Annotated in this window: 43 protein-coding genes and 2 rRNA genes (2 of these 45 cut by a window edge); 17 read left to right on the forward strand and 28 right to left on the reverse strand. The window is 70.3% G+C overall.

Going from position 1 to position 57,671, the window contains the following annotated elements:
- The 3 genes from OG272_RS19625 to OG272_RS19635 form a co-directional block, all read right to left on the reverse strand.
- Window positions 1-2,647, reverse strand: a 23S ribosomal RNA gene (locus tag OG272_RS19625) (it extends 477 nt beyond the left edge of the window).
- A 312-nt stretch (window positions 2,648-2,959) separates the two neighbouring features.
- Window positions 2,960-4,486, reverse strand: a 16S ribosomal RNA gene (locus OG272_RS19630).
- The 16S and 23S rRNA genes sit together here, the layout of an rRNA operon.
- 611 nt (window positions 4,487-5,097) lie before the next feature.
- Entirely contained in the window at window positions 5,098-6,105 is a 1,008-nt protein-coding gene (locus OG272_RS19635) for a stage II sporulation protein M (RefSeq protein WP_327729420.1), read from the reverse strand.
- A 139-nt stretch (window positions 6,106-6,244) separates the two neighbouring features.
- On the opposite strand from OG272_RS19635, the gene OG272_RS19640 reads away from it, so the two are divergent.
- Entirely contained in the window at window positions 6,245-7,315 is a 1,071-nt protein-coding gene (locus OG272_RS19640) for an RDD family protein (protein ID WP_327729419.1), read from the forward strand.
- 67 nt (window positions 7,316-7,382) lie between these two features.
- On the opposite strand, the gene OG272_RS19645 is transcribed toward OG272_RS19640, so the two are convergent.
- The 9 genes from OG272_RS19645 to OG272_RS19685 all read right to left on the reverse strand — a co-directional run bounded on the left by OG272_RS19645 (window position 7,383) and on the right by OG272_RS19685 (window position 17,599).
- Window positions 7,383-7,997, reverse strand: coding sequence for a hypothetical protein (locus OG272_RS19645; protein WP_327729418.1), 615 nt, complete (start codon window positions 7,995-7,997; stop codon window positions 7,383-7,385).
- A gap of 150 nt (window positions 7,998-8,147) precedes the next feature.
- On the reverse strand, window positions 8,148-9,605 hold the full coding sequence (gene ahcY, locus OG272_RS19650; RefSeq protein ID WP_405894244.1) for an adenosylhomocysteinase: 1,458 nt from the start codon (window positions 9,603-9,605) through the stop codon (window positions 8,148-8,150).
- Between the two features lie 394 nt (window positions 9,606-9,999).
- Complete coding sequence (locus OG272_RS19655; protein WP_326582350.1) at window positions 10,000-10,977, reverse strand: cation diffusion facilitator family transporter; 978 nt, start codon at window positions 10,975-10,977, stop codon at window positions 10,000-10,002.
- A gap of 186 nt (window positions 10,978-11,163) precedes the next feature.
- The gene (manA, locus tag OG272_RS19660; protein ID WP_327729416.1) at window positions 11,164-12,315 is read right to left on the reverse strand and encodes a mannose-6-phosphate isomerase, class I; all 1,152 of its coding nucleotides are present in this window, start codon (window positions 12,313-12,315) and stop codon (window positions 11,164-11,166) included.
- A gap of 66 nt (window positions 12,316-12,381) precedes the next feature.
- Window positions 12,382-13,509 (reverse strand): SIS domain-containing protein, encoded by a 1,128-nt coding sequence (locus tag OG272_RS19665; protein WP_327729415.1) that lies wholly within the window; start codon window positions 13,507-13,509, stop codon window positions 12,382-12,384.
- A gap of 108 nt (window positions 13,510-13,617) precedes the next feature.
- Entirely contained in the window at window positions 13,618-13,788 is a 171-nt protein-coding gene (locus OG272_RS19670; protein WP_200307918.1) for a Trm112 family protein, read from the reverse strand.
- 96 nt (window positions 13,789-13,884) lie between these two features.
- Window positions 13,885-15,249: a phosphomannomutase/phosphoglucomutase gene (locus tag OG272_RS19675; protein ID WP_326582347.1), complete on the reverse strand. Its 1,365-nt coding sequence runs from the start codon at window positions 15,247-15,249 to the stop codon at window positions 13,885-13,887.
- A 120-nt stretch (window positions 15,250-15,369) separates the two neighbouring features.
- Window positions 15,370-16,986: an L-lactate permease gene (locus OG272_RS19680; RefSeq protein WP_327729413.1), complete on the reverse strand. Its 1,617-nt coding sequence runs from the start codon at window positions 16,984-16,986 to the stop codon at window positions 15,370-15,372.
- 190 nt (window positions 16,987-17,176) lie between these two features.
- Window positions 17,177-17,599, reverse strand: a complete 423-nt coding sequence (locus OG272_RS19685) for a DUF3499 domain-containing protein (RefSeq protein WP_327729412.1) — start codon at window positions 17,597-17,599, stop codon at window positions 17,177-17,179.
- Between the two features lie 347 nt (window positions 17,600-17,946).
- Between OG272_RS19685 and OG272_RS19690 the strand changes: the two genes are divergently transcribed.
- Complete coding sequence (locus OG272_RS19690) at window positions 17,947-18,402, forward strand: metallopeptidase family protein (protein WP_326585800.1); 456 nt, start codon at window positions 17,947-17,949, stop codon at window positions 18,400-18,402.
- Window positions 18,403-18,578: 176 nt separating this feature from the next.
- On the opposite strand, the gene OG272_RS19695 is transcribed toward OG272_RS19690, so the two are convergent.
- The 3 genes from OG272_RS19695 to OG272_RS19705 form a co-directional block, all read right to left on the reverse strand.
- Window positions 18,579-20,132, reverse strand: a complete 1,554-nt coding sequence (locus OG272_RS19695; protein ID WP_327729411.1) for a DUF5719 family protein — start codon at window positions 20,130-20,132, stop codon at window positions 18,579-18,581.
- Window positions 20,129-23,800 carry a glycosyltransferase gene (locus OG272_RS19700; RefSeq protein WP_405894247.1) on the reverse strand — a complete coding sequence of 1,224 codons (3,672 nt, stop codon included), beginning with the start codon at window positions 23,798-23,800 and terminating at the stop codon, window positions 20,129-20,131. Before OG272_RS19700 ends, OG272_RS19695 begins: the two co-directional genes overlap by 4 nt.
- A gap of 202 nt (window positions 23,801-24,002) precedes the next feature.
- Window positions 24,003-24,266, reverse strand: a complete 264-nt coding sequence (locus OG272_RS19705; RefSeq protein ID WP_003975777.1) for a WhiB family transcriptional regulator — start codon at window positions 24,264-24,266, stop codon at window positions 24,003-24,005.
- Window positions 24,267-24,994: 728 nt separating this feature from the next.
- On the opposite strand from OG272_RS19705, the gene OG272_RS19710 reads away from it, so the two are divergent.
- The 4 genes from OG272_RS19710 (at window position 24,995) to OG272_RS19725 (ending at window position 28,983) form a co-directional block, all read left to right on the forward strand.
- On the forward strand, window positions 24,995-25,492 hold the full coding sequence (locus tag OG272_RS19710) for a cysteine dioxygenase family protein (protein ID WP_327729409.1): 498 nt from the start codon (window positions 24,995-24,997) through the stop codon (window positions 25,490-25,492).
- A 74-nt stretch (window positions 25,493-25,566) separates the two neighbouring features.
- Complete coding sequence (gene cofD, locus OG272_RS19715; protein WP_405894249.1) at window positions 25,567-26,526, forward strand: 2-phospho-L-lactate transferase; 960 nt, start codon at window positions 25,567-25,569, stop codon at window positions 26,524-26,526.
- Window positions 26,523-27,851, forward strand: coding sequence for a coenzyme F420-0:L-glutamate ligase (locus tag OG272_RS19720; RefSeq protein WP_326582339.1), 1,329 nt, complete (start codon window positions 26,523-26,525; stop codon window positions 27,849-27,851). Before cofD ends, OG272_RS19720 begins: the two co-directional genes overlap by 4 nt.
- A 130-nt stretch (window positions 27,852-27,981) precedes the next feature.
- Window positions 27,982-28,983, forward strand: a complete 1,002-nt coding sequence (locus OG272_RS19725; RefSeq protein ID WP_327729407.1) for a DNA-3-methyladenine glycosylase 2 family protein — start codon at window positions 27,982-27,984, stop codon at window positions 28,981-28,983.
- A gap of 188 nt (window positions 28,984-29,171) precedes the next feature.
- Here OG272_RS19725 and OG272_RS19730 read toward each other — a convergent pair whose 3' ends face one another.
- A complete protein-coding gene (locus tag OG272_RS19730; RefSeq protein WP_326582337.1) occupies window positions 29,172-30,254 on the reverse strand; it encodes an NDP-sugar synthase in 1,083 nt (360 codons plus the stop codon).
- A gap of 261 nt (window positions 30,255-30,515) precedes the next feature.
- Complete coding sequence (locus OG272_RS19735) at window positions 30,516-31,976, reverse strand: peptidoglycan recognition protein (protein ID WP_326585799.1); 1,461 nt, start codon at window positions 31,974-31,976, stop codon at window positions 30,516-30,518.
- Between the two features lie 120 nt (window positions 31,977-32,096).
- On the opposite strand from OG272_RS19735, the gene OG272_RS19740 reads away from it, so the two are divergent.
- The 4 genes from OG272_RS19740 to OG272_RS19755 all read left to right on the forward strand — a co-directional run bounded on the left by OG272_RS19740 (window position 32,097) and on the right by OG272_RS19755 (window position 38,286).
- Window positions 32,097-32,852 (forward strand): TIGR03089 family protein, encoded by a 756-nt coding sequence (locus OG272_RS19740; protein WP_326582336.1) that lies wholly within the window; start codon window positions 32,097-32,099, stop codon window positions 32,850-32,852.
- A 291-nt stretch (window positions 32,853-33,143) separates the two neighbouring features.
- On the forward strand, window positions 33,144-34,340 hold the full coding sequence (locus OG272_RS19745) for an LCP family protein (RefSeq protein ID WP_327729406.1): 1,197 nt from the start codon (window positions 33,144-33,146) through the stop codon (window positions 34,338-34,340).
- A gap of 245 nt (window positions 34,341-34,585) precedes the next feature.
- Complete coding sequence (locus tag OG272_RS19750) at window positions 34,586-36,334, forward strand: LCP family protein (protein ID WP_326582334.1); 1,749 nt, start codon at window positions 34,586-34,588, stop codon at window positions 36,332-36,334.
- Window positions 36,335-36,600: 266 nt separating this feature from the next.
- A complete protein-coding gene (locus OG272_RS19755) occupies window positions 36,601-38,286 on the forward strand; it encodes an LCP family protein (RefSeq protein ID WP_327729405.1) in 1,686 nt (561 codons plus the stop codon).
- A gap of 68 nt (window positions 38,287-38,354) precedes the next feature.
- On the opposite strand, the gene OG272_RS19760 is transcribed toward OG272_RS19755, so the two are convergent.
- Window positions 38,355-39,398, reverse strand: a complete 1,044-nt coding sequence (locus OG272_RS19760; RefSeq protein ID WP_326582332.1) for a glycosyltransferase family 2 protein — start codon at window positions 39,396-39,398, stop codon at window positions 38,355-38,357.
- A 214-nt stretch (window positions 39,399-39,612) separates the two neighbouring features.
- Between OG272_RS19760 and OG272_RS19765 the strand changes: the two genes are divergently transcribed.
- Both OG272_RS19765 and OG272_RS19770 read left to right on the forward strand, forming a co-directional pair.
- Window positions 39,613-40,974 (forward strand): LCP family protein, encoded by a 1,362-nt coding sequence (locus tag OG272_RS19765; protein ID WP_405894254.1) that lies wholly within the window; start codon window positions 39,613-39,615, stop codon window positions 40,972-40,974.
- A 214-nt stretch (window positions 40,975-41,188) separates the two neighbouring features.
- Window positions 41,189-42,493 (forward strand): LCP family protein, encoded by a 1,305-nt coding sequence (locus OG272_RS19770; protein WP_327729403.1) that lies wholly within the window; start codon window positions 41,189-41,191, stop codon window positions 42,491-42,493.
- 109 nt (window positions 42,494-42,602) lie between these two features.
- Here OG272_RS19770 and OG272_RS19775 read toward each other — a convergent pair whose 3' ends face one another.
- Entirely contained in the window at window positions 42,603-42,971 is a 369-nt protein-coding gene (locus OG272_RS19775; protein WP_326582329.1) for a four-helix bundle copper-binding protein, read from the reverse strand.
- Between the two features lie 177 nt (window positions 42,972-43,148).
- Window positions 43,149-44,306 carry an acyl-CoA dehydrogenase gene (locus OG272_RS19780; protein ID WP_326582328.1) on the reverse strand — a complete coding sequence of 386 codons (1,158 nt, stop codon included), beginning with the start codon at window positions 44,304-44,306 and terminating at the stop codon, window positions 43,149-43,151.
- A 210-nt stretch (window positions 44,307-44,516) separates the two neighbouring features.
- On the opposite strand from OG272_RS19780, the gene OG272_RS19785 reads away from it, so the two are divergent.
- Complete coding sequence (locus OG272_RS19785; RefSeq protein WP_326582327.1) at window positions 44,517-45,860, forward strand: UDP-glucose/GDP-mannose dehydrogenase family protein; 1,344 nt, start codon at window positions 44,517-44,519, stop codon at window positions 45,858-45,860.
- Window positions 45,861-45,959: 99 nt separating this feature from the next.
- The gene (locus OG272_RS19790) at window positions 45,960-46,121 is read left to right on the forward strand and encodes a hypothetical protein (protein WP_405894257.1); all 162 of its coding nucleotides are present in this window, start codon (window positions 45,960-45,962) and stop codon (window positions 46,119-46,121) included.
- A 215-nt stretch (window positions 46,122-46,336) separates the two neighbouring features.
- Here OG272_RS19790 and OG272_RS19795 read toward each other — a convergent pair whose 3' ends face one another.
- Entirely contained in the window at window positions 46,337-46,570 is a 234-nt protein-coding gene (locus tag OG272_RS19795; protein ID WP_405894259.1) for a hypothetical protein, read from the reverse strand.
- Window positions 46,571-46,808: 238 nt separating this feature from the next.
- Entirely contained in the window at window positions 46,809-47,312 is a 504-nt protein-coding gene (locus tag OG272_RS19800; RefSeq protein ID WP_327729400.1) for a CGNR zinc finger domain-containing protein, read from the reverse strand.
- Window positions 47,313-47,453: 141 nt separating this feature from the next.
- On the opposite strand from OG272_RS19800, the gene OG272_RS19805 reads away from it, so the two are divergent.
- Window positions 47,454-47,813 carry a VOC family protein gene (locus tag OG272_RS19805; RefSeq protein WP_326582323.1) on the forward strand — a complete coding sequence of 120 codons (360 nt, stop codon included), beginning with the start codon at window positions 47,454-47,456 and terminating at the stop codon, window positions 47,811-47,813.
- A gap of 54 nt (window positions 47,814-47,867) precedes the next feature.
- On the opposite strand, the gene OG272_RS19810 is transcribed toward OG272_RS19805, so the two are convergent.
- The 4 genes from OG272_RS19810 to OG272_RS19825 form a co-directional block, all read right to left on the reverse strand.
- Window positions 47,868-48,998, reverse strand: coding sequence for a dipeptidase (locus OG272_RS19810; protein WP_405896041.1), 1,131 nt, complete (start codon window positions 48,996-48,998; stop codon window positions 47,868-47,870).
- Window positions 48,999-49,514: 516 nt separating this feature from the next.
- Entirely contained in the window at window positions 49,515-50,702 is a 1,188-nt protein-coding gene (locus OG272_RS19815; RefSeq protein WP_327732234.1) for a dipeptidase, read from the reverse strand.
- A gap of 58 nt (window positions 50,703-50,760) precedes the next feature.
- Complete coding sequence (gene purE, locus OG272_RS19820) at window positions 50,761-51,285, reverse strand: 5-(carboxyamino)imidazole ribonucleotide mutase (RefSeq protein ID WP_326582322.1); 525 nt, start codon at window positions 51,283-51,285, stop codon at window positions 50,761-50,763.
- On the reverse strand, window positions 51,282-52,421 hold the full coding sequence (locus OG272_RS19825; RefSeq protein WP_326582321.1) for a 5-(carboxyamino)imidazole ribonucleotide synthase: 1,140 nt from the start codon (window positions 52,419-52,421) through the stop codon (window positions 51,282-51,284). The genes purE and OG272_RS19825 overlap by 4 nt, the downstream gene beginning before the upstream one ends.
- Window positions 52,422-52,673: 252 nt before the next feature.
- Here OG272_RS19825 and OG272_RS19830 point away from each other — a divergent pair, with 252 nt between their 5' ends.
- Window positions 52,674-53,216: a GtrA family protein gene (locus OG272_RS19830; protein ID WP_326582320.1), complete on the forward strand. Its 543-nt coding sequence runs from the start codon at window positions 52,674-52,676 to the stop codon at window positions 53,214-53,216.
- 131 nt (window positions 53,217-53,347) lie between these two features.
- On the opposite strand, the gene OG272_RS19835 is transcribed toward OG272_RS19830, so the two are convergent.
- Together OG272_RS19835 and OG272_RS19840 are read right to left on the reverse strand one after the other, a co-directional pair.
- A complete protein-coding gene (locus OG272_RS19835; protein ID WP_326582319.1) occupies window positions 53,348-54,616 on the reverse strand; it encodes an ATP-binding protein in 1,269 nt (422 codons plus the stop codon).
- Between the two features lie 242 nt (window positions 54,617-54,858).
- A complete protein-coding gene (locus tag OG272_RS19840) occupies window positions 54,859-55,536 on the reverse strand; it encodes a response regulator transcription factor (protein WP_326582318.1) in 678 nt (225 codons plus the stop codon).
- A gap of 640 nt (window positions 55,537-56,176) precedes the next feature.
- On the opposite strand from OG272_RS19840, the gene OG272_RS19845 reads away from it, so the two are divergent.
- Window positions 56,177-57,671 carry the 5' portion of an oligopeptide:H+ symporter gene (locus tag OG272_RS19845; protein ID WP_326582317.1) on the forward strand. It continues 50 nt past the right edge of the window, so the window shows 1,495 of its 1,545 coding nt (coding positions 1-1,495); its start codon is at window positions 56,177-56,179; the stop codon falls past the right edge of the window.

Below are 57,671 nucleotides of genomic sequence, written 5' to 3' on the forward strand. Positions count from 1 at the left end.
AGCGACGGCGCTTCCACAAGCCACCGCCGGATCACTAGTCCCGACTTTCGTCCCTGCTCGACCCGTCGGTCTCACAGTCAAGCTCCCTTGTGCACTTACACTCAACACCTGATTGCCAACCAGGCTGAGGGAACCTTTGGGCGCCTCCGTTACCCTTTGGGAGGCAACCGCCCCAGTTAAACTACCCATCAGACACTGTCCCTGATCCGGATCACGGACCCAGGTTAGACATCCAGCACGACCAGACTGGTATTTCAACGACGACTCCCCCTGAACTGGCGTCCAGAGTTCACAGTCTCCCAGCTATCCTACACAAGCCGAACCGAACACCAATATCAAACTGTAGTAAAGGTCCCGGGGTCTTTCCGTCCTGCTGCGCGAAACGAGCATCTTTACTCGTAGTGCAATTTCACCGGGCCTATGGTTGAGACAGTCGAGAAGTCGTTACGCCATTCGTGCAGGTCGGAACTTACCCGACAAGGAATTTCGCTACCTTAGGATGGTTATAGTTACCACCGCCGTTTACTGGCGCTTAAGTTCTCAGCTTCGCCACCCCGAAGAGTGACTAACCGGTCCCCTTAACGTTCCAGCACCGGGCAGGCGTCAGTCCGTATACATCGCCTTACGGCTTCGCACGGACCTGTGTTTTTAGTAAACAGTCGCTTCTCGCTGGTCTCTGCGGCCACCCCCAGCTCGAGGAGCACGTCCTCTCACCAGTGATGGCCCCCCTTCTCCCGAAGTTACGGGGGCATTTTGCCGAGTTCCTTAACCATAGTTCACCCGAACGCCTCGGTATTCTCTACCAGACCACCTGAGTCGGTTTAGGGTACGGGCCGCCATGAAACTCGCTAGAGGCTTTTCTCGACAGCATAGGATCATCCACTTCACCACAATCGGCTCGGCATCAGGTCTCAGACTATTGCCAGGCGGATTTACCTACCTGACGTCCTACACCCTTACCCCGGGACAACCACCGCCCGGGATGGACTACCTTCCTGCGTCACCCCATCACTCACCTACTGCAAGTCTGGTCCGTCGGCTCCACCACTTCCCTTTCCCCGAAGGGTCCGGGACGGCTTCACGGACTTAGCATCGCCTGGTTCAATGTTTGACGCTTCACAGCGGGTACCGGAATATCAACCGGTTATCCATCGACTACGCCTGTCGGCCTCGCCTTAGGTCCCGACTTACCCTGGGCAGATCAGCTTGACCCAGGAACCCTTGGTCAATCGGCGCACACGTTTCTCACGTGTGTATCGCTACTCATGCCTGCATTCTCACTCGTGAACCGTCCACAACTCGCTTCCGCGGCTGCTTCACCCGGCACACGACGCTCCCCTACCCATCCATACAGGCGTTGGCCCTATTGTATGAATGACACGACTTCGGCGGTACGCTTGAGCCCCGCTACATTGTCGGCGCGGAATCACTAGACCAGTGAGCTATTACGCACTCTTTCAAGGGTGGCTGCTTCTAAGCCAACCTCCTGGTTGTCTGTGCGACTCCACATCCTTTCCCACTTAGCGTACGCTTAGGGGCCTTAGTCGATGCTCTGGGCTGTTTCCCTCTCGACCATGGAGCTTATCCCCCACAGTCTCACTGCCGCGCTCTCACTTACCGGCATTCGGAGTTTGGCTAAGGTCAGTAACCCGGTAGGGCCCATCGCCTATCCAGTGCTCTACCTCCGGCAAGAAACACACGACGCTGCACCTAAATGCATTTCGGGGAGAACCAGCTATCACGGAGTTTGATTGGCCTTTCACCCCTAACCACAGGTCATCCCCCAGGTTTTCAACCCTGGTGGGTTCGGTCCTCCACGAAGTCTTACCTCCGCTTCAACCTGCCCATGGCTAGATCACTCCGCTTCGGGTCTTGAGCGTGCTACTAAAGTCGCCCTGTTCGGACTCGCTTTCGCTACGGCTACCCCACCCGGGTTAACCTCGCAACACACCGCAAACTCGCAGGCTCATTCTTCAAAAGGCACGCAGTCACGACGCACCGAGCAAAGCTCGATACGCGACGCTCCCACGGCTTGTAGGCACACGGTTTCAGGTACTATTTCACTCCGCTCCCGCGGTACTTTTCACCATTCCCTCACGGTACTATCCGCTATCGGTCACCAGGGAATATTTAGGCTTAGCGGGTGGTCCCGCCAGATTCACACGGGATTTCTCGGGCCCCGTGCTACTTGGGTGTCTCTCAAACGAGCCGTACAGATTTCAGCTACGGGGGTCTTACCCTCTACGCCGGACCTTTCGCATGTCCTTCGCCTACCCATACGGTTTCTGACTCGCCGACCAGCCGGCAGACTGATCAAGAGAGATCCCACAACCCCGTATACGCAACCCCTGCCGGGTCTCACACGCATACGGTTTGGCCTCATCCGGTTTCGCTCGCCACTACTCCCGGAATCACGGTTGTTTTCTCTTCCTGCGGGTACTGAGATGTTTCACTTCCCCGCGTTCCCTCCACTTGCCCTATGTGTTCAGGCAAGGGTGACAGCCCATGACGACTGCCGGGTTTCCCCATTCGGACACCCCCGGATCAAAGCCTGGTTGACGACTCCCCGGGGCCTATCGTGGCCTCCCACGTCCTTCATCGGTTCCTGGTGCCAAGGCATCCACCGTGCGCCCTTAAAAACTTGGCCACAGATGCTCGCGTCCACTGTGCAGTTCTCAAACAACGACCAACCACCCATCACCCCGGACCAGAAGTCCGAGTGCACTGGGGCCGGCACTGAAGGCGACCTGAACGGCCATACCCTCAGACACCCAACAGCGTGCCCGACCCGATCGACGTCCGGAGATCATGCTTTCCACGCCCTTACGGACAGTACTCACAGCCTCCGACCCGTGAACCGGTCGAATAATCAACGTTCCACCCTTGAGCAACCAGCATCAGTCGTTCGCTGATGTCCTGGCCTCTGATCCGGCAAAGCCGGATAAGAAGTACTCCTTAGAAAGGAGGTGATCCAGCCGCACCTTCCGGTACGGCTACCTTGTTACGACTTCGTCCCAATCGCCAGTCCCACCTTCGACAGCTCCCTCCCACAAGGGGTTGGGCCACCGGCTTCGGGTGTTACCGACTTTCGTGACGTGACGGGCGGTGTGTACAAGGCCCGGGAACGTATTCACCGCAGCAATGCTGATCTGCGATTACTAGCAACTCCGACTTCATGGGGTCGAGTTGCAGACCCCAATCCGAACTGAGACAGGCTTTTTGAGATTCGCTCCGCCTCACGGCTTCGCAGCTCATTGTACCTGCCATTGTAGCACGTGTGCAGCCCAAGACATAAGGGGCATGATGACTTGACGTCGTCCCCACCTTCCTCCGAGTTGACCCCGGCAGTCTCCTGTGAGTCCCCATCACCCCGAAGGGCATGCTGGCAACACAGAACAAGGGTTGCGCTCGTTGCGGGACTTAACCCAACATCTCACGACACGAGCTGACGACAGCCATGCACCACCTGTACACCGACCACAAGGGGGCGACCATCTCTGGCCGTTTCCGGTGTATGTCAAGCCTTGGTAAGGTTCTTCGCGTTGCGTCGAATTAAGCCACATGCTCCGCTGCTTGTGCGGGCCCCCGTCAATTCCTTTGAGTTTTAGCCTTGCGGCCGTACTCCCCAGGCGGGGAACTTAATGCGTTAGCTGCGGCACCGACGACGTGGAATGTCGCCAACACCTAGTTCCCACCGTTTACGGCGTGGACTACCAGGGTATCTAATCCTGTTCGCTCCCCACGCTTTCGCTCCTCAGCGTCAGTAATGGCCCAGAGATCCGCCTTCGCCACCGGTGTTCCTCCTGATATCTGCGCATTTCACCGCTACACCAGGAATTCCGATCTCCCCTACCACACTCTAGTCTGCCCGTATCGAATGCAGACCCGGGGTTAAGCCCCGGGCTTTCACATCCGACGCGACAGACCGCCTACGAGCTCTTTACGCCCAATAATTCCGGACAACGCTCGCGCCCTACGTATTACCGCGGCTGCTGGCACGTAGTTAGCCGGCGCTTCTTCTGCAGGTACCGTCACTTTCGCTTCTTCCCTGCTGAAAGAGGTTTACAACCCGAAGGCCGTCATCCCTCACGCGGCGTCGCTGCATCAGGCTTTCGCCCATTGTGCAATATTCCCCACTGCTGCCTCCCGTAGGAGTCTGGGCCGTGTCTCAGTCCCAGTGTGGCCGGTCGCCCTCTCAGGCCGGCTACCCGTCGTCGCCTTGGTGAGCCGTTACCTCACCAACAAGCTGATAGGCCGCGGGCTCATCCTTCACCGCCGGAGCTTTCCACACTCATCGGATGCCCGAGAGTGTTGTATCCGGTATTAGACCCCGTTTCCAGGGCTTGTCCCAGAGTGAAGGGCAGATTGCCCACGTGTTACTCACCCGTTCGCCACTAATCCCCACCGAAGTGGTTCATCGTTCGACTTGCATGTGTTAAGCACGCCGCCAGCGTTCGTCCTGAGCCAGGATCAAACTCTCCGTGAATGTTTTCCCGACTGTGCTTAATGAAAAGCGCGGGTCGACACCACGAGAGCGGAACAGTCAGGCGGAATAAGCCCGACCGTTCACAGCGTCCTCGCTGTGTTTTACTTCAAAGGAACCTCGCCCCAACCGAAACCGGCCGGGAACGGGGTATCAACATATCTGGCGTTGATTTTTGGCACGCTGTTGAGTTCTCAAGGAACGGACGCTTCCTTTGTACTCACCCAAGCTACTCTCGGGCTTTCCTCCGGGCAGTTTCCCTTCGGTCTTGCGTTTCCAACCCTACCAGATCCGTTTTCCGTTCCGTTCCCGGTCGGAATTCATTTCCGGTGGCCGTTGGAGGGCCGTGCCTAATTGATTGCCTTGCGACTTTCTTTCGGCGAGTCCGACTTTATCAGAAGTTTTTCGCCGGACTGACCGGCCACTCGTTCCTGATTCATCGGATAGGGCTCACTCGTGAAATTGCTTTGCACGACAAGCCGATAGATTTCACTGCCGCCTGGGGCATGTCCACCTCTAGGCAACTGTTCTAATCTACCTCCCCACACGCACCGTGTCAACGGCTCTTGCGGGAACGAAGAGGAGACTAACAGCCCGACGGGGGTCAACGCACATCAGGCGGCCACGGGGACCGCGGCACTTCGTTCGTGTTCCTCGACATCGCCCGTCTCACCGGCCCTGACAGCTCGTCCGCCCAGGACATAGACGTACGCGAGGAAGACGAGCTCGGCGAGGACTCCGATGCCGATGCGGGCCCAGGTGGGCAGGCCGGACGGGGTGACGAAGCCTTCGATGGCGCCGGAGATGAAGAGGACCAGCGCCAGGCCTATCGCCATGCCCAGGGCGGCTCGTCCCTCCTCGGCCAGGGCCGAACGGCGGGTGCGGGGGCCTGGGTCGATGACGGTCCAGCCGAGGCGCAGGCCCGTGCCTGCGGCCACGAAGACAGCGGTCAGTTCCAGCAGGCCGTGCGGGAGGATCAGGCCGAGGAAGACGTCGAGGCGGCCGGCCGAGGTCATCAGGCCGATGCCCACGCCCAGGTTGAGCATGTTCAGGAGCAGGATCCAGAGGACCGGCAGGCCCAGGAAGATGCCCAGGACCAGGCACATCGCGGCGGCCTGGGCGTTGTTCGTCCATACCTGGGCCGCGAAGGACGCGGCGGGATGACTCGAGTAGTAGGTCTCGTACTGGCCGCCGGGGCGGGTCATCTCGCGCAGGGCGTCGGGGGCCGCGATGCTGGCCTGGACCTCCGGGTGGGTGCCGATCCACCACCCCAGGAGCACGGCGACGAGGGTGGAGAGCAGCGCGGTGGGGACCCACCAGTGGCGGGAACGGTAGACAGCCGCGGGGAAGCCGTGGGTCAGGAAGCGGGTGATGTCGCGCCAGGAGGCCCGTCGGTTTCCCGTCACGGCGCTACGCGCGCGTGCCACCAGTTGGCTGAGGCGCCCGGTGAGCTGAGGATCCGGGGCGCTGGACTGGATCAGCGAGAGGTGGGTGGCGGTGCGCTGGTAGAGGGTGACGAGTTCGTCGACCTCGGCTCCGTCGAGGCGGCGCTGGCGGCGGAGCAGGGCGTCGAGGCGGTCCCACTCCGCGCGATGGGCGGACACGAAGACATCGAGGTCCATCGGGTGTGCTGCTCCTCGTCCCTCTCATACCGCGTGTCGGCTTGTCGTACTGGTCGTACTGCGGCGCGATGTGACCTCAGCTTGGCAGACTGGCCACTCTCGGGGCAGGTCAGGGGATGAAACCGGAAGGACTACGGGTGTGAGTGAGCTAGTGACGGGCGAGGCGGTGGCGCTGGAGCTGCGTCCCGCGAAGCTGCCGAGCCGGGCGCTGGCCGTGCTGCTCGACCTGATCGTGGCCATGGTCGTCTACCTCGCGGTGGTCCTGATCCTGGTGCTGTCGACGGCCGGCCTCGACGAGGCGGCCCAGATGGCGATATCCGTCGCGAGCTTCCTGCTCGTCCTGGTGGGTGGGCCGATCGCGGTGGAGACGCTGAGCCATGGGCGCTCGCTGGGAAAACTGGCGTGCGGGCTGCGGGTGGTGCGGGACGACGGTGGACCGATCCGGTTCCGGCACGCGCTGGTGCGTGGGGCGGTCGGGGTGGTCGAGATCCTGATGACGTTCGGGGTCGTCGCCTGCATCGCCTCGCTCGTGTCGGCGCGGGGTCGCCGGCTGGGTGACGTGTTCGCGGGGACGTTGGTCGTGCGGGAGAGGGTTCCGGCCGGGCAGGCGGCGTTCGTGCCTCCTCCGCCGCCCTGGCTCGCGGGGCAGTTCTCCGAGCTCGACCTGTCCGCCGTTCCGGACGGTCTGTGGCTGGCCATCCGCCAGTACCTGACGCGGATGCGGCAGCTGGACCCGCACGTCGGCGCGGCCATGGCGGAACGTCTCGCCTCGGATCTGGCCGCCCGTACGGGCGCTCCGGCGCCGTACGGGGTTCCCCCGGGCGCGTATCTGGCGGCCGTGGTGCACGAGCGGCAGGCTCGGGAGGCTCGCCATGCGTTCGGGAGCTCGGCCGGTGCGGGTGGGGGTGGCGTGCCGGGTCCTGCCGGTACGCCCGGTGCGGTCGTACCGGGGGCGCCGGTCGGTGGGCCGGGGTGGGGTGCGCCGGTGGCTCAGCCTCCGGTCGCTCCGGCGTATGCGCCGCCTGGGGGGTATGTGAGCCCGGCCCCGCCTCCGAGCGCCCCCGGGTACGTACCGCCGGCGGGAGCCGCAGGTGCTGGTCCCGGGGCCGGTGGTCCCGGCGCTGTCGTTCCCCCCGCGCCGGTGGCCCCCGAGTCGCCGCAGGAGCCCTCTGACGGGCGGCCGAGCACCGGTTTCGCGCCGCCTGCGTGAGTCACGGCTGATCGGCCCGCCCGCTGAGCCGCTGTCGGCCGGACTCGGCGTCAGTCGGACGTCGGCTTCAGTCGAACGTCGAGGGCGGTGTCTCCAGGTGGTCCAGCTCGATTCCGGGTGCCGCCAGAACGACGTCGCCCGCGATGTGAACGGTGTGCCGCTCGCCGGTGTCCAGGGCTGTGACCTGGTATTCGTCCACGGTCAGGGGGCCGTTGTCAGTGGCGTGTGCTTCTCTTTCGATCAAGGCCCAGGACTGGTCCAGGGTGCGCGGGGCGAGGACCGGGTCGGTGAAGGCGACGAGGCGTACGCGGGTGGCCGGTGTCGAGGGGGCGAGACGGAGGAGGCGGGCTGTGGCGATCAGGAACGCCGGGGAGGTGCCGGTGAAGGCGTGCGCGCGGACATTGCCTTCGGTGGCCTCCGTGCCGGTGGGGTCGGTGCGGACCCAGGTGACGCCGTCGAGGGCGGCGCCGCGGACCTGCCAGCTCGCGGCGTGGAGTTCGAGGCGGATGGGGCGGCCGAGGTCGTCGAGGGCGAGGTCGACGGAACCGGCATGGTCACCGGAAGGGGCGGTCAGCTGGGAGACATAGCGCCAGCCGGACGGGCCGGGCGCGCAGTGGAAGTGTTCTTCGGCGAGGAGGGTGTGGTCGTGCGGGTCATGGAGCGAATACCGGCCGCGGGGCATGGGGGTCCTGGGTCTTGACGGGCTGGTCCTGCCGACGTGCGGGGCGGGAGCCGAACGGGCAGGCCCCCGGCACGGGGGTGCGGGGGCCTGCCTGGGCGCTGCTGCCGAGACGGGTGCGCCCGTGCACGGACGCACCCGCCGCCGGGCGGATCAGTAGCGGTACTGGTCCGACTTGTAGGGGCCCTCGACCTCGACACCGATGTAGGCGGCCTGCTCGGGGCGGAGCGTGGTCAGCTTCACGCCGAGCGCGTCGAGGTGGAGACGGGCGACCTTCTCGTCGAGGTGCTTGGGCAGCGTGTAGACGCCGATCGGGTACTGCGACTGCTTGGTGAACAGCTCGATCTGGGCCAGCGTCTGGTCCGCGAAGGAGTTGGACATCACGAACGACGGGTGACCGGTGGCGTTGCCCAGGTTCAGCAGACGGCCCTCCGACAGCACGATGAGAACCTTGCCGCCGGGGAACGTCCAGGTGTGGACCTGCGGCTTGACCTCGTCCTTGACGATGCCCGGGATCCGCGCCAGACCGGCCATGTCGATCTCGTTGTCGAAGTGGCCGATGTTCCCGACGATCGCCTGGTGCTTCATCCTGGCCATGTCCGAGGCCATGATGATGTCCTTGTTGCCGGTCGTGGTGATGAAGATGTCGGCCGTCTCCACGACCTCGTCGAGCGTCGTGACCTGGTAGCCGTCCATCGCCGCCTGCAGCGCGCAGATCGGGTCGATCTCGGTGACGATCACCCGGGCACCCTGCCCCCGCAGCGACTCCGCACAGCCCTTGCCCACATCACCGTAACCGCACACGACGGCCGTCTTGCCGCCGATGAGAACATCCGTGGCCCGGTTGATGCCATCGATCAGGGAATGCCGGCAGCCGTACTTGTTGTCGAACTTCGACTTGGTGACCGCGTCGTTCACATTGATCGCCGGGAACAGCAGCACACCGTCACGCTGCATCTCGTACAACCGGTGGACACCCGTCGTGGTCTCCTCCGTCACACCACGGATCTCCGAGGCGAGCTGGGTCCACTTCTGGGAGCCGTCGGTGATGGTGCGGTTCAGGAGTTCGAGGACGACGCGGTGCTCGTCGTTCTCGGCGGTGTCGACGGCAGGGACCTTGCCGTCCTTCTCGTACTCGACGCCCTTGTGGACGAGGAGGGTGGCGTCACCGCCGTCGTCCAGGATCATGTTCGGGCCGCCGGTCGGGCTGTCCGGCCAGGTCAGCGCCTGCTCCGTGCACCACCAGTACTCTTCCAGGGTCTCGCCCTTCCAGGCGAAGACCGGGACGCCCTGCGGGTTGTCCACCGTGCCGTTCGGGCCGACCGCGATGGCGGCGGCGGCGTGGTCCTGGGTGGAGAAGATGTTGCAGGAGGCCCAGCGGACCTGGGCACCGAGGGCGACCAGGGTCTCGATGAGGACGGCGGTCTGCACGGTCATGTGCAGGGAGCCGGTGACGCGGGCGCCGGCGAGAGGCTGGGCCTCGGCGTACTCCTTGCGGATCGCCATCAGGCCGGGCATCTCGTGCTCGGCGAGGGTGATCTCCTTGCGGCCGAAAGCGGCCAGGGAGAGGTCGGCGACCTTGAAGTCCTGTCGGTTGTCGACAGTCGTCATGCGAGCTGCTCCTCGGTGTCGGGTCGAGGGTGGGTAGGGCTGGTCTGCGCGGCGGCGGACACAGGGGTGCCCCGAAGAGGACACAGGCATGCCCGCGTGCGCGCAGCGCAGTCCGTCGGAGGCCCTCTCTCCCTCGGTCGGTCCGCGAGGGGACCGCCCGACCGCCATCAGCAGCGACGTCTGGCTCCGTCCCAAGCTACACCGGTCGGCCCGGCCTGCCCCAGTCCGCCTGCGTACAGGATCAAGCCGAAGGGAGTGGTGTGGGCGGGCGGGCGGACCTGAGGCGGAAAGCCGTAGGGGGCGCGAGCCGTGGCGGGCCGGGGACGGCGAAGGGCCCGTCGCGACGGTTCGCGACGGGCCCCGGTGCTCGGTGCCTGGTGGAGTGGCCGGTGGGTCAGTGTTCGGCGGTGGGGGCCGGGCCGCCGGGGGCGGCCTCGGCGTCGGCGCCCTTGGCGGCCTCCGCCTCGCTGTAGATGTCGGGCTCCAGGTAGATGACGCGGGCGATCGGGACGGCCTCGCGGATGCGGGCCTCGGCGGCGTCGATCGCGTGGGCGACCTCGGTGGCCGTTTCGTCGTGGCGGACGGCGATCTTGGCGGCGACCAGCAGTTCCTCGGGACCGAGGTGGAGCGTGCGCATGTGGATGATGCCGGGGACCGTGTCGCCGTCGACGATCGCGGCCTCGATCTTCTTGACGTCCTCCACACCGGCGGCCTCGCCCAGGAGCAGGGACTTGGTCTCGGCGGCGAGGATGATCGCGATGAGGATGAGCAGGACGCCGATGCAGAGGGTGCCGATGCCGTCCCAGACGCCGTCACCGGTGAGCAGGGCGAGGCCGACGCCGCCGAGGGCGAGGATCAGACCGACGAGAGCACCGAGGTCCTCCAGGAGGACGACCGGCAGCTCGGGGGCCTTGGCGTGGCGGACGAACTCGGTCCAGGACCTCTTGCCCCGCAGGACGTTGGATTCCTTGATGGCGGTCCGGAAGGAGAACGACTCGGCGATGATCGCGAAGACGAGGACGCCGACCGGCCAGTACCAGTTCTCGATCTCGTGCGGGTGCTTGATCTTCTCGTAGCCCTCGTAGAGGGCGAACATGCCGCCGACGGAGAAGAGGACGATGGAGACGAGGAAGGCGTAGATGTAGCGCTCGCGGCCGTAGCCGAAGGGGTGTTGCGGGGTCGCTTCGCGTTTGGCCTTCTTGCCGCCGAGGAGCAGCAGTGCCTGGTTGCCCGAGTCGGCGAGCGAGTGCACGGACTCGGCGAGCATCGACGACGAGTGGCTGAAGAGGAACGCCACGAACTTCGCTACCGCGATCGCGAGGTTGGCGGCGAGTGCCGCCACGATCGCCTTGGTGCCGCCTGACGCGCTCATGTGTCCGAGGTGTCCCTTCGCCTACGCATATGTCTGTGCGTGGGCACGTGTACCCACGCTTCCGTCCGTCACCGGCCGGGCTTTGCCCGCCTTTTGCAGGGGGCATTGTTGCAGCCCGGTCCGGCGTCGTCGCGTCAGGCCGTGGATCAGGGAGGGTTGACGCCGCTCACCAAGGGATCGCGCCGCTCAGGCGACCACGGTGGCGCGGAACAGGGTGCCGGGTCCGGACACCTCGGCCTTCTCGTCCGCCGGTACGAAGACGGACTCGCCGGGGGCGAGCGTGTGTTCGCCCGCGCGGACCGAACCGGCCGTGCAGAGGAGGATCTGCGGGGTGGCGCGGGTGAGGTCGTGCGGGGCGGTGGCCTCGGGAAGGACGAAGCGGGAGAGGCGGAACTCGTCGATGGGCGTCTCGTAGACCTCCTCGCCATCCGGGGACGCCTCGGGGCGCAGGACGCCGGGGTCGGTCGCCTCGAAGCGGACGATGCGCAGGAGTTCGGGGACGTCGACGTGCTTGGGGGTCAGGCCGCAGCGCAGGACGTTGTCGGAGTTGGCCATGATCTCCACGCCGAGGCCGTTCAGATACGCGTGCGGGATGCCGGCGCCGAGGAACAGGGCCTCGCCGGGCTGCAGGCGTACGTGGTTGAGGAGCATGGCTGCGATGACGCCTGGGTCGCCCGGGTAGTGGTGGGCGATGTCGGCGTACGGGGCGTAGGCGCCGCCGAGACGGGCGCAGGCGGCCGCGGCCTCGGTGACCGTGTGGGCCGTCTCCTCGGGGTCGGCGCCCAGGACCGCGGTCAACACCTCGCGCAGCGCGGCCTCTTCGGGGTGGGCGTGCAGGAGGTCGACGTACGGCTTCAGGGAGTCGACGTCGAGGGCGGCGAGCAGATCGGCGGCCTGGAGCGGGTCCCGGAAGCCGCAGAGGCCGTCGAACTCCGTGAGGGCGCAGATCAGTTCCGGCTTGTGGTTGGCGTCCTTGTAGTTGCGGTGGCCCGCGTCGATCGGGATGCCGCGCCGTACCTCGTCCTCGTAGCCCTCCCTGGCCTGTTCGAGGTCGGGGTGGACCTGGAGGGAGAGCGGGGCGCCGGCGGCGAGGAGCTTCAGGAGGAACGGGAGACGGGGGCCGAACCTGGCGACCGTTCGACGTCCCAGCTCACGTTCCGGGGCCTCGTCGATCACCTCGGTGAGGGGGCCGCGCCCGGTGCGCGAGGGTGCGCCGGGGTGGGCGCCCATCCACATCTCCGCCTGCGGCTCGCCGGTGGGGGCCACGCCCAGGAGCTGCGGGATGGCGGTGGTCGAACCCCAGGCGTAGGGGCGGACGGTGTTGTCGAGGCGGTCCATGGTGTGTGCTTCTCCGTAGGTGGGGAGCCGGCCGATGCCCCGGTCAGGGGCGGACTCCGGTAAAGATCAGGCTCCGGAAGCGAGCGACAGGTAAACGGCGGCGAAATCGGTGATGGCGATCATCTCCGCGAGGGTCTCCAGGTCGCTGCCCTCCTCGGGTTCCAGCTCGCTGATCGCGGCGTCGTGGCCGAGGGCCAGCTCGCGGGCGGCCGGGACGCCGCTCAGACCACCGGTCGGGCGGTCGCGGACGAGCACCACGCGCGCGTGCAGGACGGGTGCGTCCTCGACGCGGTCGCGGAAGAAGTCGTCGGGGTCGGCGTTCGCGGCCAGTGGGCCGGAGAGCAGCACCGTGTGCGAGGCGAGTGCCTCCGGCAGCTGGGCCGCGAGGGCGGGGCGGCCCCCCAGCTCGGCGAGCGCGGAGGCGAAACGGCGGCCCACCGGGCCCGCGGCCTGGCCTTCGGTCCAGATCAGCGGGAGCGCGTCGGCCAGCTCGGCGGCGAGCGTCTTGGCGGGGTTGCTGTAGGTGGCGATGGCCGGGCCGCAGCGCTCGGCGACACGGTCGAGGCGGTCGGCGACCTTCTGCAGGGCGTCCGGCGGGGCGTCGATCAGGCCGGTGCGGTCCAGCAGGGCGAGCATCGGGGTGAGCAGCGCCCACAGGACTCCGGGAGCGGCGGCGCCGAGGGGCGCCTCCTGCTCGTACGGGGCGGTCGCCATCGGTACGAAGAGGCCGTGGGCGCCTTCCACCGCCTCGGCGACGGGGGTGCGGGGCGGGGCGACGGCGACGACCGTGCTGCCTCGGCGGTACGCCTGGTCGACGAGGAGCGCCAGGCCCGGTTCGCTGCCGTCCGCGGTGGCGACCAGGAGGAGGTCGACCGGGCCCGCCCAGCCGGGGAGCTCCCAGCGGAGGGCGCCCGCGGCGGGGGCCACGCCGGTGGGGTGGAGGCGGGTGATGGGGCAGCTGGACCCCGCGAGGGCGCCGAGCAGGTCGGCGACGCCCGCGGAGGCCATGCCGGGGCCCGCGATCAGGAGGGCGCGGGGGCGGCCGTCCGGTTTCAGTTCGGGGATGCCCGCCTCGGTACCGAGGCGGATCGCCGTGCGGACCCGGGCGCCTGCCTCGGCGGCGCCGCGGAGCAGGTCGCGGCGGTCCGCCTCCGCGAGGGCTTCGGGGGTGTCTAGCAGCGAGTCGTCGAGCATGGGCGGCAGCCTCCGATCGCCGGGTGCCCTGTTACGCCTTTTCGCCTCTACGCCGGGTTTCCCGGCCGGGGCGGGGTTAGGCCTTGCGCGGGAGCCTGATCGCGCGGGTCACGCGGGGCGGCGGGCCTCGTCGACGAGGAGTACGGGGATGCCGTCCCGGATCGGGTAGGCGAGGCCGCAGTCCTGGCTCGTGCAGGCCAGCTCGGTGTCCTCCTCCGTGAGGGGGGCGTGGCACGCCGGGCAGGCGAGGATCTCCAGGAGGCCGGCTTCGAGCGGCATGTCGGGTCCCTTCGGGGGCGGGTCGGTGCGGTGCGGCCTGGTCAGAGTACCGCCGTGCGGGGGTCGGCGCCGGGGTTGGGGCTCGGGGCCCGGTACTCACGCCCTGATGATCCCCAGGACCTCGTCCCGTACCTTCGCCATGGTCGTCTCGTCCTTCGCCTCCGCGTTCAGGCGGAGCAGCGGTTCCGTGTTGGAGGGGCGGACGTTGAACCACCAGTCGGCGGCGGAGACGGTCAGGCCGTCGAGGTCGTCCAGGGTGATGCCCGCGCGGTCCTCGTACGCGGAGCGGATCGCGGCCAGGCGGCCCGTCTGGTCGGCGACCGTGGAGTTGATCTCGCCGGAGCCGGCGTAGCGGTCGTACTGGGCGACGAGGCCGGAGAGGGGGCCGTCCTGGCCGCCGAGGGCGGCGAGGACGTGGAGGGCGGCCAGCATGCCCGTGTCGGCGTTCCAGAAGTCGGCGAAGTAGTAGTGGGCGGAGTGCTCGCCGCCGAAGATGGCGCCGGCCCTGGCCATCTCGGCCTTGATGAAGGAGTGGCCGACGCGGGTGCGCACCGGCGTGCCGCCGTTCTCCCGCACCACCTCCGGGACGGACCAGGAGGTGATCAGGTTGTGGATGACCGTGCCCTTGCCGCCGTGCCTGGCGAGCTCGCGGGCGGCCACCAGGGCGGTGATCACGGAGGGGGAGACGGGGTCGCCCTGCTCGTCGACGACGAAGCAGCGGTCGGCGTCGCCGTCGAAGGCGAGGCCGAGGTCGGCGCCCTCCTCGCGGACACGCTTCTGGAGGTCGACGATGTTCGCCGGGTCGAGGGGGTTGGCCTCGTGGTTCGGGAAGGTGCCGTCCAGTTCGAAGTACAGGGGGACGAGGTCGAGGGGGAGGCCGGCGAAGACCGTGGGGACGGTGTGGCCGCCCATGCCGTTGCCCGCGTCGACGACGACCTTGAGGGGGCGGATGGGGGTCAGGTCGACGAGGCCGCGCAGGTGCGCCGCGTAGTCCTCCAACGTGTCCCGCCGGGTGATCGCCCCCGGCGTGGCGGCCGGTGCCGGCGCGCCCGACTCGCTCCAGCCCTCGACCAGTTCGCGGATCTCGGCGAGGCCGGTGTCCTGGCCGACGGGGGCGGCGCCCGCGCGGCACAACTTGATGCCGTTGTACCGGGCGGGGTTGTGGGAGGCCGTGAACATCGCGCCGGGCAGGTTCAGCGCGCCCGAGGCGTAGTACAGCTGGTCCGTCGAACAGAGGCCGATCTCGGTCACGTTCACCCCGAGCGCCGCCGCCCCGCGCGCGAAGGCACGCGACAGGCCGGGCGAGGAGGGTCTCATGTCGTGGCCGGTCACGATGGCTTTCGCGCCGGTCACCCGCACGAAGGCCGCCCCGAAGAGCTCGGCCAGGGTCTCGTCCCACTGGTCCGGGACCACCCCGCGTACGTCGTACGCCTTCACGATCGTCGACAGGTCAGCAGTCATGGTCAAACCCTCCTGAAGTCCTCACCGGTCGCCCCAAACTACCCGCCCGGGCCGACAGCCGGCCGTGTGACCTCTGAGAACGGCACCAAGGCCCCGGCGGGAGTGCCTCGCGGTGGTACCTCAGGGAAGCATCCATTCCAGTACGGGGGTGCTTTGTCCCACCACGATCAGGCACATCACCAGCAACAGCCCCAGGCTCCACGGCAGCACCTTGCGCAACAGGTCGCCCTCGCGCCCGGCGAGGCCGACGGCGGCGCAGGCGATGGTCAGGTTCTGCGGGGAGATCATCTTGCCGAGGACGCCGCCGGAGCTGTTGGCGGCGGCGAGCAGTTCCGGCGACAGGCCCGACTCACGGGCCGCGCTGACCTGGAGGGCACCGAACAGGGCGTTGGCGGAGGTGTCCGAGCCGGAGACGGCGACGCCGAACCAGCCGAGGACCGGGGACAGGAAGGCGAGCCCGGCGCCGGCCGCCGCCACGAAGTGGCCGATGGTGGCGGCCTGTCCGGAGAGGTTCATGACGTAGGCGAGGGCGAGGACGGACGTCACGGTGAGGATGGCGAAGCGGAGTTCGTGCACCGTGGCCGCCCACTCCCTGACGGCCACGCGCGCGTGGACCTTCAGGACGACGGCCGTGCACAGCCCGGCGAGCAGCACCAGGGTGCCGCCGGTGGCCACGATGGGCCAGGTGAAGACGTTGCCTCCCACCGGGTCGCCGTCCGGGCTCGCGACGTTCAGGAAGGGCCAGTCGTACGTCTGTGTCGCCCCGGCCAGCCAGTCCTTCACCACGGGGATCTGGGCGAGGGAGAAGATCGCGACGATCAGCGCGTACGGGGCGTAGGCGCGCAGGACTTCGCGCGGCGGGTCCTCCTCGTCGAGGTCCTCGCTGCGTACGCCGGTCAGTACGGCGGCGCGTACGGGCTCGGCGGCGGGGCGGCGGGCGTGGGGTACGGCGACGAGGGCGCCCGCGCCCAGCAGGGCGGCGCCGATGTCGGCGAGTTGGGCGGAGATGTGGTTGGAGGCGATGAACTGGCCGACGGCGAAGGCGGACCCGCAGGCCAGGGCGGGCACCCAGGTCTCGCGCAGCCCGCGCCGTCCGTCGACGAGCCAGACCAGGACCAGGGGCACCACGAGGGCGAGCAGGGGCGTCTGGCGGCCGACTACGGACGCGACGGTGTCCAGGGGCAGTTCGGTGACCTGGGCGAGGGTGACGACCGGTGTGCCCATGGCGCCGAAGGCGACGGGCGCGGTGTTGGCGACCAGGGCGACCACGGCGGCCTTCACCGGTTCGAAGCCGAGCGCGACGAGCATGACGGAGCAGATGGCGACCGGCGCGCCGAAGCCGGCGAGGGCTTCCAGGAGCGCGCCGAAGCAGAACGCGACGACGAGCGCCTGGATGCGTGGGTCGTCGGAGAGCCGCCCGAAGGAGCGGCGCAGGATGTCGAAGTGCCGGGTGTGGACGGTCATCCGGTACACCCACAGGGCGTTGACGACGATCCACATGATCGGGAAGAAGCCGAACGCGGCCCCCTGGGCGGCGCTGGAGAGTGTCTGGCCGAGCGGCATGCGGTGGGCGAGCCAGGCGACCAGAACGGCCGCCAGAAGCCCGATCAGCCCCGCCAGGTGCGCTTTCAGGCGCACGACGCCGAGCAGGACCAGGACGATGACGAGGGGCAGGGTCGCGACGAGGGCGGACAGGCCGAGTGAACCGGCCACGGGTTCCAGGTGCTGGACGTACACGGGAGCCTCCCCGATTCCGCGATGCGGAAAGCGGTTTCTCACGGCACGGGCACCCGGAATGATCGCGTCCGTGCCGCCACGGCGTCAACAGGCGTGCGTCACCGCGCGAAACGACGCGAACGGAAAGAGCCACGAGGGCGCCGACGACACCGACGACTTCGGGAGCACGGCAACGGCCCCACCCAGAGCGTCAGTTGTCGGGTGAGCGCAGCACGCGGAGGTGGCCGCGGCGGGCGACCTCCATCGGGTCCGCCCTGCGCGCGCCGCCACCGGCCTCCGCCGCGCGCTGCTGCGGGCGGGCCGCCTCGCGCACGGCGTTGGCAAGCGCTTCCAGGTCGTCACCGCTGGGGCGTGCGGGAGCCGAGGCGTCCAGCAGCCGTACGACCTCCCAGCCGCGCGGGGCGGTGAGGCGCTCGGAGTGCTCGGCGCACAGGTCGTAGCAGTGGGGTTCGGCGTAGGTGGCGAGGGGGCCGAGGACCGCGGTCGAGTCGGCGTAGACGTACGTCAGCGTCGCGACGGCGGGGCGGCCGCAAGCGGTGCGCGAACAGCGACGTACAGGGCTCACGACGTTGGACGGTACCGCACTCTTGAGCGGGCCGCGACGACTCTCCACCAGGTCACTCCACCGTGTCGCGCTGTGAAACGCCCCACACGCCCCTCCGAACCCACCGCGTTGACCTGCGAGTAGCCCCCCGTCCGGGATGCCGAACAGCCTTGAGTGCGGTCGATTTTCCGTACATACCATGTCAATTGACGCGAGTTCGCCGGTCTTGGGGAGATGTGGAATCGAGCCCAACCTTGACCGGAATGGTCATCCTGCGACATGCCGTACGGCCCTCCTGGGCGCCGCCGTGCGGCGAGCCGGTTGGACATGCCAGGTCAGCGGTGTCGGGCCGGCGGGCGCGGCCGGGAGTGTGGAGCCGGGCGGGCGGACCTCGTGGGGACTACGCTTCACAGGTGATGGACAACCTCGTACCGCCCCGCGCCGCCTCCGCACCCGGGCCCCGCCGCCGAGATCGGCACGGCAGGGGGATGCGCGGGCCCATCGCACCGCCGCAGGTGCCGCTCGCGGCGAGTCGTGCGGAGGTGTTCGCGGATCTTGTGCAGGACTCCGTGGAGCGGCTGGAGCGGCGGTGGCCGCAGCTGGCGGACATCGACTTCCTCGTGCTGGAGGTGCCGCGGCTCGACGGGCCCGTCGACGGGGCGTGGAACGACGAGGCGGTGCCGCTCGGGGGGACCGTCGCGGCGCGGGAGGGGCGGCCGGCTCGGGTGGTCGTGTACCGGCGGCCGGTGGAGATCCGTACCAAGGGGCGCGATGAGCGGGCCGCGCTGGTGCATGAGGTCGTGGTGGAGCAGGTGGCCGAGCTGCTGGGGCTGAATCCGGAGACGGTGGATCCGCGGTACGGGGAGGACTGACACCGGTGGGTGCGCCCGGCAGGGGTTTCGCCCCCGCCGCCCCTACCCGTCCCATCCCCAGGGGCTGCGCCCCTTCGACCCCGCTCGGGTGCGTTTGTCGGCTGCGGGTGTGTGGGGGCCGGTCGCGCGGTTCCCCGCGCCCCTGAAGAGCAGGGGCGCGGGGAACTGCGCGAGCACTACCTCTGCAGGATCGACAGGTCTTGCCGCGCCTCCGGGACGGCCACCGTGCCTCGGTCGTCCGGGAGGGTCTGGATGGTGAAGGCGGGGACGGTGTCGAGCTTGGATTCCAGGGTGCGGGAGGCGTGGACGGGGCCGCCGGAGACGGGTTCGACGGTGAGGGCGTAGGTGCCCTTGAGGCCGGCCGGGGCGGGCAGGTCGACGTTCTGGGTGGTGCCGGCCTTGATCGTGAAGGTCTTCGTCGTGGGCTCGCCGCCACCGCTGCCGGCGGACGCGGTGACCTTGACCTTGGCCGCGCCGGTGGGCGCGGTGAGGGCGAGGGTGGTGCCCTTGGCGCGGTTGTCGGCCACCGTCGCGCGCGCGCCGACCGGGCGGGTGGCCGGGATGAAGGCCGTCTCCTGGTTGTCGCCCTTGCCGCGGACGACGCGGAGGGCGGCCACCACCGGGACCGACTGGTCGGTGGGGGTCAGCAGGAGGGAACCGGCCTCGCCGCGCGTGATGTCGCCGAGGTCGGCGGTGGCGGTCATGCCCCCCTTGACGTGCAGTGTCTCGTTGCCTGCGGGGGTGATCGGGCCGTTGGGCGAGGCGAGGCGGAGCTTCAGGTCGGCGTCGGTCTCGCCGGGGGTGAAGGCGACGAGGGTCACGGAGGTGGCGTCCTCGGGGATGCCGGGGAGGACCAGACTGGCGGCCGGGTCGGCCGCGGCGGCGAGCCAGTCGCCGCCCCGCTTGTCGTCGAGGGCCTGGACCGCGGCGGCGACCCGGCCGCTGCGGACCCTGACATGGACCGTGAGGTCGGCCTCCTTCGCCGTGGCGAGCGTCGACAGCAGGACCGGCTCGTCGGCGCGGGGCCGGACCGTGATGCCGTCGCCCACCGTCGACTTCAGGGCGCCGTCCTTGCCGTAGAGCTCGATGTCGACGACGGCCGCCGAGTCGTCCGGGTTGACGAGGTGGACGTAGTCGGTGCGGCCCGCGGCCGTACTGGCGCCCGGGAACCAGAACTCCGTGTCCGGGGCGGTGCAGTTGACGCCGAGCAGGCCGCGACCGGTGCCGGCGGCGACCTCGGTGGTCTCCTGCACCGTCCAGCCGGGCGCGAACTTCCCCTCGGCCGTGCCGATCAGCGCGGGCGAGTCGCCGCCGTCGGTGCTGCCGGCGACGGGCTTTCCGGGCTCCTTCACCTCCACGACGGGCTTGGCGGCCTTGTCCTTGCCGCCGTCCTTGTCACCGCCCTCGTCGCCCTTGCCGCCCTCGTCGCCCTTGCCGTCCTTGTCGCCCTTGCCGGGGTCTGTCGACTCCCCGCCCGCCGCGACGAGTTCGGCGCTGCCGTCGCCGCCGGTGCCCTTGGTGACGGGCGTGAAGGAGGTGTACGCGGTCTCCGCGAGGTCCGAGGTGCTCGGCTGGGGGCAGAGCAGGCTGGTCCGCTGCACGGGCAGCTGGGCGGCCGCCTTCGCCGTGGTGTCGCCGCCGGAGGCGTCGGGCGCGGAGAGCGCGGCGAAGCCGGTGACGGCGGCGAGGGCGGTCGCGCCGGCGATCAGGGACAGGGTCGTGCGGTTCACTGCTGGCTCCCGTCGGGGCGCTCACTGTCGGTGCCGGTGCCGTGCGACGGGTCGTAGGTCGCGTCGTAGCCCTGGGTGTACGTCTGGTCGTACGAGGCCGGGTCGCCCCCGTAGGAGGCGTACGGGTCGTACTGGCCGCCCTGGTAGGGGTCGGCCTGGTAGTGCTGCTGGTCGTACGTGCCCGCCGGGTACTGCTGGGCACCCTGGTACTGCTGGTCGTACTGGCCGTACTCGGCGCCGGCACCCGCGTGGTGCGCGGTGTCCCTCCCCCAGCCTCGAACGTCCTCGCCCGGGGGGACCCCCATGCCGTATCCGTGCTGGGGCGGGACGGTGGCCGCGGCCGGGACATCCTCCGGCGGAGAAGCCAGGTCGGGGTCGGCGGACTGTTCGGCCTCGGCCTCGGCCTGGGCGCGCAGGCGGCGGGCGCGGCGGCCGTCGCCGGTGATGTCCTGGGCGGGCACGGCGACGGGCTCGTCGGGGAGGTCGTCGTCGACGTCCCGGCGGCGGCCGGGGAGGGCGAGGACCACGAGGACGACGGCGAGCGAGCCCTGGGCCCACAGCCAGCCGGTGTGGCTGACGGGGGCGTCGAAGGTGACGTCCAGCTTGCCGCCGTCCACGGGCAGCTGGAAGCCCTGGGCCCAGCCGTCGACCGTGGTCGGGGTGAGCGGCCTGCCGTCGAGGGTGGCGGCCCAGGCCTCGTCGGCGGTGTCGGCGAGGCGCAGGACCCGGCCCGAGCCACCGGCCGGGATGGTGGTGTGCACGTCGACGGGGCCCGCGGCGACGGCCTTGGCGTCGCCGGAGGAGGCCTCGATGGTGACGCGGGCGACCTGGCGGTCCACCCGCCACAGGGCGCTGCCGTCCTGCTGGCTGAGCCGGCTCAGGCCGGGTGTGGCGTCCAGGACGCGGCCGACCTCGCGGGGCGCGCCCGGACGGACGAGGACGTAGCGCACGGCGAAGCCGCCGAGTTCGTCGGTCTGGTCGGCGCCGGAGCCCGCGACGAGGTTGGCGACGACCTTGTCGAGTTGTTCGTTCTCTCCCGCGGCGGCGGTGAGTTCGGCGTCGCCGAGGCGGACGCCGGAGCCGCGGACCAGGGTGTAGCCGACCCTGGCGGTGGAGTCGCTGTCGAGGACGAGGGTGCGGGCCTGGTCGCGGGTGCCGCTCTCCTCGGCGACGAACGCGGGCACCTGGACGGGGTCGCGGCGCTCCAGGGGACCGTCGGCGCCGCCGAGCACCCATCCGGCGGCGGCCAGCAGCGGGCCGACGGCGGCGGCGAGCGCGATGAGCACGGCCACCGGCTGGCGCCAGCCGAAGCTCTGCTCGGCCACGCGCGAGCGTGCCCCGTCGGCGCCCAGGGTGGCGGCGGCGAGGAGAGCGATGCCGTAGACGAGGGTCGCGGGGCCCGCCCAGGTGGAGCCGTTGGAGAGGACCGCGAGGACGAGGGCCACCAGGGCGGCCGTCCAAGCGGTCCGGATGGCCGGCTGGCGTTCCGAGCGGAGCAGGGCCGCCAGCGCGGCCAGGACGATGCCGACGAGCGTCAGCCCGCCGACCGTGCCGGGGCCGCCGGGGCTGATGCCGAGCAGATCGGTCGCCGAGGCGGTGCTCCCGCCGTACTCCAGACCGGCCTCCTCGAAGAAGCCGAACGGCAGCAGCGTCAGCGACCAGGGGGCGAGGATCAGCAGCGGGGTGCCCAGCTGGGCGAGGAAGCGCGGGCCGTAGGCGGCGATCTCGCGGCGGCGGACGACGAGGAGCCCGAGGCCGAGGAGCAGCGCGATGGGCCACACGATCGGGGTGAACGCGGTGGTGATCGCCAGCAGCAGGGCGTACGCCCAGGTCGCACGCCAACTGCCGCGCGCCCCTGTTCTGTTGCTCAGGCCGCCGGCCGCGGCGCCCGCGCGGGCGATGAGGGGCAGCAGGATCGCGAGGACGGCGGTACCGAGGCGACCGGTCGCGAGCCCGCCGGTGACGGCGGGCAGGAAGGCGTACACGACGGCGGCCCAGGCGCGCAGCAGCCGGGACTCGACCAGGGGCCGCGAGGCGAAGTACGCGGTGAAGCCGGCCAGTGGCACCGACGCCACGAGGAGCACGGTGACGGCGAGTCCGGCGGAGCCGAACAGCAGGGAGGAGAGCATGGCCACGATGGCCAGATACGGCGGAGCGGCCTCGGCGCCGCCCGCGCCGACCGGGTGCCAGGCGTCCAGATAGCGCGACCACAGCTCGGCGGAGTCGTCGGGCGCGGGCAGCAGGGTGCCGCCGGCGAGCGCGCCGCCGCCGAGCAGTTCACGGCAGGCGACGAGCGAGGCGAGCAGCAGGAGCGCGAAGAGCACGGGCCCGGGCGCACGCGCGATGCGCTTGAGCCGGGCGAACTGCTCGACCTGGAGGAAGTCGGCGTCGTCGTCCCCGGGTCCCGACTCCACCGCGCCGCCGTGCCGTCCGGCCTGGGGGGTCTCGGCGTCGGAGCGGCCGAACAGATCGCCCGCGACCTGTTCGACGGTGGCCCGGACGGTCGCGCCGGGTGGCGGGAACAGCGGCCGCAGCTCCCCCTTGTCCAGCTGCGAACGGCCTCGCCTGCGCCGCCCGGCGATGATCCGCTCGGGCCGCAGCAGCACGCTCAGCAGACCGCGGATCTCGTCGACAGCCTGTCCGGGGACCTTGCCTACGAGGTACGCGACGGTCCTGAGCAGGGTGCCGAGGACGATCCGCAGCAGCACCCAGGGCAGCTGTGCCGTGCGGGAGTTGACGAGGAGGGTGTAGATCGCGCCCGCCTTGTCGACCATGTGCGGGGAGGCGGCGCTGCGGCCCACGCAGTCGACGGTGCGGCGCTCGCGCGCGGACGCCTCGGCGTGCCGCACGACGGCTTCGGGGGCGACGAGGACGCGGTGCCCGGCGGCGGTGGCGCGCCAGCACAGGTCGATGTCGTCCCGCATGAGGGGCAGGCGGCGGTCGAAGCCGCCCAGTTCCTCGAAGACGTCGCGGCGGATCAGCATGCCGGCGGTGGACACGGCGAGGCTGGGCTTGACGTGGTCGTGCTGGCCCTGGTCCTGCTCACGACGGTCCAGGCCGGTCCAGCGGCGGCCGGAGTTGGCGATGGTGACGCCGACCTCCAGGAGCTGACGGCGGTCGTACCAGCCGCGCAGCTTGGGACCGACGACGGCGACGTCGTCCTGGCCCAGCTCGCGTTCGTTCTCCACTGCCCGCAGCAGTTGGGCGAGGGCGTCGGGCTCGGGGGCGCAGTCGTCGTGCAGCAGCCACAGCCACTGGACCGGCTCCCCGTGGGGAAGCTCCGGCATGTCGTACGCGTCGTCGCGCCAGCTGCGGGTGACCGGGTCCCAGCCGCTGGGGCGCCGGAGGTAGGCGAGGTCGTCCTGGGTGAGGACGCCCGCGGTGCGGTTGGCCTCCTCGACCGCCTGCCCGAAACCGGTCCGTCGGGCGAGGTGCAGGACGCGGTCCTCGCCGAGGGCCTCGGAGAGGAGCCGGGCGGAGTCGTCCGCGCTGCCGGTGTCGGCCGCCATGGCGCTCTGCACGGGGCGCTCCTGGCCGAGCAGCCCGGCGAGCGCGTCGGGCAGCCAGCGGGCGCCGTCGTGCGCGACGAGGACCGCGGTCACCACATGACGTGGGAACTCAGGAGTGGCAGCGTCGTGGTGAGCTGCGGTGTGGCTGTGCACGGACATCGAGGTACGGGCCCCGGTTCGATGGACTGCGGTGGACGTCTGTGTCCGGCGGGGACAGCGGGACGTCTCGGACGAGGGCCCACACTAACGGCTGAGCAGCAGGGCGGCCCGCCGCCTGTGGACAACCCACGTGCGACGGGCCGTACATGTTCGGTTGTTCCTGTTCGACTGTTCCGGGACGGGTCGGATGTTCCGGGACGGGTCAGACGGCCGCCTTCTTGAGGCGGCGGCGCTCGCGCTCCGACAGGCCGCCCCAGATGCCGAACCGCTCGTCGTTGGCGAGGGCGTACTCGAGGCACTCGGAGCGGACCTCGCAGGCGAGGCAGACCTTCTTGGCCTCGCGGGTCGAGCCGCCCTTCTCGGGGAAGAAGGACTCGGGATCGGTCTGGGCGCACAGCGCGCGCTCCTGCCAGCCGAGTTCCTCGTCCGCGTCGTCGACCAGCAGTTGCTGCACGAGCTCGGTCATGTGCGCCCCTCGTCCGTCTTTCGCGTCCCCGTCGTGCGGCCGTTACCGTTTTCGGCTGAACGACACGAGTGAAATTACAAGTGTGCTGCTACGGGCGAGTCAAGCCGAGATCTGCTATTGAGCCCCTTATTCACTCTGCGGAACCAAGGCTATGCGGAAAGTGTTCAAATCGGCATAAACCCTGACAGCAGCCTGGCGGCAGACGGGAGTTCCGGATGGGTTCTCCCTCCCTTACGTCAAAGGACGCCCAGGAGTTCGATCTCGTTCCGGCTCACTCCGGCTCGTTCGAGCCCGACTCGCTCCGGGGGCGCCGACGGCCCTCCACGCGCACGTGCCGACGGCTTGCCCGGTTGGACGCCATGTCTCCCCGGTACCCCGAGCACAAACCTTTCGCCGCGCGGATGTACCGAAAGAGGTGAACCGGCATCCACATACCGGACGTGAAGTTGACAGCGGGAGTGTGAACCGCTGTGCTTGTGGGCATGCTCGCGAACTTGGCACTCACCTCGACCCGCTCCGCCGGGTCCCTCGGTGCTGCTCGCTGTCGCTGTAGCTGTTGCTGTTCCAGCTGTTGAGCCGTACGCGCTCCGGCTGCCGCTGAGCCCCTCCCGGCTCGGCCGCCGTCCCCGTCGCCCGGAAGCCGGGCACACCCCGCCCCGCCCGTGACCCGGGCGGACGGTACGCGACACCCAGCCCCCCGCACTCTCCGTCGAGGACCACCTCACTTCATGAACAGCGACAGCGACCTCCAGATCGCCGGCGACCTTCTCGAAGTACCGCACCTCCTCCAGGCGCCGCGCCAACACCCGGTCACCGTGGCCGAGTTCGCCGGACTGGCCCGTTCCCTCGCCGACGACCGCTCCCAGTGGGAGCACCTCGTCGAGTACGACGCGACGACGCGCTGGTACCACCGGCTGCGAACCGGCCCCGGGTACGAGGTGTGGCTGCTGTCCTGGGTGCCGGGGCAGGGCACCGGGCTGCACGACCACGGGGGCTCCTCCGGCGTACTGACCGTGCTCGACGGCACGCTGACCGAGCGCACCGAGCGGGGCTCGCGCGTGCTCGGCGCGGGCGCGCAGCGGGTGTTCGCGCCGGGCTACGCGCACGAGGTCGTCAACGACGCGCTGGAACCGGCCATCAGCCTGCACGTCTACTACCCCGGCCTGACGGACATGCCGATGCACACGAAGGCCTGCGCGGCGGGGGCGGCGACCGTCACGGTCTGACCGGGACCGTGTGAAACCGGCCGTGCTCGCGGCCGGGCGGGCCGCTGTCGTACCCGCCTGACAAACTGGCTCCCATGCGCATTGTGGTTCTGGCAGGCGGCATCGGTGGTGCCCGGTTCCTGCGCGGTCTGAAGCGGGCCGTGCCGGACGCGGACATCACGGTCATCGGCAACACCGGGGACGACATCCACCTCTTCGGGCTGAAGGTCTGCCCGGACCTCGACACGGTGATGTACACCCTCGGCGACGGCATCAACGAGGAGCAGGGCTGGGGCAGGGCCGACGAGACCTTCCACCTCAAGGAGGAGCTCGCGGCGTACGGCGTCGGGCCCGAGTGGTTCGGGCTCGGCGACCGGGACTTCGCCACCCACATCGTGCGGACGCAGATGATCAGTGCCGGGTATCCGCTGAGCGCGGTCACCGAGGCGCTGTGCGACCGGTGGAAGCCGGGCGTGCGGCTCATCCCGATGACCGACGACCGCGTCGAGACCCATGTCGCCGTCGAGCAGGAAGGCCAGCGCAGGGCCATCCACTTCCAGGAGTACTGGGTGCGGCTGCGGGCCTCCGTGCCGGCCGAGGCGATCGTGCCGGTCGGCGCCGAGCAGGCGAAGCCGGCGCCCGGGGTCCTGGAGGCCATCGCTGAGGCGGACGTGATCCTCTTCCCGCCGTCCAACCCCGTCGTCTCCATCGGCACCATCCTCGCCGTGCCCGGCATCCGGGAGGCGATCGCCGAGGCCGGGGTGCCGGTCGTCGGCCTCTCCCCCATCGTCGGCGACGCGCCCGTGCGCGGTATGGCCGACAAGGTCCTCGCCGCCGTCGGCGTCGAGTCCACGGCCGCGGCCGTCGCCGAGCACTACGGCTCCGGGCTCCTCGACGGCTGGCTCGTCGACACGGTCGACGCGGGCGTCGTGGAGCGCGTCGAGACCGCCGGGATACGGTGCCGGGCCATTCCGCTGATGATGACCGACCTGGACGCGACGGCGGAGATGGCGCGTGCGGCGCTGGCCCTGGCGGAGGAGGTGCGGGCAGCGTGAGCGAGGAGCGTGGGAGAGACGTGCCGCCCAGTACCGGATACCGCGTCTGGGCCCTGCCCGGCATTCCCGAGGTGCAGAAGGGGGACGACCTCGCGAAGCTGATCGCCGCGGCCGAGCCGGGGCTGGTCGACGGGGACGTGCTGCTCGTCACCTCCAAGATCGTGTCCAAGGCGGAGGGGCGGGTCGTCGAGGCGGTCGACCGCGAGGCCGCCATCGACGCCGAGACCGTACGGGTCGTGGCCCGGCGCGGGATGTTGCGGATCGTGGAGAACCGGCAGGGGCTGGTGATGGCCGCCGCCGGGGTCGACGCCTCCAACACGCCCTCCGGGACCGTGCTGTTGCTGCCCGAGGACCCCGACGCCTCCGCGCGGGCGATCCGGGACGGCATCAGGGACGCGCTCGGGGTCGAGGTCGGCGTCCTCGTCACCGACACGTTCGGACGCCCCTGGCGCAGTGGGCTGACGGATGTCGCCATCGGGGCGGCCGGTGTGCGGGTCCTCGACGACCTGCGGGGCGGCACCGACGCGCACGGCAATCCGCTCAGCGCGACCGTCGTCGCCACCGGCGACGAGCTGGCCTCCGCCGGCGACCTGGTGAAGGGCAAGGCCGCCGGGCTGCCTGTCGCCGTCGTACGGGGGCTGGGGCATGTCGTGGCCGAGGACGACGGCGAGGGGACGCGGGCGCTGGTCCGGGGGGCGCGGGACGACATGTTCCGGCTCGGCACCTCCGAGGCCGTACGGCTGGCCGTGACCCAACGGCGTACGGTCCGGGCGTTCACGGACGAGCCGGTCGATCCCGGGGCGGTGCGGCGGGCCGTGGCCGCCGCCGTCACCGCGCCGGCGCCGCATCACACGACTCCGTGGCGGTTCGTGCTGCTGGAGTCCGAGCAGTCGCGGGTGCGGCTGCTCGACGCCATGCGGGACGCGTGGATCGCGGATCTGCGGCGGGACGGCAAGAGCGAGGAGTCGATCGCGAAGCGGGTGCGGCGCGGGGACGTGCTGCGCAACGCGCCGTATCTGGTGGTCCCGTGTCTGGTGATGGACGGGTCGCACGTCTACGGGGACGCGCGGCGGGATGCGGCCGAGCGGGAGATGTTCGTCGTGGCCGCCGGGGCCGGGGTGCAGAACTTCCTCGTCGCGCTGGCCGGGGAGCGGCTGGGGTCCGCGTGGGTGTCGTCGACGATGTTCTGCCGGGAGGTCGTGCGGCGGGTGCTGGAGCTGCCGGAGGGGTGGGATCCGATGGGGGCGGTCGCTGTGGGGCACGCGGCCGGGTCGCCTCCGGCTCGGGGTGAGCGGGATGCGGAGGCCTTTGTCGAGGTGCGGTGAGGTGGGCGGGTGCGGGTTCGTTTGTGCGTGCTCGCGCCCCTGAAAGCGTCACGGGCACCTAGGCTCATAGGGCACCGCTCTCGCACTGCACCGCTCCCATAGACCGCCGCATCACTTCTAGGACCATTTCGTGGCCGGACGTTTCCCTCAGCGGCCCACTCGTACGACTGTGCGGGGTGGGGATGTCGTCGTGCCTGGTGGGGTGCCTCGGCAGGGGGCGATGGCAGGGCGGCGACGGACGTGGGTGCCGGAAGGGCCGCTCGATCTGGGGCTGGTGCTGGGGCCGCTTCGGCGGGGGCCCGGGGATCCGACCTTCCGGGCGATGCCGGACGGCTCCGTGTGGCGGGCCAGCCGTACGCCGGCGGGGGCCGGCACGCTGCGGGTCGCGATGCGGGGCGGGGTCGTCGAGGCGGAGGCCTGGGGGCCGGGGGCCGGGTGGCTGCTCGATCAGCTGCCGTCGACGCTCGGGGCGTCGGACGCACCGGAGGTCTTCGTGCCTCGGCATCGGGCCGTGGCGATGGCCTGGCGGCGGCGGCCGGGGCTGCGGCTGACGCGGACCGGGCTGGTGCTGGAGTCGTTGATTCCGTCGGTGCTGGAGCAGAAGGTCACGACGGACGAGGCGTATCGGGCGTGGCGCTTGCTCGTACGGCAGTTCGGGGAGCCGGCGCCGGGGCCCGTGCCGGGGCGGATGTGTGTGATGCCGGGGGCGCGGGAGTGGGCGCTGATTCCGTCCTGGGAGTGGCATCGGGCCGGGGTCGACGACAAGCGGGCGTCGACGATTCTGCGGGCGGTCCGGGTGGCGGGGCGGCTGGAGGAGGCCGTGGGGATGTCGCCGGTCGACGCGCAGGCGCGGTTGGAGTTGGTGCCGGGGATCGGGCCGTGGACGTCGGCGGAGACCGTGCAGCGCAGTCATGGGGCGGCGGATGCGGTGACCGTGGGGGATCTGCATCTGCCGGGGATCGTGGGGTTCGCCTTGGCGGGGGATCGGGATGCGGACGACGCGGTGATGTTGGCGTTGCTGGAGCCGTATGCGGGGCAGCGGCATCGGGCGGCTCGGTTGGTTCTGTTGTCGGGGCGGGGGCCGGCTCGGCGGGTGCCGCGGATGCCGCGCGGGGATATCGGGCGGTTGTAGGTCGCCCCCGCCGCCCCTACCCGTCCCATCCTCAAGGGGCGGCGCCCCGTTGACCCCCGGCCGCGGGTCCGTCGTGGTTGCTCGCGCAGTTCCCCGCGCCCCTAAAGGGGCCGCAGGCCCTTTCAAGGGGCGCGGGGAACTGCGCGACAAGCCCCCACTCGGCCGCAGGCGTCGAACGCGCCCAGCGGTTACTGGTCCGACGAGAAGCGGAGCGCCCCCGTGGGGATTTGGGCGTCGCACCAGACTCGGACGCCGGTGCGGAGCTCGTTGTCGGCGCCTATGACGGCGCCGTCGCCGACGACGGCGCCGGTGAGGATGGAACGTTCGCCGATGCGGGCGCGGGCGCCGATGAGGGAGTCGGTGATCACCGCGCCGGGTTCGACCACCGCGCCGGCCAGGACCGTGCTGCCGAAGACCCTCGCGCCCTCGCCGACGAACGCGCCCTCGCCCACCACCGTGCCGCCGGTCAGCTTGGCGTCGCCCGCGACTCGGGCGGTGGGGAGGACGAGACGGTCTCCGCAGCGGCCCGGCACGGCGGGGGACGGGGCGCGGCCCAGGACGAGGTCCGCCGAGCCGCGGACGAAGGCCGCGGGGGTGCCCAGGTCCAGCCAGTACGTCGAGTCGACCATGCCTTGCAGATGGGCGCCCGCTGCGAGGAGGTCCGGGAACGTCTCCCGTTCCACCGAGACCGGGCGGCCCGCCGGGATGGTATCGATGACCGAGCGGCGGAAGACGTACGCCCCCGCGTTGATCTGGTCGGTGACGATCTCCTCGGGTGTCTGGGGCTTTTCGAGGAAGGCGAGGACCTTGCCGGTCCCGTCGGTGGGGACGAGGCCGTAGGCGCGCGGGTCGGTCACCTGGGTCAGGTGGAGGGAGACGTCCGCTCCGGTCGACTCGTGGGTGGCGACCAGGCGGCGGATGTCCAGGCCGGTGAGGATGTCGCCGTTGAAGACGAGGACGGGGTCCTCGGGGCCGGAGTGGAGGTGCGAGGCGGCGTTGCGGATCGCGCCGCCCGTGCCCAGGGGCTCCTCCTCCGTGACGTACTCGAGGTGGAGGCCGAGGGCGGAGCCGTCGCCGAAGTGGGGTTCGAAGACCTCGGCCAGATAGGAGGTGGCGAGGACTATGTGGTCGACTCCCGCCGCTCTGGCTCTCGCCAACTGGTGCGTGAGGAAGGGGACTCCGGCCGCCGGGACCATGGGCTTCGGAGTGTGCACCGTGAGCGGACGCAGCCGGGTGCCTCTGCCGCCGACCAGGAGGATCGCTTCTGTCACCTGTCGTCTCTGCTTCCTGCCGGGACCGGCCGAACTGTCATTCGACCGGCCAGTGTATGCAGACCGTTCCATGGCGCCTTCGCGGCCGTGCGGTTGACCGTCGACGCGCGGAGAGGCACGTCGACGGGGATGCCGTCGAGGGCGCGGCGGGCGCGCCCTCGGCCTGTGCTGTGGTTCGTGTCCGGTGTGACCTCCGGCGGGTCACTGGTTTCTGGCCGGGGTGCTCGCACCCCGGTTCCCCTCCATCACCCTGTCGCCGCGCTATCGGCCTTGATAGCGGGCGGCCGCCGTGCGTGCCGCGCCGAGTTTTCCGTAAAGGCGCCCCCCCGGGCACTCGGTCGCGAACCCGTCCCGGTGGCCGGAGATCACGTGCAGTAGCACCTTCTTACCTTTTGGGTAGAGATTGCCACCACCCGAAGTGAGGTATGTCTTGCCCTTCGGGTTCGCCCCGTAAAGACCGAGTTTCCAGGCGGTTAGTTGCGCGATCGCCTTGACCGACGCGGCGGGCGGCTTGGTGGTGCCGAAACTGCCGATGACCGCGATGCCCATGCTGTTGGTGTTGAAACCGAGGGTGTGGGCACCCATGACGGCCTTCGCGACACCACCCGCGCGTCCTTCGTAGATGTTTCCGCACTTGTCGACGAGGAAGTTGTAGCCGATGTCGCGCCAGCCGCTGCTCACGACGTGGTAGCGGTAGATACTGCGGATGACGGACGGGGCCTGCGCGCATTTGTAGTTGTTGCCCGACGCCGTGTGGTGCACGAAGGCCGCGCTGACCCGGTTGGTGTAGCGGAAGTCGCGCTCGCGCAGCTTCTCGTCGGCGCCCCAGCCGGCCCGCGTGACGATCCGCGGACGCGGTCCGATGTACGGCTTCACCCCGGGCGCCAGGTTCGCCAGCCGCTCCTCCGTCTCCTTGCGCGACAGCGCCGGGATCGTGGTGGCGCCGAGTGGCGCGAGGTCGGCGTTGACAGCGGAGGCTGCGGCCGACTCGGCGGTCAGGGCGCCCAGCCTCGGGGTGTCCACGGGGGTGCCGACGGGCGGGGGCTCGGCCGCCTGCACGGCGCCCGTACCGGCCTGCGGTCCCGCCGCGCCCGCCGGGGCGCCGGAGCCGGGGTCGACCAGCTCCAGACGTAGGCCGTCCGGGAGCATCTGGACGCCCGGAGCGGCCGTACGGCCACGGGTCTCGGCGCGTACGCGCACCTCGACGCCGTCCGAGTCGCCGACCCACAGCGGAGCGGTGGAGCCGCGCACGCGGCCCGAGGAGCCTTCGGCGGTGTCGGGGTCGGCCGCGTGTTCGTGGTTGTGTGTCTCGACGTCCTGCCAGCCGGACCAGCGGGCGGTGTCCTTCGCACGGGAACGGACCTGGACGCGGCCCTCGAGTTCGGCGTCCGGGTCGTCCCAGACGACGCCCACCAGCGAGAACGACCGTACGTCCCGCTTGCCGAAGCCTTGTTCGGGGGCGGCCGGACCGAGGTTTCGGTCCTCTCCGAGAGGGACGAGAGGAAGCGACTGGGTGCTGCCCGCCACGGGGGCGAGCGCGAGTGGGCCGGTGGGGGCCGAGAACTGCGCCGGGGCAAGGATCGCAGTGGAGGACGAGTCCGTCGGGGTCGCCGCGGATGCCGTCGCCGGGAGTGCCGCCGGGAGGGCGAGTGCCGCCGCGCAGGTGACGCCGATCGAGGACGCGAGGAATCGTGATCTACGCATGTGTCCGATCCTGGACATAGTCATACATATCTGTCCAACTCTGAATTGACGAGGCGTCGGCTCCGCTCCGCCGAACCGGTGGCGCTTCCCGCTCGCCCGGGGACCACGGGGCGAGCGGCCCCGCGTACGCTTACGCGGGTGAACGCCACCGACCGCACCCCTGCCGACCTGCTGCGATCCGCGCTGGCCGCGGATCCCGCGCGCCCCCTGGTGACCTTCTACGACGACGCCACGGGCGAGCGGGTCGAATTGTCCGTGGCCACCTTCGCCAATTGGGTGGCCAAGACCGCGAACCTCCTCCAGGGCGAGTTGTCGGCCGAGCCGGGTGACCGGGTCGCGCTGCTGCTGCCGGCGCACTGGCAGACGGCGGTGTGGCTGCTGGCGTGTGCGTCGGTGGGCGTGGTCGCCGAGGTCGCCGGGGATCCGGGGACGGCCGACATCGTGGTGAGCGGACCGGACACGCTGGACGCGGCTCGGGCGTGCTCCGGGGAGCGGATCGCTCTCGCGCTGCGGCCGCTCGGGGGGCGCTTCCCGCAGGCCCCTTCGGGGTTCGCCGACTATGCCGTCGAGGTGCCGTCGCAGGGGGATCGGTTCGTGGCGTACGCGCCGGTGGATCCCGAGGAGGCGGCGCTGGTCGTGGCCGGGCGGGAGTTCAGCGGCGCGGAGGTCGTGGAGCGGGCCCGGGCGGAGGCGGGTGACCTCGGGCTGACAGGGCCCGGGTCTCGCCTGCTGTCGGGGTTGCCGTACGACACCTGGGAGGGGTTGGCCGCGGGGTTGTACGGGCCGCTCGCCACCGGGGGGTCCGTGGTGCTGTGTCGGCATCTTGAGCGGCTGGGTGAGGATGGGCTGGCCAAGAGGATCGAGAGCGAGCGGGTCTCGGCTGTCGCGCGCTGACGCCGTAGCGCTGACGCCGTAGCGGTGAGGTCGCAGCGGTGAGGTCGCAGCGGTGAGGTCGCAGCGGTGAGGTCGCAGCGGTGAGGTCGTAGAGCGGCTGCGGGTGCGTCGTAGTTGCTCGCGCAGTTCCCCGCGCAGTTCCCCGCGCCCCCGACAGCAGGTCGGCTGCCCCTGAGGCCCCTGGACGGCGCCCCTCCCCCGTTCGGCCTAGCCCCGGCCGCCCCCCACCCCCACCCGCGCCATCGTCGTAAGAGCAACGAGTCGCTCGTACGCCGTGAGGGGTGGCCGGAAGTGGACGACGTCGGTGGGAAGGCGCGTGAGCTGGGGCCCGGTGTGGGTGGTTCACCCACCGGGGCCGGGCGCACACGTCGGCGCCGGCGGCGGTGGGTGCGGTGGGTGGGGGGCGGCGCGGTGCTGGTGTTCGTCGGGGCCCTGGGGGTGGGGTGGGCGGCGTACCAGAAGCTGGACGGGAACATCACGTCGGACCGGACGGCGGCGGACGAGCTGGCGCGGTTCGAGAAGGAGCGGCCGACGGCGCTGGTGCGGGGCGCGCAGAACATTCTCCTCATCGGGTCGGACTCGCGGTCGGGGGACGGGAACGACGAGTACGGGCGGGATTCGGGGACCGAGCGGTCGGACACCACGATCCTGTTGCATCTGGCGGCGGATCGGCGGAGCGCGACCGCGGTGTCGCTGCCACGGGATCTGATGGTGGACGTGCCGAGTTGCCGGCGGCCGGACGGCAGTCGCACGGAACCGGTGTTCACGATGTTCAACTACGCCTTCCAGAGCGGTGGTTCGGCCTGCACCGTCCGGACGGTCGAGCGGATGACCGACATTCGGATCGACCATCACGTCGTCGTGGACTTCAGCGGCTTCAAGGAGATGGTCGACGCCGTCGACGGGGTCGAGGTGTGTCTCACCGAACCCATTCACGACAAGCAGGCCAAACTGCGCCTGCCGGCGGGCAAGGTGAAGCTGAACGGCGAGCAGGCCCTGGGCTATGTGCGGGCCCGCAAGTCACTGGGGGACGGCAGCGACACCGAACGGATGGACCGGCAACAGCGGTTCCTCGCGGCGCTGGCCGCGAAGGTGCGCGGCAATGACGTCCTGCTGAATCCGGTCAAGCTGTATCCGGTGCTGGACGCGGCCACGTCGTCCCTCACCACGGACCCGGGACTGGCGAGTCTGCGCGGGCTCTACGACCTTGTGCGCGGCCTGCGCACGATCCCCATGGAAAAGGTGCAATTCCTGACCGTTCCCCGGAAGTCGTATGCGCATAACGCCAATCGTGATGAACTCGTCGAGCCGGCGGCGCGGCGGCTTTTCGCGCGGCTGCGCGCCGACGCACCCCTGGCGGTGGCGCGGGAACTGCCGGAGGGGACGCGGGAAGGGCACGCGGAAGAGCTTTCGGGAAGCCTCTCCGGGACCCCCGATCCGATGCCGACATTCCGCGGCAGTACGGCCGCGGAGGAGGCCTGCGAGTGACCCCGAAGGGGGTCCGCAGGTAAAGCACACGTCAACACAAGGAACAAATGCTCTAGGAAATGGGCAGATTGCCCAGTTGTAGGGACGTGCAATTTGTCACCGCCGTCGCTTGACGCCTGATCGGGCGGCTAGTGTGAGCGATCCGGTGCGACAGGCCTTCTCGGCCACGCACCACTTGCATCGAGACCCGAGCGCCTTTTGAGGGGGAAGGCGCCGCGTGGCCCCGACGGAGGAATCAGACAACCGTGGACGCGCAAGGCCGTGGGCGGGCGGACGACATCGACCCCGCAGACCAGTGGGTACTCAACCCGAGCACCGGTGAATACGAACTGCGACTGAGCCCTTCCGCACCGCAGTCGGCGGTGCCGAGGCCACGTCGGGCCGCGCCCGTCGCGGCGGGGGCCAGGGCGACGGCCGGCGCCTCCGCGCGTTCCGCGTCGGCGGCCACGGACACCCGGGAGATCCCCGACACCCTGCCGGGACCCCGGCGCCGGCGAGGCACGCCCGAGGAGGACCCGCTGCCGGGTCGCCGGGGTGGCCGGGGCAGGACGAAGCCCAAGAAGTCGGTGGGCAAGCGGATCCTGGTGTGGACGGCCGGCTCGCTGGCCTTCCTGGTGGTCGGGGTGAGCGCCGCGGGCTACCTGTACTACCAGCACCTCAACGACAACATCGACAAGATCTCGGACGACGGGGCGGGCACCGGCGGCTTCAGCAAGGACCGGGCGATCAACCTCGTGGTGATCGGCACGGACAAGCGGACCGGCGAGGGCAACGAGAAGTACGGCGACTCGGGCAGCGTGGGCCACGCGGACACCACGATCCTGCTGCACGTCTCCAAGGACCGTACGAACGCGACCGCGATGAGCATCCCCCGCGACATGATCGTGGACATCCCGGACTGTCCGACGACGCAGGAGGACGGCTCCGAGAAGAACATCGCGGGAACGCAGAACGTCCGGTTCAACACGAGCCTGGGCCAGGACGGTCGCACCCCGAGCTGCACGATGCGTACCGTGGAGGAGCTGACCGGGATCAAGCCCGACCACTTCATGGTGGCCGACTTCAACGCGGTCAAGACGCTCTCCACGGCCATCGGCGGTGTCGAGGTCTGCCTCGCGAAGCCCATCAACGACGAGAAGTCGAAGCTGAACCTCCCCGCGGGCGAGCACACCATCGAGGGCGAGCAGGCGCTGGCGTTCCTGCGCACCCGCTACAGCGTGGGCCTCGGCAGCGACCTGAGCCGGATCGAGCTGCAGCAGCAGTTCCTCAGCTCCATGATCCGCCAGATGAAGTCCAAGGACACGCTCACCGACCCGACGAAGGTGCTGTCGCTGGCGGAGGCGGCCACAGACGCCCTGTCCGTCGACTCCGGGATCACCGACATCAAGAAGCTGGCCTCGCTCGGCCAGGAGGTCGGCAAGGTCAAGACGAAGAACATCAGCTTCACCACCGTGCCGGTCGTCGACAACACCGACGGCGCGACCGTGCTGCCCACGCCGCAGAAGGCCGAGCAGCTGTTCGCGACGATCAGGAAGGACATCTCGCTCACCGAGGTGAAGAAGCAGGCCAAGGAGAAGGAGGCCGCGAAGCTCAAGGGCACGCGCGCCAAGGCCTCCGAGGTCCGGGTCAACGTCTACAACGGCGGTGCCGAGGCCGGCAGCGCACAGGCCACTCTCAACTGGCTGCAGAATGATGTCGGCGTGACCAAGTCGAGCCAACTCGGCAACGCCGACAAGACGTTGAAGAAGACGACCCTCGCGTACGACCCCGACCAGGCCGACCAGGCGCGCAAGCTGGCCGACCTCATGGGTCTGTCCGCGTCCGCGCTGAAGCCCGGCAAGGGCAACAGCGAGACCAACTCCCAGGGTCTGCCCGCGATGGTGCTGACCCTGGGCAAGGACTTCGAGGGCGCCGGGGTGTCGCTGAGCGCGACGTCGGCGGCGGACCTCGACGTCCAGAAGAGCACCGCGGACAAGGAAAAGTGCGCCAGTTGATGACCTGACGAGGTCGTGGCGCGTCTTACCCGACGCGAGTGCCACGGAAGTCTGGTGAATACCGGCGGGCGCGAGGATGCGCCCGCCGGATCGGTTCCGAATGTCGTCGGACGGCCTGTGCCGTCGTACCGACTCGTGTCCGCATGTCATCCGGTCGGAACGCATGACGCGTTCAACAGAACATGAGTACATCCGAGTTGGGGTCTCGACAGTCCAACAGGAGGCGGGGACGGCCCCGCCACGGCAGGGTGGGGAGGGGCAGGGAGATGGTACGCAGTGACGTGCGCGGGGACGGGGGGCGACCGCGCGTCGAGGAACCCGGCGAACGGGACGGGGACCAGGAACCGCGGGGCGACTCGTCCGGCTCGAACGGCGACACGGACGTCAGAGTCCCCGAGCAGCGCCGCGGGAACCGCCGCAAGGGCGGGGGCGTGCGGGGGCGTGCGAAGACCTCCGCGAAGACCTCCGCGAAGCCCCGGCGCAGACGGGTGCTGCGCTGGTCGGCGACGGTTCTGGCGGTCGTGATACTCGGCACCTCGGGTGCCGGCTATCTCTACTACCAGCACCTGAACGGCAACATCAAGAAGGAGAAGCTGAACCTCGGCGACACGAAGATCGCCGAGCCGACGCCGAACGCCTTCGGCCAGACCCCGCTGAACATCCTGCTCATCGGTTCGGACGCGCGGGACACCGAGGAGAACCAGAAACTCGGCGGCGCCAAGGACACCTTCAACGGGCCGCCGCTCGCCGATGTCCAGATGCTGCTGCACCTGTCCGCCGACCGCACCAACATGTCGGTCGTCAGCATGCCCCGCGACACCCTCCTCCCCATCCCCAAGTGCACCGACCCGGACAACGGAGACGTGTACGAGGCGAGCACCTCGGCGATGACCAACGACTCGCTGCGCCGCGGCGGCCCCGGCTGCACGGTCGCCACCTGGCAGGAGCTGACAGGGATACGCATCGACCACTTCATGATGGTCGACTTCTCCGGTGTGGTGTCGATGGCCGACGCGATCGGCGGTGTGCCGGTGTGCGTGACCGACAACATCGAGTCCAAGGACAGCCAGGGCCACGGCTCCGGGCTGAAGCTGGAGAAGGGCACCACGTACATCAAGGGCAAGCAGGCCCTTCAGTGGCTGCGCACCCGGTACGGCTTCGAGGACGGCAGCGACATCGCGCGCGCCAAGGCGCAGCACCAGTACATGAACTCGATGGTCCGTGAGCTGCGCGAGAACGCCACGATCACCAACCCGAACAAGCTGCGCAGGCTCGCCGAGGAGGCCACCGAGGCGCTCACCGTCGACGAGGGTCTCGGTGACGTCGCCACGCTCTACGACCTCAGCACGGAGCTGCGCAAGGTCGAGCCGGCCCGGATCACGATGACGACGATGCCGTACACGTACGTCGGCGCGCGCGTCGTGCCCAAGGAGGGCGACGCGGAGAAGCTGTTCCGGCTGGTGCGCGAGGACATCGCGCTCGACGGCAAGGACAAGAAGAAGAGCACCACCGAGGACGCGACCTCCGACGACCCGGCGGCGGCGAAGGACGAGATCGGTGTTCTGGTGATCAACGGCACCATGACCTCCACCCTCGCCCCAATCGCCGGCCGCGCGCACACGGTGTCCCGGCTGCTCGTCGAGGAGGGCTTCGCCAAGTCCTCCTCGTCCACGACCACCGCGGTCGTCGAGGACAAGACGGTCGTGCGCTATCCGAGCGCCGAACTGGAGGGCGACGCCCAGGCTGTCGCCAAGGCCCTCGGCATCCCGCTCGGCCAGGTGGAGAAGTCCACGGACGTCAGCGGGATCACCCTCGTCGTCGGCGCCGACTGGCGTGAGGGCAACGAGTACAAGGCCGAGAAGGACGACGACACGACTCCGGAGTCGGCGGACGCCCTGAACGGCGCGAACAAGAAGGCCTGCATGGAGGTCAACCCGAACTTCACCTGGTAGTCGTCGCCGTACACGCGTCGGGCCCCTCTCGGTCAGGAGAGGGGCCCGATGTCGTACGTCACCCGCGCTCAGCTCTCGGTGAGCACCGCCGGGCGGCGGGAGGCGATGACCTTCTTGGCCAGCGACTTGGGGCTGGTGAGGAAGCCGAAGCCCCAGGACATGTGCATGGTGGCGAGGGCGACGGGGATCTGGAGGCGCGCCTTGAGCGGCAGCCCCCTGCCCGCCGGGATCGAGCCCGCGACGATCGCCGCGAGGTAGCCGCCGGGGATGACGTACCCCAGCGGGGTGAGCAGACCGCCCACCAGGACGCCGGCCACGATCGCACACACCGCGGTGGGCGGGGCGAGGTAGCGCAGGTTGATGGAGCCCTCGTGATACCGGGCGACGACGTGCCGCCAGCGGCCGTAGTTCCTGTACTGCTTGGCGAGTTCCCTCACGCTGGGCCGCGGCCGGTACGACACCTTCAGCTCGGGCGAGAACCAGATGAGGCCGCCCGCCTCGCGGATCCGGAAGTTCAGCTCCCAGTCCTGGGCGCGGATGAACTCCACGTTGTAGCCGCCCTGCCGCTCCAGCGCCTCGCGCCGGAAGACACCCAGGTAGACCGTCTCGGCCGGACCGGCCTGCCCGCCCGTGTGGAAGGCGGCGTTGCCGACGCCGATCTTCGAGGTCATGGCGGCGGCGACCGCGTGCTCCCAGTCGTTCTCGCCCTCGGCGTACATGATGCCGCCGACGTTCTGCGCGCCGGTCTCCTCCAGGAGCCGTACGGCGGTGGCGATGTAGTTCGGCGAGAGGATGCCGTGGCCGTCGACCCGGACCACGATCGGGTGGCGGGAGGCCTTGATCGCGGCGTTGAGCGCGGCGGGGGTGCGGCCGGTGGGGTTCGGGACGGTGTGCACGCGCTTGCTCTCGAAAGACGCGGTCTCCGCCACGAGCTCGGCGGCGATCTCGTCCGTGCGGTCCGTGGACGGCCCGAGGGCGATCACGACCTCCATCTCGCCGGCGTACTCCTGCGCGAGGATCGCTTGGACGGCTCCGCGCAGATGCCGCTCCTCGTTGAGGACGGGCATGATCACGGACACGGCGGGGAGCTGCACGTCGGGCTTGGCGTTCATAGGGGGCTCACGTTACCGCGAACGGGGGACTCCGACGCGCGCCGCCCGGTCACGGGGACGGGGCACGGATCACGGCGCCCTACGGTGCTCACGGATCCCTGACTTCCCCTGAACCGGTCCCGCGGAGGTGTCCCCCGTGTCCACGCCGCCCCGCCGCCCAGCCCGTGCGCAGCAGCCCCGGCCCCCCGCACGCCCCCGGCGGCGGAGCTGGGCCGTGCGGGCGGTGACCACGCTCTCGGTGGTGGTGCTGGCCGCCGCGGGCATCGGACACGCGGTGGTGACCCGCCTGGACGACGAGATCACCCGGGTCGACGCCTTCAAGGACATGAAGAACCGTCCCGAGGCCGGCCACGGCATGAACGTCCTGCTGGTCGGCACCGACGGCCGCGACAAGATCACCGAGGAGGAACGGCGGCGGTACCGGCTGGGCGGGGCCCCCTGCCACTGCACGGACACGATGATGATCGTGCACATCTCGGAGGACCGGGAGCGCGCGAGCGTCGTGAGCCTGCCGCGCGACTCGTACGCCGAGACGCCCGCGCACACCGACCGCGCCACCGGGAAGACCCGCGAGGCCCACCCGATCAAGCTGAACGCGGCCTACGCGGAGGGCGGACCGCAGCTCACCGTGCGCACGGTCGAGCACATGACCAAGGTGAAGATCGACCACTACGTCGAGGTCGACTTCACCAGCTTCATGCGGACCGTCGACGTGCTCGGCGGCGTCAAGATCTGCACCACGCGCCCCCTCAAGGACTCCTACACCGGTCTCGACCTCGCCGCCGGCACCCACGAGCTGGACGGCGGCCAGGCCCTCCAGTACGTCCGCTCCCGGCACGCCGACGGCTCCTCCGACCTCGGCCGGATGAAGCGCCAGCAGCGCTTCATGGCGTCCCTGATGTCCCAGGCCACCTCCTCCGGTGTCCTGCTCAACCCGATGAAGTTCCGGGACGTCACCCAGGCCGTCCTCGGGTCCGTCCGCGCCGACAAGGAGTTCGGCACCGGCGAGCTGATCGACCTCGGCCGCGCGCTGCGGAACCTCACACCGGCCTCCTCGGAGTTCACCACCGTGCCCATCGGACGGATGGGATACGCCGTGGAGGGCATCGGCTCGACCCTCAAGTGGGACGACGCCAAGTCCGCCCGCCTCTTCGAGGCCCTGCGCGAGGACCGCCCCCTCGCCCCCTACAAGGCGCGCGGCACGTACACCCTCGTCGACGTGGCCCCCCAGCAGATCCGCGTCCAGGTCGAGAACGGCACCGCCGTCCCCGGCCTCGGCAAGGAGGTGGACCGCCAGCTGGCCGCCACCGGCTTCCGCACCACCAGAATCCCGGTGAACGCCCCGCGGCAGAACGTCGCCCGCACCCTCGTCGTCTACGACCCCCGCTGGGACCGCTCCGCCCAGTCCCTCGCCACCGCCCTCCCGGGCTCGGAACTGCGCCCGGTCCGCGCCCAGGGCCCCACCCTGAGGGTGATCACCGGCACGGACTTCAAGCAGGTCCGCAGGGTACGCGCGGAGAACCCCGAGCAGGGCGAGTCGGGCGTGGTGAGGGGCGACCAGGTGTCGTGCGCCTGAGGCCCCGGCCGCCCGAGGGTCGCGAGGAACGGCGTGAGCAACGGCGCGAGCAACCACGAACAACCCGCACTCGCCTCTGAACAGCCGGCCCCGGCCCAATAGACGCCTGGCCCCCTACAAAACCGTGCAATTTGTGTCAGCTTCGCAACAGCCCTGCCTTTGTTTTTCATCGACCCTTGTAAAGGGCACAGCCCTACCCGGCACACTGGGGCACATGAACGATTGGCCCGAGGCATGGTCCGGCGACAATCGCGGTGGCGACTACCGCGGCGGCGGCTACGGACACGGCAACGCGAGCGCACAGCCCGACGGGCCGCGCGTGATGCGCCAGGTCCGTCGCGGCCCGTCGGCACCCCCTCAGGGCGGCGTGCCCCAGCAGCCGTCGTACGGCGATTCGTACGCCGACGGCTACGGCAACGGACCCGACCAGTACGGCGGCGGGTACAACAGCGACTACAACACCGGCCAGGTCTACGGCTCCGGTGGGCCGGGCGGCCCCGGGGGTCCCGGCGGCGGCCGCGGTGAGCGCCCCGCGCCGAACTGGGGGCGCCGTATCAAGCTGACGGCGATCACGGTCACCGTGGTGGTCCTCGCGACGACGATCGGCACGTACTTCTGGGCCGACTCCAAGCTGAACCGCGAGGTCGACCTGTCGAAGGTCATCGAGCGGCCGGACGCGGGCGAGGGCACCAACTACCTGATCGTCGGCTCCGACAGCCGTGAGGGCCTGTCCGACGACCAGAAGAAGGAACTCCACACCGGGTCCGCCGACGGCAAGCGCACGGACTCGATGATGATCCTGCACACCGGTTCGAACGGCCCGACGCTGGTCTCGCTGCCCCGTGACTCGAACGTGGAGATACCGACGTTCGTCGGCTCCGAGTCCGGCAAGACCTTCAAGGGCACCGGCCGTCAGGTGAAGCTGAACGCGGCGTACGCGGAGGACGGGCCCGAGCTGCTGGTCCGCACCGTCGAGGCCAACACCGGTCTGCACATCGACCACTACGTGGAGATCGGCTTCGCGGGCTTCGCGAACATCGTCGACGCGGTCGGCGGCGTGGAGATCGAGATCCCCAAGGGCGGCCTGAAGGACACCAAGTCCGGTGCCGACTTCGAGGCGGGCAAGCAGACGCTGAACGGCGAGCAGTCCCTCGCCTTCGTCCGCACCCGCTACGCCCTCGCCCGCAGCGACCTGGACCGTACGAAGAACCAGCAGAAGTTCCTCGCGGCCCTCGCCAGTCAGACGGCGACGCCCAGCACGGTGCTGAACCCGTTCAAGCTGTACCCGACGATGAGCGCCGGTCTGGACACCCTGATCGTCGACAAGGACATGAGCCTGTTCGACCTGGCCGACATGTTCTGGGCGATGAAGGGCGTGACGGGCGGCGACGGCAAGTCGATGAACATGCCGATCTCGGGCAACGCCGACAACGGCAACCTCCAGTGGGACACCGCGAAGGTGAAGCAGCTGGTGGAGCAGTTGAAGAACGACGAGACGGTGACGGTGTCGGGCAACTGACCCGGATCGCAACGGATCGCATCGGCCGAGGGGCACCCCGTGACGGGGTGCCCCTCGGCCGTTGGTCGTACGAGGTCGTACACGGCCGTACGCGGTCGTACGCGGTGGGTCAGGCGGTCGCGCCCGCCATCGTCCGGCACATCTCCGAGCAGCGGCGACACGCCTCGGCACAGCGCATCAGCTGCTGATCGTCCGGCATGGACATACACGCCTCGGCGCACATGTCACAGGCGCGGGCGCACATCGCGCACATCTCGGCGGACAGCGGCGAGCGGCGCATCATCATGTCCGCGCACATACGGGTCATCTCGGCGCAGTCCATCAGGGCGCGCATGATCTGCATCTGGGCCTGGCCGCCGGCCTGCATGCAGGAGCTCATGGTCTCCTCGCACATGCTGTGGCAGGCCATGCAGGCGTTGACACAGTCCTGCATCTCCTTGCTCATGGCCGTCATGCTTCCGGTCTGCTGCTGCGTCATGGCTCCTCCTGGGGGGTGACGGGAGCGGGGTCCGGGGCGGGCCCCGTGCACTTCCGTCCTACGCCTCCCCGTCCCCGCCCGCCATCGGGCGGACGGAAACAATCCGCCCCATACGCCCCGTACGACAACAGCCCCCGGCGGGGCGCCGGGGGCTGTGTACGGACTGCGCCGAAGGAGTTACGGCAGGTTGCGGGCCATGACGATCCGCTGGACCTGGTTCGTGCCTTCGTAGATCTGGGTGATCTTGGCGTCGCGCATCATGCGCTCGACCGGGTAGTCGCGGGTGTAGCCGTACCCGCCGAGGAGCTGGACGGCGTCCGTGGTGACCTCCATGGCGACGTCGGAGGCGAAGCACTTGGCCGCGGCGCCCTGGAAGGTGAGGTCCTTGTCGCCGCGTTCGGACTTCGCCGCCGCCTGGTACGTCAGGGCGCGGGCGGCCTCGACCTTCATGGCCATGTCGGCGAGCATGAACTGGATGCCCTGGAAGTCGGCGATCGGCTTGCCGAACTGCTTGCGCTCCTGGACATAGCCCTTGGCGTAGTCGAGGGCGCCCTGGGCGACACCGAGGGCCTGGGCGGCGATGGTGATGCGGGTGTGGTCCAGGGTCTTCATCGCCGTGGCGAAGCCGGTGCCCTCCTCGCCGATCATGCGGTCGGCGGGGATACGGACGTTGTCGAGGTAGACCTCGCGGGTCGGGGAGCCCTTGATGCCGAGCTTCTTCTCCGGGGCGCCGAAGGAGACGCCCTCGTCGGACTTCTCGACGACGAAGGCGGAGATGCCCTTGGAGCGCTTCTCCGGGTCCGTGACGGCCATCACCGTGTAGTAGTCGGAGACGCCCGCGTTGGTGATCCAGCGCTTCACGCCGTTGAGGATGAAGTGGTCGCCGTCGCGGACCGCGCGGGTCTTCATGCCGGCCGCGTCGGAGCCGGCATCCGGCTCGGAGAGGCAGTACGAGAACATCGCGTCGCCCTTGGCGAGCGGGCCCAGGTACTTCTTCTTCAGCTCCTCGGAGCCGGAGAGGATCACCGGGAGCGAGCCGAGCTTGTTGACGGCCGGGATGAGGGAGGACGACACACAGGCGCGGGCCACCTCCTCGATCACGATGACCGTGGCGAGCGCGTCGGCGCCGGCGCCGCCGTACTCCTCGGGGACGTGCACGGCGTGCAGGTCGTTGGCGACGAGCGCGTCCAGCGCCTCCTGCGGGAAGCGGGCCTCCTCGTCCACGGCGGCGGCGTAGGGCGCGATCTTCGCCTCGGCGAGGGAACGGATCGCGTCGCGGAGCATGTCGTGCTCCTCGGACGGGCGGTACAGGTCGAAATCAGCCGATCCGGCCAAGGTCTCTCACGCTCCTGACGCTAACTACCGTTAAGTAACCCAAATTTTAGTGGTCGGGGCACGCCGAGTGATACGTGAGTTTGACGACAGGCCGCCGGCCCCCGGGGAATCTGCCCGGTGAAGGGCTCGAACACGCCCCGACTATGCTCGTGCAGCGCACTCGACCAGAGCATGGTCGACACCTCATGGCCGGACATCCCAGGAGTACGCATGGCCCTCAAGATCACCGTGATCGGCACCGGCTACCTCGGCGCGACACACGCTGCGGCCATGGCCGAGCTGGGGTTCGAGGTGCTCGGGCTCGATGTCGTCGAAGAGAAGATCGACATGCTCCGGCGGGGCGAGGTTCCGATGTACGAGCCGGGCCTGGAGGAACTGCTGCGCAAGCACGTCGCCGGGATCGAGGGGTCGAGCGGGCGGCTGCGCTTCACGACCGACTACGCCGAGGTCGCGGCCTTCGGTGACGTCCACTTCGTCTGCGTGAACACCCCGCAGCGGCACGGCGAGTACGCCTGCGACATGTCGTACGTCGACGCCGCCTTCGCCTCGCTCGCCCCCCATCTGACGGGCCCGGCCCTCGTCGTCGGCAAGTCGACCGTGCCGGTCGGATCCGCCGAGCGGCTGGCCGCCTATCTCGCCGAGCACGCGCCGGCCGGGGCGGACGCCGAGTTGGCCTGGAACCCGGAGTTCCTGCGCGAGGGCTTCGCCGTGAACGACACGCTGCACCCCGACCGGATCGTGGTGGGTGTGCGGAGCGACAAGGCCGAGAAGCTGCTGCGCGAGGTGTACGCGACGCCGGTCGGCGAGGGCTCGCCCTTCATCCTCACCGACTTCCCGACCGCCGAGCTGGTGAAGACCTCCGCGAACTCCTTCCTCGCCACCAAGATCTCCTTCATCAACGCCATGGCCGAGGTGTGCGAGGCCGCCGGGGGCGATGTCGCCAAGCTGGCGGAGGCCATCGGGCACGACGACCGGATCGGCAAGAAGTTCCTGCGGGCCGGCATCGGGTTCGGCGGCGGCTGTCTGCCGAAGGACATCCGGGCGTTCATGGCCCGCGCCGGTGAGCTGGGCGCCGACCAGGCGCTGACGTTCCTGCGCGAGATCGACTCCATCAACATGCGCCAGCGCGGGCAGATGGTGGAGCTGGCCCGGCAGGCGCTGGACGGCGGGTCCTTCCTCGGCAAGCGGGTCGCCGTGCTCGGCGCCACCTTCAAGCCCGACTCCGACGACGTACGCGACTCCCCCGCCCTCAACGTGGCCGGGCAGATCCACCTCCAGGGCGGCCAGGTCACCGTCTACGACCCCAAGGGCATGGACAACGCCCGGCGGATCTTCCCGACGCTCGGGTACGCCGACTCCGCCATCGAGGCCGTGCGGGGCGCCGACATCGTGCTGCACCTCACCGAGTGGCACGAGTTCCGCGAGCTGGACCCGGCGGCGCTGGGCGAGGTCGCGTCGACACGGCTCGTCCTGGACGGCCGCAACGCGCTGGACCCGGAGCTGTGGCGGCGGGCGGGCTGGACGTACCGGGCGATGGGGCGGCCGACCGCCTGACGCGGTTTCCTGGGGCTCGCCGAATCCGGCTGGAAGGGCGGGGCCGCCGCTCCCCCGGCATCGCCCCCTGCCGCGACGGCGCTCGACTCGTATCCCAAGATGCGCACGGTGGGGGTCGAGACCATCCCGGCGCCGGTCGTCGAGGGCGGCGGGGCGATCTCCGACGACACCCTCACGGTGCTGTTGAACCACATCGACAAGGCACACCTGACAAGGCACACCTGGAGCAGTCGCTCGGGCAGCGGGTCACCCACCTGCTGAACGCGGACGGCTACGTGCAGATGCACACGGTCCGGGCCGGGCAACTGCGCGCCCCCACCGAGGACTTCCTCACCGACAGCTGCTGACGCGTCCCGCGACGAAGGTGGGCGCCGGTCCGGCCGGGGCTCAGCCGGTCGGACCGGCGCCCACCCCATTCTCCACATCCTCCCCACACCTCGGGAACCGCTTTCCAAGGAAATCCGGGATGACAACCGTCACCGCGGTACGGCCCGCTGCCGACCGGCCGCCGCCGCGTCACCCTCACCGGGGCGTCGCTGACCGTGCCGGACGGACCCGAACAGCCCGTGTTCCGCTTCGAGTTCGCCGAGTCCGTCGAGTCCGTCGAGTCCGCCGGAAGGGTCGGGGCGAGGTCCGTCCTCCTCTCCGCGCAAGGCGACTCCCTCGACGGCGGGCGCCGACTGCGGCTCCTCGCCGATCTCGAAGTGCACGGGGGCGCCTTCCCGGCGCTGCTGTGGCTGCGGGTGGGCGAGCGCGCCGACGACCGGCTGCTCGTGGTCGGCACCGCCCGGCTGCTGCGCCGGGCACCGGGTTCCGGTTCGGGTGGCCGCGCCCCGCGACGCGGCTGCGCTGCCGGTCGCCGCGGAGTTCGCGTGAGAGCGGCGCGGCGGGCGGCCCACGGTGCCGTGCCCGCCGTGCTGGTCCTCGCCTTGCCGGCGGGTCGGGCGGTCAGGCCTTCGCCCGGTACCGGCGCATCTTCGCCCGCGCCCCGCAGACCGACATCGAGCACCAGCGGCGGCGGCCGGCGGGGCTGCGGTCGTAGTACGCCCAGTGGCACTCGGGCAGCTCGCAGGCCTTGAGGCGGAGCCAGGTACCGGCGGTCAGCGCCTGTGCGACGGCGGCCGCCACGCGGGAGAGCAGCGGGCCCTCGTCGGCGGGGGCGAGGGTCGCCGAGCCGTCCCGCCCGTCGACGGCGACGTACAGCGGCGCCCGCGCCAACAGCTGTCCCAGGGGGGTCACCGCGCGGTGCGGCCGGTGGCCCGCGTGCGCCAGGCACACGGCGCGCAGCGACTCGCGCAACTCGCGTACGTCCGCCAGCTCCGCCTCCGCGACACCGAACGGGGCCCGGCCCTCGGCGGTGTCGAGCGTGTCGGCGCCCGACTCCAGGTCGAGGGTGTTCACCAGCGCCTCCACCAGGGCGAGGCCATCGGGTGCGGGCGCGCTCTCACTCATGGCAGCGACGGTACCTCCGTTTTCCGTTTGCGATGTTACCCCTTATGGGGCAGCATGCAGTAACGGTTACTGGTTGCCCGCCTGTTTGGGGTAACCGAGGTGGGTGACCCGTGGAGTGACACCGATTTCAAGGAGGAAGTCATGGCTGTCGCCAAGCTGGGTGTCGTCGTCCTGGACTGTCCCGATCCGCGCGCGCTCGCCGGTTTCTACGCGGGCGTGCTGGGCGGCACCGTCGAGGGCGACGGGGAGTGGGTCGACCTGGTGGTGCCGGGCGGCCCGTCGCTGGCGTTCCAGGCCGCCGAGGGGTTCGTACCGCCGAAGTGGCCCGCGCCCGACGCCTCGCAGCAGTTCCATCTGGACCTGACCGTGGAGGACATGGACGCGGCCGAGAAGGACGTGCTCGCGCTCGGGGCGCGGCCGCTGGACGCCGAGGACCGCTCGCGGAGCTTCCGGGTGTACGCGGATCCCGCCGGGCACCCGTTCTGCCTCTGCGCCTGCTGACTCCGCGCGACGGCCGAGGCGCCCGGCGGCCACGCGGCCCGGCGGCCCGGCTGCCTATCCGTCCAGCTCCGTTATCTTCGCCGTCGACGCCTCCCGGCGGTCCTGGGCCGCCCGCGCCGTGAAGTCGGCGCTGCGCAGGACGCGTTGGACGTTGCCCCAGGTGAGGAGCGCGAGGTCGTCCGCCGGCCAGCCCCGGCGCATCAGCTCGACGACGAGGTGCGGGTAGCAGGAGGCGTCGGTGAGGCTGGCGGGGTGGGCGGCGCCCGAGTCGTACGTGCCGGAGAGGCCGACGCAATCGGGGCCGGCGATCTTGCGGACGTGGTCGAGGTGGTCGGCCACGTCCGGGATGGACGGGCCGGTCTGCTCGGCGGTCAGCGGCACCATGCACAGGCCCTGGGCCTCGCCCAGCTCGGCGAGGAGGTCGTCGGAGAGGTTGGCGGGGTGGGAGCGCAGGGCGTGGGCAGCCGAGCGGGTGCACAGGACCGGGGAGCGGGAGACGGCGAGGGTCCGGCGGACCGTCGCCTCGGGGGCTCCGGAGACGTCGGCGAGGACGCCGATGCGGTTCATCTCGCGGACCACCTCCTCGCCGAACCTGGTCAGCCCGGCCTCGCCCGCCCAGGACACACCGGCGAGCGTGAGGATCTTCAGGCCGAGCGCGTGCAGGGCGCGCAGGATGCCGAGGGAGTCGTCGAGGGCGGGGGCTCCGGCGGGGCCGAGCAGGACGCCGACCCGGCCGCAGTTGCGGGCGTCGGTGGTCTGCCCCGCGCTGTGCACGAGCCGCAGGCCCTCGGGGTGGGCGTGGACGACGGTCCGGACCAGGTCCAGCTGCTCCAGGGTGGCGCCGACGGCCCGCTCGCCCGTCAGGCCCTCCGGCAGGTGCAGGGACCAGAACAGCGCGCCGATGTGGCCCTTGCGCATCCGCGGCACATCGGTGTCCACCCCGCCCTCGCCCAGCTCCAGGTCGTACCAGGGCAGATGGCGCAGCACCCACGGCAGCCCGCTGTAGCCGTCGGCGACGGGGTGCTCGACGAGGAAGGAGTGCGCCGCCGCCAGCTCATCGGGAGGCTCGGCCTCACCGGGCTCGGCGGTCAGGGCTTCGGCCGACCCGGGCTCGCCCGTCCGGAACCCGGCCCACCCGGGCTCGCCCGTCCGGAACTCCGCCGTCCCGGGCTCGGCCCACGTCAGCTCGGCCGTCCCGGCCGCGGGGCCCTCGGCGGGCGCGGGCTCGCCGGTCCCGGACGCGGCGGTCCCGGACGCGGCGGTCCCGGGCTCGGCCGTCCGGAACTCCGCCGTCCCGGGCTCGGCCCACGTCAGCTCGGCCGTCCCGGCCGCGGGGCCCTCGGCGGGCGCGGGCTCGCCGGTCCCGGACGCGGCGGTCCCGGGCCCGGCGGTCCCGGTCGTGCCGTCGGCCGTCGCCTCGGGCTCCGCCGCCGGAAGCCGAGGGCCCGGCTTCGGCGTGGGCTTGGACTTGCCCTTCGTACCGGTGGTGGGCGGGGTGTCGAGCTCCCCCGCCTCACCCGCCGCTTGCAGTTCGTCCTGCAGATCTGCCATGGCGGACCTCCGTAGCCGTTGGGTGATCGCAGTACTCGTCACCGTGGCACGGAGGCCGCCCGCGTTCCTGGTGGGTGGGGCGTTCGGGTTGTACGGCCGCGGCGGGGCCGTCGTTGCGCCACCCGGGTGACGCCCGGGCGGCACCCGGTGTCACCCGTCCAGCTGCTCCAGCGTCGCGTTCGACGGGCCCGTACGGGCCCGGAGGTCCCGGGCCACGTCCTCCGCCGCGCCCAGCACCCGGACCGCGTTGCGCCAGGTCAGCTTGGCCAGGTCGGCCCGGGACCAGCCCCGGTCGAGGAGCTCGGCGATCAGGTTCGGGTAGGAGGAGACGTCGCCCAGGCCGTCCGGGGTGAAGGCCGTGCCGTCGTAGTCGCCGCCGATGCCGAGGTGGTCGATGCCGGCGACCTCGCGCATGTGGTCGAGATGGTCCGCGACCGTGGACACCGTGGCGACCGGACGGGGGCTGCGCTCCTCGAAGGCGCGGTGCACCGCCATCCCCTCGGGGGTGGTGTCGAGGTGGTGGAGGCCGTGGGCCCGCATGTTCTCGTCGGCGGCCGCCGTCCAGTCGACGGCGGCCTGGAGCACGAACTTCGGCACGAACGTCACCATCGCCACTCCCCCGTTGGCCGGGAGCCGCTCCAGGACGTCGTCCGGGATGTTGCGGGGGTGGTCGCAGACGGCCCGCGACGACGAGTGGGAGAAGATCACCGGGGCCACCGACGTGTCGAGCGCGTCGCGCATCGTCGTCGCGGCGACGTGCGAGAGGTCGACGAGCATGCCCTCGCGGTTCATCTCCCGGACGACGGCCCGGCCGAAGGCCGAGAGGCCGCCGACCGCCGCCTTGTCCGTCGCGGAGTCGGCCCAGGCGATGTTGTCGTTGTGGGTGAGCGTCATGTAGCGGACACCGAGCGCGTACAGCGCCCGCAGGGTGGCGAGACTGTTGTCGATGGAGTGGCCGCCCTCGGCGCCCATCAGGGAGGCGACACGGCCCTCGGCGCGGGCCGCCTCCATGTCGGCCGCGGTCAGCGCGGCCCGCAGCTCGGCGGGGTAACGGTCGATCAACTGCCGTACGCAGTCGATCTGTTCGAGCGTCGCGGAGACGGCACTCGGCAGCACCTCGGCGTCCGAGGGGACGTACACCGACCAGAACTGCGCCCCGACGCCGCCCGCGCGCAGCCGCGCCAGGTCGGTGTGGAGAAAGGCGCTCTGGTCGGTGGCGATGTCCCGCGCGTCCAGGTCGTAGCGGACCTGCTCGCGCAGTGCCCAGGGCAGGTCGTTGTGCCCGTCCGCGACCGGGAACTCCCGCAGCAGCTCCCGGGCCGCCTCCAGTGACGCCATGTCCATGCCCATACCCATGTCCCCCGTGTCCCCCGTGATCCCCGTCATCGCGTCGCGTCTACTTCCCGAAGCCGAAGCCGTTGCCGGCTCCCTCGACCTTGGTGCGCAGGCGCTTGCCCTTCTCGGTGGCCTGGTCGTTCAGCTCCTGCTGGAACTCCCGCATACGGCCGAGGAGTTCCTCGTCGTGCGTGGCCAGGATGCGCGCGGCCAGCAGTCCGGCGTTGCGGGCCCCGGCGACGGAGACCGTCGCGACGGGCACACCGGCCGGCATCTGCACGATCGACAGCAGGGAGTCCATCCCGTCGAGGTACTTCAGCGGCACGGGGACCCCGATGACCGGCAGCGGGGTCACGGACGCGAGCATGCCGGGCAGATGGGCGGCGCCGCCCGCCCCCGCGATGATCACCTTGAGGCCCCGGCCCGCGGCCTCCTCGCCGTACGCGACCATCTCGCGCGGCATCCGGTGCGCGGAGACGACGTCGACCTCGTACGCGATCTCGAACTCGTCGAGGGCCTGCGCGGCGGCCTCCATGACGGGCCAGTCGGAGTCCGAACCCATGACAATGCCTACGACAGGGCTCATTCGGTGATCGTGCCTCTCAGATAGCCGGCGGCGTGACGGGCGCGCTCCAGCACGTCGTCGAGGTCGTCGCCGTAGGTGTTGACGTGACCGACCTTACGGCCGGGCTTCACGTCCTTGCCGTACATGTGGATCTTGAGCTGTGGGTCGCGGGCCATGCAGTGCAGGTACGCGGAGTACATGTCGGGGTAGTCGCCGCCGAGGACGTTGACCATGACGGTCCACTTCGCGCGCGGGCGCGGGTCGCCCAGCGGCAGGTCGAGGACGGCCCGTACGTGGTTGGCGAACTGCGAGGTGATCGCGCCGTCCTGGCTCCAGTGGCCGGAGTTGTGGGGGCGCATGGCCAGCTCGTTGACCAGGATGCGGCCGTCGCGGGTCTGGAACAGCTCGACGGCCAGGTGGCCGATCACGTCCAGTTCCTTGGCGATGGTGAGGGCCAGCTCCTCGGCCCTGAGGGCGAGGCCCCGGTCGAGGTCGGGGGCGGGCGCGATGACGGTGTCGCAGACGCCGTTCACCTGCTGCGACTCCACCACCGGGTAGGCCACGGCCTGGCCGTGCGGCGACCGTACGACGTTGGCGGCCAGCTCCCGGACGAAGTCGACCTTCTCCTCCGCGAGGACCGGGACACCGGCGCGGAAGGGCTCGGCGGCGTCCTCGACGGACCGGGCGACCCACACGCCCTTGCCGTCGTAGCCGCCGCGCACGGTCTTGAGGATGACCGGAAACCCCTCGCCCTCGGCGGCGAAAGCGGCCACGTCGTCGGGGTCCGCGACGATGCGGTGCCGTGGGCAGGGCACGCCGATCGCGTCGAGTCTCGCGCGCATCACGCCCTTGTCCTGGGCGTGCTGGAGCGCGTCCGGGCCCGGGCGTACGGGGATACCGTCCGCTTCCAGGGCCCGTAGATGCTCGGTGGGTACGTGTTCGTGATCGAAGGTGATCACGTCGCAGCCCTGCGCGAACGCACGCAGCGTGTCGAGGTCGCGGTAGTCGCCGATGACGACATCGCCGACGACCTGCGCCGCGGAATCCTGAGGGGTGTCACTGAGGAGCTTGAACCTGATGCCGAGCGGGATGCCCGCCTCGTGTGTCATACGAGCGAGCTGCCCCCCGCCGACCATGCCGACTACCGGGAACGTCACGCCCCCAGGGTATCGGCCACGGAATCGGCCACTCCCCGGTGCCCGATTTCCCCGCCCGTTTCCCCACCGGACCGCCCCGGGACCTCCCCCGCGTCCCGGGTGTGAGCTTCCGCACAGGCGTTGCCAAGGGGCGCTGGTTAGCATGGCTGAACCAGTGGATTTCGACCGAAGATCAACTCATTTCGGACGGACCAGCAACCGGCTGACCACCGGCACGACACCGACCGGACCGAGCGACGGGGGCCGCACACCATGGGAAGTACCACCTCGGGGCCTGATACGAAGCCCCGCGGCGCCCTGCGCCGCCGGATCGACCAGCTCGTACGAGAGGTCGCCAAGTTCGGCGCGGTGGGCGGTGCGGGGCTGCTGGTGAACCTCGCGGTGTTCAACCTCGTGCGGCACACCACCGACCTGCAGGTCGTGCGGGCCAGTGTCATCGCGACGATCGTCGCGATCGCGTTCAACTACGTCGGGTTCCGCTACTTCACGTACCGGGACCGTGACAAGAGCGGCCGTACGAAGGAGCTGTCGCTCTTCCTGCTGTTCAGCGCGGTCGGGCTGGTGATCGAGAACGGTGTCCTGTACACCGCGACCTACGGCTTCGACTGGGACAGCCCCCTGCAGTCCAACATCTTCAAGTTCCTCGGCATCGGCATCGCGACCCTCTTCCGCTTCTGGTCGTACCGCAGCTGGGTGTTCCGGGCCCTCCCGGCCCGCAAGGCCGTGTCGAGCGCGGAATCGTTCCTCGAAGCGGGGGCCGCCCACCCACCCGCGGTCACGGGCAAGCGCCGCTGAGGGCCGGGCCCCGAAGGGGCGCGGGGAACCGCGCGAGAAGCCCCACCGGCCCGCACCCGCTGTGGCACCCGCCGTCGCACGCCCCGGAGCCACGGCGCGTCCGCGCACACCGCCCGCACCCCACCGCCGAGCTACCGAACGGGCCGGTCATCGCCGGACGGCGTCCGCACCGGCGTACGCGACAGGAACAGCCCGAACACCGGCGGCTGCGCCTGGAGCATCTCCAGGCGCCCCCCGTCGGCCTCCGCGAGGTCGCGCGCCACGGCCAGCCCGATCCCCGTCGAGTTGCGCCCGCTGATCGCCCGCTCGAAGATCCGCGCCCCGAGGTCGGCGGGAACGCCGGGCCCCTCGTCGGTGACCTCGATCACCGCCTGGTTCCCGGTGACGCGGGTGCGCAACGCCACCGTGCCGCCGCCGTGCATGAGCGAGTTCTCGATCAACGCGGCCAGCACCTGCGCGACCGCGCCCGGCGTGCCCACCGCCTGAAGGTGGCGCTTGCCCGAGCTGACGACGGCCCGCCCGGCGCTCCGGTAGGCCGGCCGCCACTCCTCCAGCTGCTGCTTGATCACCTCGTCGAGCTCGAAGGAGACGGCGGAGCCGTTACGGGGGTCGCGGGAGTTGGTGAGGAGCCGCTCCACGACGTCCGTGAGGCGTTCGACCTGGGTGAGCGCGATGTGGGCCTCCTCCTTCACCGTGGCGAGGTCGTCCGTGAGGGTGATCTCCTCCAGCCGCATGGACAGCGCGGTCAGCGGCGTCCGCAGCTGATGGGACGCGTCCGCCGCGAGACGCCGTTCGGCGGTCAGCATGCGGCCGATGCGCTCGGCGGAGGAGTCCAGCACGTCCGCGACCCGGTCCAGCTCCGGGACGCCGTAGCGCTTGTGGCGGGGGCGGGGGTCGCCGGAGCCGAGCCGTTCGGCGGTCTCGGCGAGGTCGGTGAGGGGGGAGGCGAGGCGGTTGGCCTGGCGTACGGCGAGGACGACGGCGGCGATGACGGCGAGCAGGGCGACCGCCGCGATGATCAGCAGCGTGCGGCCGACCTCGCGGCTGACCGCCGAACGGGACTCCTCGACCGTGACGACCTCGTCCTTCTCGCCCTTGGCCTCATGGCGGATGACGTCGCCGACGGGCTTCTCGCCGATCTCGATCGTGGCCTGGCCGGGGATCTCGATACGGGCGTAGCGCTCGTCGCCGACCTGGTCCCTGAGGACCTCCGCGGTGATCCGTTCGTCGCCGATGATGCGGCTGTCCACGATGCTCGTCAGCTGGACCGCCTCGGACTCCACGCGTTCCTGGGCGCTGGTGCTGATCGTGCGGGTCTCGACGATGACGAGGGAGACGCCGAAGACCGCGATGACCACGAGGACGACGGCGAGGGTGGACTGGATGAGACGGCGGCGCACGGTTGCCCTCCGGGCGGGCGGGTGTTCCTGGACCTCTGATTGTGCGACACCCGGCGCCTGGTGCCGGGCGGGGGGCGGTGTCGCTTACCGGCGCTCGCCGGACGCGGCCCACGAGCGGCAGGGCCGCGCCCCGTGAGCGGCGCGGGGAACCGCACGGTCAGCGGTCAGCGGTCAGCCGCGCATCCCCTGCGGCCGCCGCACGGCACACGCCCCCGTGCCGCTCGGCGCCCGGCCCCTGCCGGTCAGTTCTTCTCGAAGCGGAACCCGACCCCGCGCACCGTCGCGATGTACCGCGGATTCGCCGCGTCGTCGCCGAGCTTCTTGCGCAGCCAGGAGATGTGCATGTCCAGCGTCTTCGTCGACGACCACCACGTCGTGTCCCAGACCTCGCGCATCAACTGGTCACGGGTGACGACCCGCCCCGCGTCGCGCACGAGCACCCGCAGCAGGTCGAATTCCTTCGCGGTGAGCTGAAGCTCCTCCTCCCCCATCCACGCCCGGTGCGACTCGACGTCGATCCGCACCCCATGGGTGGCGGGCGGCTGCGTCGGCTCCGCGGCGCCGCGCCGGAGCAGGGCCCGGACACGGGCCAGCAACTCGGCGAGCCGGAAGGGCTTGGTGACGTAGTCGTCGGCGCCCGCGTCCAGGCCCACGACGGTGTCCACCTCGTCGGCGCGCGCGGTCAGGATGAGGATCGGCACGGTGAGGCCCTCGGCGCGCAGCCGGCGGGCCACCTCCAGGCCGTCCATCCCGGGCAGCCCCAGGTCCAGGACGACCAGGTCGACGCCACCCTGCGTTCCGGCGTCCAGCGCGGTGGGTCCGTCCTCACGGACCTCCACCTCGTACCCTTCCCGGCGCAGTGCGCGAGCCAACGGCTCCGAGATGGACGCGTCGTCCTCGGCGAGCAGTACACGGGTCATGAGGTGATGGTAGTCCGCCGAGAACCGCAGGTGGAGGGGGATCGACAAGCGTGATTCACACCTGCTTCCCCTGGTTCTCCTACTTCGGCGGGGCATGATCCACTGTGGCGGGTGTTTCGTCCCACCCCCGGTGAAGATCCGCGTCGACGTGTGGAGAAGGCGCCCGGGTCCGGTGCGGGTCGCGCGGCGATCCCGTGAACACGGCGTCGCCGTGCCACGCCCTCCGTGGTCACCTCCTGCGTCTACGCGACGCGAACCATTGAATGACCTTCGAATGTGCGATCAAGGTTCCATTCTTACCTGTGATCCGCCTCTCAAGCGCTTCCATTTCCCGCAGTCCTGTGGCGTATGGTGACGGAACGCCTGTAGCAACACGTGAGGGCCTTTGGCGGTATATCTGCGCTGAAGGTCTCTTTTATGTGCGGAATGACCTGTGGCCGGACCCCGAACACGCGGGACGCATCGACGCGTCGACGCGCGTAGAGGGGCATGGATCCCGGTGGTCGCCGTCCGCCGCCCCGTGTCCCGGGGCGGACTCCCCGTGGGCGTGGGGCGGACGTCCCGGCCGGCCGGTCCCGGCCGACCCCCTCCACCGGGCGCGCGCCCCCACGCGCTCCGTCCCGACCTGCAAGGAACGACCATGGCGTCCAGCCTGACGAAGGACTCGGCCGGCCGGGGAACCCCCGGCACCGAGGGCACCTTCTTCGGCCACCCCCGCGGACTGGCCACTCTCTTCATGACCGAGATGTGGGAACGATTCTCCTACTACGGCATGAAGGCCCTCCTCACCGTCTACCTGCTCTCCGGCGGCCCCGACGCCGGCAAGGGGAGCATGGGCGGCGGCCTGGCCATGGACCTGGCCACCACCACCACGATCGTCGCCGTCTACTCGGCGATGGTGTACCTGCTCGCGATGCCCGGCGGCTGGCTCGGCGACCGGGTCTGGGGCCCCCGCAAGACGGTGACGATCGCCGCGGTCACGATCATGTGCGGTCACCTGGTGCTCGCCCTGCCGGGCGGTCAGGCGCCGTTCTTCGCGGGCCTGGCGCTGGTCGCGGCCGGCTCCGGCCTGCTGAAGGCCAACATCTCCACGATGGTGGGCCATCTCTACGACGGCCCCGAGGACCCCCGGCGCGACGGCGGCTTCACGATCTTCTACATGGGCATCAACGCGGGTGCCTTCTTCGCCCCGCTGGCCATCGGCACCGTCGGCCAGGAGGTCAACTGGCACCTCGGCTTCGGCATGGCCGCGGTCGGCATGGCCATCGGCCTCGCCGCCTTCCTCGCCGGCAGCCGGACCCTGAGCCCGAGGAGCGACCTCGTCCCCAAGCCGCTGGCGGCCGAGGAGCGCGCCTCCTGGCTGCGCAAGGGTCTGCTGTGGCTGGCCGTCGCGGCCGTCTTCTACGGCGCCGTGGGCCTCAGCGGCCACTTCACCCTGAACTGGGCGATGATCCCGCTGACCGTCATCGGTCTGGTCGTCCCGGCCGGTGTGCTGCTGCGCATCAAGCGGGACAAGGAGCTGACCACCGCCGAGCAGTCGAAGATGACCGGCTACATCTGGTTCTTCGTCGCCGCCGCCGTGTTCTGGATGATCTACGACCAGGGCGCGTCCACGGTCCAGGCGTTCGGCTCGAACGACGCGAAGGTGGCCGGATCGCTGCTCGGCTTCGCGTTCCCGACCTCCTGGTACCAGTCGCTGAACCCCCTGTTCATCATGGCGCTGGCCCCGGTGTTCGCGTGGCTCTGGCTGTGGCTGAACCGCCAGGGCAGGGAGCCCGGCACGGCCGTGAAGTTCGCGATGGCCCTGGTGCTCGTCGGCGTCTCGTTCTTCTTCTTCCTGATCCCGCTGGGCATGGCGGCGGACGGCACGCTGACCAGCCCGATGTGGCTGGTGGGCATCTACTTCATCCAGACCGTCGGTGAGCTGTGCCTCTCCCCGGTCGGCCTGTCCGTGACGACGAAGATGGCCCCGGCCAAGTACGCCGGCCAGATGATGGGCGTGTGGTTCCTCGCGGTCACCGCGGGCGACTCCGTCACCGGCCTGCTCTCCAACCCCGCCGTCGGCGGCTTCGACCTCAGCGGCACCGGCATGGTCGCCGTGGAGGCCACCCTCGCCGCCCTCGCCGGCTTCGCGA

This window comes from Streptomyces sp. NBC_00104 (genome assembly GCF_045160825.1).
Classification (GTDB): Bacteria; Actinomycetota; Actinomycetes; order Streptomycetales; family Streptomycetaceae; genus Streptomyces.

Excerpts from the sequence above, each read along its gene's own strand:
- OG272_RS19635 (WP_327729420.1), bottom strand. The coding sequence starts at position 6,105 with ATGGACCTCGATGTCTTCGTGTCCGCCCATCGCGCGGAGTGGGACCGC.
- OG272_RS19645 (WP_327729418.1), bottom strand. The coding sequence starts at position 7,997 with ATGCCCCGCGGCCGGTATTCGCTCCATGACCCGCACGACCACACCCTC.
- ahcY (WP_405894244.1), bottom strand. The coding sequence starts at position 9,605 with ATGACGACTGTCGACAACCGACAGGACTTCAAGGTCGCCGACCTCTCC.
- OG272_RS19655 (WP_326582350.1), bottom strand. The coding sequence starts at position 10,977 with ATGAGCGCGTCAGGCGGCACCAAGGCGATCGTGGCGGCACTCGCCGCC.
- manA (WP_327729416.1), bottom strand. The coding sequence starts at position 12,315 with ATGGACCGCCTCGACAACACCGTCCGCCCCTACGCCTGGGGTTCGACC.
- OG272_RS19665 (WP_327729415.1), bottom strand. The coding sequence starts at position 13,509 with ATGCTCGACGACTCGCTGCTAGACACCCCCGAAGCCCTCGCGGAGGCG.
- OG272_RS19670 (WP_200307918.1), bottom strand. The coding sequence starts at position 13,788 with ATGCCGCTCGAAGCCGGCCTCCTGGAGATCCTCGCCTGCCCGGCGTGC.
- OG272_RS19675 (WP_326582347.1), bottom strand. The coding sequence starts at position 15,249 with ATGACTGCTGACCTGTCGACGATCGTGAAGGCGTACGACGTACGCGGG.
- OG272_RS19690 (WP_326585800.1), top strand. The coding sequence starts at position 17,947 with ATGGACAACCTCGTACCGCCCCGCGCCGCCTCCGCACCCGGGCCCCGC.
- OG272_RS19700 (WP_405894247.1), bottom strand. The coding sequence starts at position 23,800 with ATGTCCGTGCACAGCCACACCGCAGCTCACCACGACGCTGCCACTCCT.
- OG272_RS19705 (WP_003975777.1), bottom strand. The coding sequence starts at position 24,266 with ATGACCGAGCTCGTGCAGCAACTGCTGGTCGACGACGCGGACGAGGAA.
- OG272_RS19710 (WP_327729409.1), top strand. The coding sequence starts at position 24,995 with ATGAACAGCGACAGCGACCTCCAGATCGCCGGCGACCTTCTCGAAGTA.
- cofD (WP_405894249.1), top strand. The coding sequence starts at position 25,567 with ATGCGCATTGTGGTTCTGGCAGGCGGCATCGGTGGTGCCCGGTTCCTG.
- OG272_RS19735 (WP_326585799.1), bottom strand. The coding sequence starts at position 31,976 with ATGTCCAGGATCGGACACATGCGTAGATCACGATTCCTCGCGTCCTCG.
- OG272_RS19755 (WP_327729405.1), top strand. The coding sequence starts at position 36,601 with ATGGTACGCAGTGACGTGCGCGGGGACGGGGGGCGACCGCGCGTCGAG.
- OG272_RS19760 (WP_326582332.1), bottom strand. The coding sequence starts at position 39,398 with ATGAACGCCAAGCCCGACGTGCAGCTCCCCGCCGTGTCCGTGATCATG.
- OG272_RS19770 (WP_327729403.1), top strand. The coding sequence starts at position 41,189 with ATGAACGATTGGCCCGAGGCATGGTCCGGCGACAATCGCGGTGGCGAC.
- OG272_RS19775 (WP_326582329.1), bottom strand. The coding sequence starts at position 42,971 with ATGACGCAGCAGCAGACCGGAAGCATGACGGCCATGAGCAAGGAGATG.
- OG272_RS19785 (WP_326582327.1), top strand. The coding sequence starts at position 44,517 with ATGGCCCTCAAGATCACCGTGATCGGCACCGGCTACCTCGGCGCGACA.
- OG272_RS19790 (WP_405894257.1), top strand. The coding sequence starts at position 45,960 with ATGCGCACGGTGGGGGTCGAGACCATCCCGGCGCCGGTCGTCGAGGGC.
- OG272_RS19800 (WP_327729400.1), bottom strand. The coding sequence starts at position 47,312 with ATGAGTGAGAGCGCGCCCGCACCCGATGGCCTCGCCCTGGTGGAGGCG.
- OG272_RS19805 (WP_326582323.1), top strand. The coding sequence starts at position 47,454 with ATGGCTGTCGCCAAGCTGGGTGTCGTCGTCCTGGACTGTCCCGATCCG.
- OG272_RS19815 (WP_327732234.1), bottom strand. The coding sequence starts at position 50,702 with ATGGCGTCACTGGAGGCGGCCCGGGAGCTGCTGCGGGAGTTCCCGGTC.
- purE (WP_326582322.1), bottom strand. The coding sequence starts at position 51,285 with ATGAGCCCTGTCGTAGGCATTGTCATGGGTTCGGACTCCGACTGGCCC.
- OG272_RS19830 (WP_326582320.1), top strand. The coding sequence starts at position 52,674 with ATGGGAAGTACCACCTCGGGGCCTGATACGAAGCCCCGCGGCGCCCTG.
- OG272_RS19840 (WP_326582318.1), bottom strand. The coding sequence starts at position 55,536 with ATGACCCGTGTACTGCTCGCCGAGGACGACGCGTCCATCTCGGAGCCG.